The organism is Pseudomonas sp. PAGU 2196 (assembly GCF_022179005.1).
Lineage (GTDB): Bacteria > Pseudomonadota > Gammaproteobacteria > Pseudomonadales > Pseudomonadaceae > Aquipseudomonas > Aquipseudomonas kermanshahensis.
On sequence record NZ_BNTL01000011.1, the window covers coordinates 182,386 to 240,056 of the forward strand.

Here is a 57,671-nt window from a genome sequence, read left to right on the forward strand (position 1 = left end):
GTCGACCCGCTGGCGCTCAAGCTCGGCCAGGGTGGGCGGGTTCCAGCGGGGCTGCTTGTCCTTGTCGATGATCAGGGCACGCACGCCCTCGATGATGTCGCCGTACTGGAACCACTGGCGGTCCAGGTGCAGCTCCATGGCAAAGCACGCCTCAAGTGCCAGGTGGCGACCGCGGCGCAGCATTTCCAGCGTAACCGCCATGGCCAGTGGCGAGCGGCTTTCCAGCTGGTCGGCGGTTGCCAGGGCCCATGGGTGGCTGTCGCCGATGCTGACGGTGCGCAGTTGCTCGATGATCGCTGGCAGGTCGGGGAGGGCAAAAAAGTGGTCGATGACCGGGCGCAGCTTCTCCAGCGGCGCGTCATCCAGCACCTGAGTGCCGAGCTTGGCCAGCAGGCCTTGCAGGTCCTTGAGCGGGTGGTCGCCAAAGGTCAGGCGGTCCAGGCCCTGGTCGAGTGCGGTGAGTTTATCGCAGGGCACGTGCCAGTCGGCGAGCCCGCAATACAGCGCGTCGGCGGCCTGGATCTGGGTGCCAGTGACACCGAGGTAAGTGCCCAGCTCGCCAGGGAGGCGTGAGAGGAAATAGCTGCCGCCCACATCCGGGAAATAGCCGATGCCGACTTCCGGCATGCCCAGCCGGCTGCGTTCGGTCACCACCCGCAGGTCACAGCCTTGGGCCAGGCCCATGCCGCCGCCGAGGGTGAAGCCGTCCATCAGCACCAGCACCGGTTTGCGGTAATGATGGATGCACAGGTCGAGCGCATATTCCTCGACGAAAAAGTCTTCATGCAGGCGTTCTGCGTTTTTGTAGCTGTCGTGCAGCGAGCGGATGTCGCCACCGGCGCAAAACCCTTTAGGGCCCGCACCACGCAGCACCACTGCGCGCACCTGCGGGTCGTCTGCCCATTGGTCGAAGTGCAGGCGCAGGCTGCGCACCATGTCCAGGGTCAGGGCATTGAGGCCGGCGGGGCGGTTCAGGGTCAGGTGGCCAATCTGGTTGCGGACTTCAGCCAAGACATGATCCGTTGCCGAAGTGTAAGCATGCGCGGTCATCGCGTTCTCCCTGCTTTGTTATTGATTTTCCAAGTGAAGTCTGGAGTTCGCTGGAGGATCACTGGATCCTGTCATGCGAATTTGTCGTGCACAATCGGCAAATCTGCAGGGGTGTTTTGCATTTTTGCCCTGTGTGTGGGTTTAGCCTTGCAGCGCTCGATCTGCGCCCCCCACTAATAGCACGCCATACACCCCAAGCCCACTCCACCCTCAATTCATTAACCTGAGCGTAACGATCACCCAACCAGCTTGATTGATGCACCCTCACGCCCCGCCCTAAGGTGGCTCCACGACAGCGAACCCGTGGAGTCACCATGACAACAACCAAGAATCCACCGCCGCAATGGTCGCGGCGGCGCGCCGAGAAGCAGCGCCGCCTCGACCGGGTCCGCCACCTCGCCGACGGCGTGGTGCTGCCCACCGCGCATATCGTCGAGGCACTGGAACTGTTACTCGCCCCCGGCGACCGGGTGGTGCTGGAAGGCAACAACCAGAAGCAGGCCGATTTTCTCTCCCGCTCACTGGCCAAGGTCGACCCGGCGCGGCTGCACGATTTGCACATGATCATGCCCAGCGTCAGCCGTGCCGAACACCTCGACCTGTTCGAGCGGGGCATCGCCCGCAAGCTCGACTTCTCGTTCGCCGGGCCACAGAGCCTGCGCATCGGGCAACTGCTGGAAGACGGCCTGCTCGAAGTCGGCGCCATCCATACTTATATCGAGCTGTACTCCCGGCTGCTGGTCGACCTCATCCCCAACGTGACCCTGGTCGCGGGCTTCATGGCCGACCGGGATGGCAACCTCTATACCGGCCCCAGCACCGAAGACACCCCGGCCCTGGTCGAACCCGCCGCCTTCAGTGACGGCATCGTCATTGCCCAGGTCAACCAATTGGTGGAGCGGGTCGACGACCTGCCGCGCGTCGATATCCCCGCGTCCTGGGTCGACTTCGTGGTGGTCGCCGACCAGCCGTTCTACATCGAGCCGCTGTTCACCCGCGACCCACGCCACATCAAGCCGGTGCATGTGCTGATGGCGATGATGGCGATCCGTGGCATCTATGAAAAACACCAGGTGCAGTCGCTGAACCACGGCATCGGGTTCAACACCGCAGCCATTGAGCTGATCTTGCCGACCTATGGCGAGTCCCTGGGCCTGAAAGGCAAAATTTGCCGCAACTGGACACTCAATCCCCACCCCACATTGATTCCCGCTATCGAAACAGGTTGGGTCGAGAGCGTGCATTGTTTTGGTACCGAATTGGGCATGGAGGACTACATCGCCCAGCGCCCGGACGTGTTTTTCACCGGCCGCGACGGCTCGCTACGCTCCAACCGCATGATGTGCCAGCTGGCGGGGCAGTACGCCGTCGACCTGTTTATCGGCGCCACGTTGCAAGTGGATGGCGACGGCCATTCTTCGACCGTGACCCGCGGCCGCCTGGCGGGCTTTGGCGGTGCGCCGAACATGGGCCACGACCCCCGTGGGCGCCGCCACGCGACACCGGCCTGGCTCGACATGACCGTGCCCGAAACGATGCTCGAGCGCGGCCGCAAGCTGGTGGTGCAGATGGTCGAGACCTACCAGGAGGGCGGCAAGCCCACCTTTGTCGAAACCCTCGATGCGGTCGAAGTGGCGAAAAAAGCCGGCATGCCGCTGGCACCGGTGATGATCTACGGCGACGACGTAACCCACTTGCTCACCGAAGAAGGCATCGCCTACCTGTACAAGGCGCGCAGCCTTGAGGAACGCCAGCAGATGATTGCAGCCGTGGCCGGTGTCACCGCCATTGGCCTGCGGCATGACCCCAAAGACACCCAGCGCCTGCGCCAGCAGGGCCTGGTGGCGTTGCCCGAGGACTTGGGCATCCGCCGAACCGATGCCAGCCGTGAACTGCTGGCTGCGCGCAGCATCGCCGACCTGGTCGAATGGTCCGGTGGCTTGTACAACCCACCCGCACGGTTCAGGAGCTGGTGATGAAAGTACTCGACCTGCAATCGCAAGGGCTGCTTCGCGAGCAAGCTCGTTCCTACAGGTATGTAACGGGCCTTGAAGCCAGTGGGGGCTCTGTGGGAGCGGGCTTGCCCGCGAAGAGGGCTGAACAGACAACCGAAATCCCTCTGGCCGACCACCTGGCGGATTTGGCAGTAGAAGCCCTGATCGACGAAGCCGACCTGTCGCCCAAACCGGGCTTGGTAGACCGCCGCAGCAACGGTGCGCACACCGACATGACGCTAGCGTTGATGCATGCTTCGGCGCTGGCCCTGTGGCCGTGCCTGCGGCAGATGGCCGAAGCGGCCGAGGCCATTGGCGGCGTCGGCCAGCCCTTGCGCACGGCGCTAGGCCGCATTGGCCGCGAAGGCGAGGCCGCGATGCTGGCGACCACTGGCGGGGTGAATACCCACCGAGGCGCGATCTGGGCCCTGGGGCTGCTGGTGGCGGCCCGTGCCATGGGTCCCCACGCTGACCCGTGCACAGTGGCGGCCCGCGCCGGGCGCATCGCGCTGATCGACGACCCGGGCGCAACTTCGGAAGACAGCCATGGTGCCCAGGTAAGGCGCCGGTATGGCAGCGGCGGTGCCCGTGAACAGGCGCAATTGGGCTTCCCAGCGGTTATCGCGCATGGCCTGCCACAGCTGCAGCGCAGCCGTGCCTTAGGTGCCAGCGAAACCCACGCGCGGCTCGATGCCTTGCTGGCGATCATGGCGGCGCTGGCCGACACCTGCGTGCTTTGGCGCGCCGGGCCACAAGGGCTGGCCACGGTCCAGCAGGGGGCCCGCGCCGTCCTGGACGCCGGTGGCAGCGCCACGCTGGACGGGCGCCGGCAACTGCGCCTTTTGGATGAACACTTGCTGCAACTGAATGCCTCTCCGGGTGGCGCTGCCGATCTGTTGGCGGCCTGCCTGTTCCTCGACAAAGCCGGGAGCCTGTGACATGGAAACCCTGACCTTTCAATTCCCCGCCGCCGAACCGGGGCGCGGGCGCACCGTGGTCGGCTGCGTCAGCTCCGGCGACCTGGAAGTGCTGATCGAACCCGGCATCGCCGGCAGCTTGCAGATCCAGGTCGTGACGTCGGTCAACGGCAGCGGCGCGCGCTGGGCGCAACTGTTCCAGCGCCTGTTCGAAGGCCGCCAATGGCCAGCGGTGAATATCGACATCCATGATTTTGGCGCCACGCCAGGGGTGGTGCGCCTGCGCCTGGAGCAAGGTTTCGAGGAGATCGCCCATGACTGACACCGAACGTTTGCTGCACAGCCGCAGCCTCGTCGAAATGGGCGCCCGCCAGCGCGCCCGGGCACTACTTGACCCGGGAACGTTCCGCGAGCTGCTGGGCCCCTTCGACCGGCTCATGTCACCTTGGTTGCCGCGCCAGGGCATCGTGCCCCAGGCCGATGATGGCGTGGTCATTGCCAAAGGCCGGCTGAATGGCCGCAATACTGTGGTCGCCGCTATCGAGGGTGGCTTCCAGGGCGGCAGCATGGGCGAGGTGGGGGGGGCGAAGATCGCCGGTGCGCTGGAACTGGCCATCGAAGACAACCGCAACGGCACCCCGACCTGCGCCGTGCTGCTGCTGGAAACCGGTGGCGTGCGCCTGCAGGAAGCCAACCTGGGCCTGGCGGCGATCGCCGAGATCCAGGCCGCGATCGTCGAGCTGCGCAGCTACCAGCCGGTGATCGGCGTGATCGCAGGCTCGGTCGGCTGCTTCGGCGGTATGTCCATCGCTGCCGGCCTGTGCAGCCACCTGCTGGTCACCCGTGAGGCGCGCCTGGGCCTCAATGGCCCGCAGGTCATCGAGCAGGAAGCGGGCATCGCCGAATACGACGCCAAGGACCGCCCCTTTATCTGGAGCCTGACCGGTGGCGAGCAGCGCCATGCCAGTGGGCTGGTCGACGGCTACGTGGCCGATGATGCAGATGCAATACGCCAGCAGCTTTTGCACCTGCTCGACACCCCCACCACAGACCGTGCTCGCCACTACGCCTGGTACCTCGAGCGGCTGTCGCGCCTCGGCGATGACTGCCCGCAACTGGATGCCGCCGCTGTACGCAGCCTCTACCAAGGAGAAGCCAAATGAACCGAGCCATGAACTGGCTGCCGGGCCTGGCCGGCGGGCAAGTGCTGCCGGGCTACCCCGCGTCGCTGCAGGTGATCGACGGCGAACTGGACAACCGCCTGGCACGCTTCATTGCCGTGGTGCCCGATGCGCACAACCCGTTCCCCCGGGCGCGTGCGGGCGAGGTCGGCTTGCTGGAAGGCTGGGGGCTGGCCAAGGCGGTGAGCGAAGCGGTCGCGGCAGACCGCGACTGCGAGAAGCGGGCCATCGTCGCCGTCATCGATGTGCCCAGCCAGGCCTATGGCCGCCGCGAAGAGGCGCTGGGCATTCACCAGGCGCTGGCCGGTGCGGTGCAGGCGTATGCCGAGGCGCGCTTGGCCGGGCACCCGGTGATTGGGCTGCTGGTCGGCAAGGCGATGTCTGGCGCGTTCCTCGCGCATGGCTATCAAGCCCAGCGCCTGATCGCGTTGGACGACGCTGGGGTGATGGTGCACGCCATGGGCAAGGCCGCTGCCGCGCGCATTACATTGCGCAGCGTCGAAGCGCTGGAGGCCCTGGCCGCCGAAGTACCGCCGATGGCCTATGACCTCGACAGCTACGCCTCGCTGGGCTTGCTGTGGCGACGTCTTGGCGTGGACAACGCCGAGACGCCAAGTGCGGCCGACCTGGCCAAGGTACGTACCTGCTTGGCCGAAGCGGTGCGCGATATCGGCAACTCGACCGACCTGTCATCGCGGCTGGCGGGCGAAAACCGGCGTGCCTCCCGCGAGGTGCGCGAACACTTGCGCCGTCAGTGGCAGGGGGCCTGAGATGAATAGCCCACGCGCGCACGACCTGTTGTGGGGGTTGCCCCTTTGCGCGCTGCCTGAAGATGCCCCGCAGTGGGCGCATCAGGTGGTGGCAAGCGGTCAGCCTGTAGTGGTGCGCCGTGCCGCCTGCGCTGACGGCTGGGTGGCGGTGGGCCTGCGCGGCCTGAGCCGGGATCAGCGGCTGGGCACACAGATGCGCCTGGCCGATATCCAACGCCTGCAGAGCCCTGAGGCCCTGCGCTGGCAAGCACCGAGCCCGTGGCCTGCATTGCAGGCGTTGGCCTCGGTGGCCCCGGTACTCGATACCACCGGGCTGGCCTGGGGGCCGACAGGTGGGGTGGGGTACCAACTCGCCACCGAGACTGGCGTGCTGCACCTGGCCAGTGACCTGGACGTGGTCGTGCGCACGCCGCACCCCCTGGCACGCGCAAAAGCGCGGGAACTGCTGGACATACTGGACTGCGCGCCATGCCGTATCGATGTGCAATTGGAAACACCGGCAGGTGCCGTCGCCCTGCGTGAGTGGGCCGGTGCTGCCCGCCGCGTATTGCTCAAGTCGCCCCATGGCGCGCGCTTGGTGGCCGACCCCTGGGCAGCCTGGGCGTGTGCGGCATGAGCAGTTTGTTCGCGTTCCCCGGCCAGGGTGCCCAGCAGGTAGGCATGTTGCACCGTTTGCCCGAGGGGGCTGGCCCACTGTTGGAGGAGGCCAGCGATACGCTGGGCCATCACGTGCTGGGCCTGGACAGCGAGCAGGCATTGCAGAGCACCCGGGCCGTGCAGCTGTGCCTGCTGGTGACCGGGGTGGCCTGGGCGCGCCGACTGCTGCAGCAAAGTCCCGCCCCCGACTATGTGGCAGGGCTGTCGATAGGGGCGTATCCCGCCGCTGTCACGGCCGGTGCGCTGGCGTTCGCCGATGCCGTGCGCCTGGTTGCCCTGCGCGGTGAGTTGATGCAGCGCGCCTATCCGCAGGGGTATGGCATGACCGCGCTGAGCGGCCTGGACCTGGCCAGTGTCGAGCGCTTGCTGGTGGAGGCGGGCGGTGAGGTCTACATCGCCAACCTCAACAGCGAAAACCAGATCGTCATTGCCGGCAGTGAGGCGGCCATGGCTGCGGTGGCCCAACGCGCGCGCAGCCTGGGCCAGGGCGTCGCGCGGCGCCTGGCGGTCAGCGTGCCGTCCCATTGCCCACTGCTCGACGCCCCGGCTGCGGAACTGGCCCAGGCCTTTGCTGCGGTCGAACTGCGAAGGCCCATCATCACCTACCTGAGCGGCAGCAGTGCACGGCCGATCCACGACCCGCAACGCTTGCGCGACGACCTGGCCGGCAACATGGCGCGGGTGGTGGACTGGCGTGCCACGTTGCGCAACGCCTATGAACGCGGGGTGCGCCTGCACCTGGAAATACCACCGGGCAGTGTGCTCAGCGGCCTGGCCCGACAGGTGTTCGCCAACGGCCGCGTGGTGGCCATCGAGTCCACTCGGCTGGACAGCGTCGACGCCCTAATGCGTCAGGAGGTGGCCGGCAACCGATGACTGTGCTGTGCAACGCGAAGGACAACAACAAGCAACTTCGACAACACCTGAGGACAACAACAATGATTATTTATGGTGTGGCTCTGCTGGCGGTGTGCACGCTTGCCGGCGTTATCGTCGGCGACTTCCTGGGCGTGCTGCTGGGCGTCAAATCCAACGTGGGCGGGGTCGGTATCGCCATGATCCTGCTGATCTGTGCGCGGCTGTACATGCACCGCCATGGCGGCATGAGCAAGGAGTGCGAGTTTGGCGTCGGCTTCTGGGGCGCGATGTACATTCCGGTGGTGGTGGCCATGGCGGCCCAGCAGAACGTGGTCACGGCCCTGCACGGCGGGCCGGTGGCGCTGCTGGCGGCCGTCGGCGCGGTACTGGTGTGTGGCGCGACCATCGCGCTGATCAGCCGCAGCCACCGCGGTGAACCCTTGCCCGCACTGGAGCCCACACCCGAAACACCTGTGCAGGTTGCCCCTGCAGGAGGGCGCTGATCATGTGGCCGATCATTGACAATGCCTTGGAACACAACGGCCTGATCACCGCGTTCGCGGTTGTTGGGGCGATCATGTGGTTGTCGGTACTGATGTCGAAATACCTGACGTTCGGCCGGGTGCACGGCTCGGCGATTGCCATCGTCATTGGGCTGGTGCTGGCCTGGGTTGGCGGTACCGTGACCGGCGGGCAAAAGGGCCTGGCGGACATGGCGCTGTTCTCTGGCATCGGCCTGATGGGTGGGGCGATGCTGCGCGACTTCGCCATCGTCGCCACGGCCTTCGAAGTGCAGGCCACCGAGGCGCGCAAGGCCGGGATGATTGGCGCCGTGGCGTTGCTGCTGGGCACGGTGCTGCCGTTTATCGTCGGTGCGGCGGTGGCCTATGCCTTCGGCTATCGCGATGCCGTAAGCATGACCACCATTGGCGCGGGCGCAGTGACCTATATCGTCGGGCCGGTGACTGGGGCGGCGCTGGGTGCGAGCTCGGACGTGATGGCCTTGTCGATAGCTACCGGGTTGATCAAGGCCATCCTGGTCATGGTGTTCACCCCGGTGTCGGCACGCCTGCTGGCCCTGGACAACCCGCGTTCGGCCATGGTGTTCGGTGGTTTGGCTGGGACGGTGTCGGGGGTGACCGCGGGGTTGGCGGCCACGGACCGGCGGCTGGTGCCGTACGGCGCGCTGACCGCGACCTTCCATACCGGCTTGGGCTGCTTGATGGGCCCTTCGATACTGTATTTCTGCGTACGTGGCTTGATGGGCTGACCCACCCTTCACGCCCTCTGTGTGTGAGCAGCCTTGCGCTGCGAAGAGGCCCATACTAGCGGCGACTATCTACGGTGTTGTCACCGACCTCTTCCCAGCACAGGGCTGCTCCTACCCGCAGCCCCATCCCCCGAATCGGGGAAAACCGCTGGGGAATCCTCCCCAATCTGTTTCGGTTCGCGCCGTAACTCACCAAAAAATATAACAATTCTCATCTGGCATATACCTTGCTGAACCTCCACGCAGAGACCCTGTGTTCCGGAGGTGCAGCATGTCGACCCCGCTCAAAGGCCCCGTCCTGTCATCCCTTGTCCTGGCCCTACTCGGCTGGGAAGCGACCAGCGAGGCAGCTGTGCAGTGCCAGCGCACCCTGGTTGCCAATGTGGTCGCACTGGACCAGCCGCTGATGTTCAACCGCCTTGGCGCGCAAAACGCCAATGGCATGATGTTCGCCCTGCGCGAAGATGTCGTGGACGAGCACCAGGTCCCGCTTGGTAAAGGCGGAGCCGCAGTGCCTGGCAAAGTCACCTTGCGCCCGGACAAACGCCCACGGCCAATCGTCTTGCGGGTCGCTGCCGGTGACTGCCTCACCGTCAACCTGACCAACCTGCTGGCCTACCAGGCCAACCCCAACAAGCACGGTATCGACCACGAAGAAAACGAGGCCGAAGGTGAGGAAGAAGAAGGGCCGGAAACCGAGTTCGAGAATGAAGGCGGTGAGCACTTCGTTGCGGATGAACAAGTCAGCGACCGCCACGTAGGTTTCCAGGTCAACGGCATGCAAGCCGTCAACAGCATTGGCGACATCGCCGCCAACACCGGCCGCAACGGCAACTTCCTGGTGTCGCCGGGCAACACCCGCAGTTACACGCTGTATGCCGAACGCGAAGGGGCCTTCGCCGCCACCAGCCAAGGCGCGACCTTCGGCGGCCAGGGCGGTGCCGGCAACGTTGCCAACGGCTTGTTCGGCCAGGTGGTGGTGGTGCCCAAAGGCGGGCGCACCTTCCGCAACACCCTGACCGAAGAAGAAATGCGCCTGGCCACCACGGGCCGCACCCCCACCGGCCAACCTGTCATCGATTACCAGGCCCGGTACCCGCAGGCCGAGCCCTGGATCACCGAAGGCAAGGCCGGCAAGCCGATCATCGCCATGGTCGATGGCAACGAGATTCTCAACAGCGAGACCGATGCCATCGTCATGGGCCCCAACCCAGACGGCAGCTTCCCCCGTTCGACCTACCCACTGGAGAGCGTTAACAAGCGCAACCCGGCGCTGCCCAACCGGCTGGATGCGTTCCGTGATTTCGCCTCGCAGTTCGCCGACGAAGTGGCCGGCACCCAGGCCTTCCCCGGCTACTGGGCCGACCCGATCATGGGCCACGTGCTGGAGCCGACCCGCGATTCGTTCATGATCAACTACGGCTCGGGCGGGATGGGCGCTGAGGTTGTGGCCAACCGCCTGGGCGTGGGCCCGATGCATGACTGCCTGTCGTGCGCCTACGAGGAGTTCTTCCTCAGCGCCCACACCGTGGGCGATATCGGCACGTTGGTGGACGTGCCAGCCAACGTCGGCCTGGAGAACATCCGCCCCGGCGAAACCCCACCGGCCAATGCCGTGGGCGTCAAGGCCAGCATGGCCCTGTACCCGTCGGAGCCGGCCAACGTCCACCACAGCTACATTGGCGACTTCACCAAGTTCCGTAATACGCACAATGGTCATGAACAGCACATCTTCCACTTGCACGGCCACCAGTGGCTGTTCAACCCTAACGACGACAACTCCGATTATGTGGACGCCCAAGGCATCGGCCCGGGCATCGGGTACACCTACGAGATCGCCAACGGCGGCTCTGGCAACCGTAACCGCGTAGCCGGCGATGCCATCTATCACTGCCATTTCTACCCGCACTTCGCCCAAGGCATGTGGGCCATGTGGCGGGTGCACGACGTGTTTGAGGAAGGTACCCGGCTGGAGGTCAGTGGCCAGGATGCAAACGGCTTCCACAGCACGCCGTTTGCCCTGCGCAGTGGCAAGCCAGCCGTCGGCGCACGGGCATTGCCGGACGGTGAAATCATTGCCGGTACGCCGATCCCCGCCATCGTCCCGCTGCCGGGCAAAGCCATGGCGCCGATGCCGGGCAAGGTGGTCGTGGTGCCTAAGCTTGCAGAGCAGTGGGTGGCCGCAAATGAGCAGGACGATGATGAAGAGGAAGAAGAGGGCGACGATGACCATGGCCACGGGGCAGCTGCGCCCAAGGCTGTCGGCTCCTTGGCCCTGGTCGACCGTAGCGAGACCAACCGCAACGCCGACGGCACCTTGAAAAACCCAGGCTACCCGTTCTGGATCGGTGGCATGGAAAGCAGCGTCGGCCAGCGCCCACCGACCCCGCCGCTGGACATGCTCGACCCTGCGCTTGCCCAGCAACTGAAAAACAGCGGCAATGCCCTGTGGGCCAACCTAGACCCCAACCAGGTCGATGGCTGGGATGGTGGCCTGGGCCGGCACGCGCTGGATGGCATCTCGGCCGGTGGCGAAGCATTGACCACCACCACCAAGCTGGATTTCTCCAAGGTGGTGCACAAAGCCAAGCCGATCTACCTGCCGGAAGAGGGCACCGAAGTCGAACAGGCGGCCATGAAGTTTCACGCCAAGGCTGAGCACCCCAGCTATGCGCTGATGCCGGGCAGCCAGCCGGTGGCGCGCAACTTCCGCACCAATGGCGCCTTGCCGACGGCCGGGGCACCGTTCTTTGAGCCGTGCATGGACGACCGCGGCAAGCGCCTCACCCAGACCTCGGGCATAGGCGAGTTCGCCAGCGGTGAAAGCTTGACCGGCATGAGCTTCCGGGGTGCGTCTGCCTTTACCGCCGACCGCCCGCGCATCTACAAAGGCGCCAACATTCAGTTCGATGCGGTCTACAACAAAGTGGGCTACCACTTCCCGCAGGCGCGCATCATTGCCCTCTGGGAAGACGCCTGGCCAGTGATCACCAAGCAGCGCCCACCCGAGCCGCTGGTGATGCGCATGAACACCTTCGATTGCACCATGTACCAGCACACCAACCTGATCCCGTCCATTTATGAGATGGACGACTACCAGGTGCGCACCCCAACCGACGTGATTGGCCAGCACATCCACCTGCCCAAGTGGGACCTCACCGCGGCCGACGGTTCGGCCAACGGCTGGAACTACGAGGACGGCATTCTTTCGCCCGGCAGCGTGGTCGAGCGCGTGCATGCCATTCGCGCCTACAACGGTTGCACCGAAGGCGATAGCCGAGACGGCACCGCCGCCTGCCCAAGCGCCAAGCAGCACCCGTACTTCGGGCGCTTTGGCCGGGCCGACTGGCTGGGCGCGCGTACCGCCATGCAGCGTTGGTTCGCCGACCCTGTGGTTAACGTGCACAACGTCGACCGCGGCCTGGGCACCATCTTCACCCACGACCACCTTGGCCCATCGACCCACCAGCAACTGGGCCTGTACGCCACGGTACTGGCCGAACCTGCCGGCTCCACCTGGTACCACGCCGAAACCGGCGAGCAGCTGTACAACCCGGCTGCGCGTCAGGACGGTGGGCCAACCTCGTGGCAAGCAGTGATCAAGACCGGTGACCACGATGGCGACGGCAAAAACGACAGCTACCGTGAGTTCTTCCTCGAGTACAGCGACTTCCAGCATGCCTATGAAGCCGGCGTGTACGTGGGCGCGGGGCCGGACGGTATTCCCAATGGCCAGTCGTACCCGGCCACGGCCGACAGCTTCCGCTACGCCATCAACCCACCGGTACGGCAGAAAGCCTCGTCGCTGCTCGAATCGGTGGTCGAGTCGCGCGGTGGCCTGAGCCCTGGCTGCCCAAGCCGGCCGTGCCCACAAGCCATTTCGGTGGATGACCCAGGCATGTTCGTCGTCAACTACCGTAACGAACCGCTGGCCCTGCGCGTGTTCGACCCCAACAAAGTGGCCCCGGACGGCAAGCGCGGCATGCAGGCCGACGGCCTGGGCGGTGACCTGAGCTATGCCTTGCAGAGCCGCACCGACCGCGCCATCCCAGCGATGAACATGGCGCCCTCGGCGATCACTTCGGCGGTCGGCCCAACCGGTGGCACTACGGTGTTCCCACCACACATCAACACCGCCGGTAGTGAGCCCGGTGACCCGTTCACGCCGCTGCTGCGCACCTACTCGGGTGACAACGTGCGCTTGCGCATGCATGCCGGTGGCCATGAAGAGGAGCACAACGTCACGCTGCACGGCGTCAAGTGGCTGCAGAATGGCTCGGGCTTCGGCAGCAGCTCCAACTCGGGGTGGAAGGCATCGCAGATGATCGGCATCTCCGAGCAGCTGGGCTTCATGGCGCCGGTGTCGATGATTTCCAGCTCTGCGGCCACCAATGGCGACTACTTGTACTCGCTGGACGCGGCACTGGAAGGCTACTGGAACGGCATCTGGGGCATCATGCGCAACTACACCACCTTGCGCCCGGACCTGTTCCCGCTGTCGAACAACCCGCAGCCGGTGGCCATGCGCAACACCGTAAACTTTGATGGCATCTGCCCAAAAACCACCAGCAACGCCAATGGCATTGGTACCCGCGCCACGGTCAAGCGCAGCTACGAGATCGTTGCCGCACTGGCCAACGACATTCTGGAGAACCGCCACGGGGTCAGCATCACCGACCCGGCCGGCGTCGGCCAGCATGTCGGTGGGCCGCTCAAGCCTGGCGGTGGCACGCTGGTGTTCAACAGCCGCAAGACCAGCATCCCGCAGGTGACCGTGGTGGATGAGGAGGACGGCACCACCTTCACCGTTGGCGGCCACAGCGCACCACTGCACGACCCGACCGCGGTGCTGTATGTGCGCAAGGCAGACCTGGACGCGACCACTGGCAAGCTCAAACCCGGCGTGCCGGTAGAGCCCCTGGTGCTGCGCGCCAACGCCGGCGACTGCATCAGCATCACCCTGGAAAACCGCCTGCCGCTGGTGATGCCCGACCTGCCAAGCACGGCCGTGATGCAGAACGTGGTCAAGCGTGACCGTAATGGCAGCGAAGGCTCCACAGCGTTCAACAACAACCTGATGCGGCCGTCCAGCCATGTTGGCCTGCACGCGCAGTTGCTGGCCTACGACATCACCAAGTCCGATGGTGCCAACGTCGGCCTCAACCCGGTGCAGACCGTGCCGCCGCGTGCCGGCAACAGCGGTGCCTACCCGAGCAAGGTGTACCAGTACTACGCCGGGCACCTGGAACGTGAAGGCAAGCCGGTGCTGCAACTGGGCCGCACGGTGGACAACATCAACACCACGGCGATCGAATTCGGCGGCCTGAACCTGACCCCGTCCGACTTCATCAAGCAACCGCAAAAAGGCCTGGTGGGCGCCATGAGCATCCTGCCGCAAACCGCCACCTTCACCGAGGACACCGCCAGCCGTGCCCAGGCCACGGTAAAAGTCAGCGGCCAGCCGGACTACCGCGACTTCGTCACGGTGTGGCAGCGCTCGATGAACATGCGCTGGGCTGACGGCCGCCCCGTGGAAGGTATCGCTACTGAAGGCAATGGCGTGCCGGGCGATCCGAAGGACAACGGCAACATGGCCATGAACTACAAAACCGAACCGCTGTGGTTGCGCTTCGGCATGGCGCCGGACGCACCGTTCGGCCACGCCGACGGCAATGGCTTCGCCGATGTGCCAAACGCCCACATGGCCTACAGCAACGCCCTGGTTGGTGGCGACCCGCAAACGCCCGTGCTCTGGGCCAAGCCCGGCCAGCCGGCACGCAGCCATGTGCTGATGCCCAGCGGTGGTAGCCGCGGTATCACCTACCAGCTGGACGGGCACCTGTGGCCACTGCACGCCTACCAGGCCGAGAAGAACGACGCTGATGGTTACCCGATGAACCTGCCAGGCATCGGCTCGGTGCGCTTCGGCTTCAACCCGATGTCGATCTACATCGGTGCCCAGGAAAGCGTACTGCCAGCGGCGCACTTCAGCTTCATGCTGCCCAGCGCGGGTGGTGCCAACGCGGTGCCGGGGGACTACCTGTTCCGCGACTATGCCGCCTACGGCAACCTCTCGGGGCTGTGGGGGATTTTGCGGGTCAGCAACGAAGCGCCGCCCGCAACGGCTGCGCCACAATAACGACACGGGAGTGCGAGCATGAACAAGAAGACTCGCCCTGCTTACTTGGGGGTACTGCTGGGAGTGGCACTGATCGGCCTGGGCGTGGCGTATGAGCAGCTCTGGTGCGACCCACGCGAGCTGCTGCAGGAGCCTGCCGACCCGCAGGCCCTGCACCGGCTCAGCCGGGACGGGGTAACCGTGGAGTTCGAGGCGCGGCCGCTGGCCGGGGGCGAGCTGCGCGAAGGCGCCTTCGCCAACGTGCGCTTCAAGGTCAGCGACCAGACCAGCGGCCAGCCGCTGTCGGGCATGGCGCCGGGGGCCTGGATCGACCCGGCCCAGTCGGCACCGGTCGGCGACCGCGACCAAAGCTGCAAGGCCCGCGTGGCGCTGTTTCTGAAAAGCAGCATTGGTGCCCGGCCATTGCTCGACCTTAACAGCTACTTCCTGTTGATGCTGAACAAGGACGCCAGCCTGACGGTCATCGACCCAACGGTTTCGGTGGGGGGCGTCACCAGCACCATGGCCCGTATCGAACTGCCAGGCAGGCCTATGGACTGGGCGGCCACCGGCGACGACAAGCAAGTGTTCGTGTCGATCCCGGAGCGCGGCAAGGTATCAGTGATCGATACCGAGACCTTCACCCGCGTGGCCGACCTGGATGCCGGCGACCAACCGACGCGGGTGGCGCTGCAACCGGACCAGCATCGGCTTTGGGTGGGCAACAACAGCAGCGACCCGGCCAAGGGCGGGGTAACGGTGATCGACGTGCCCGGGCGCAGCACTCTCAAGTCCTTCGCCACCGGCTCTGGGCACCACGAGATCGCCTTCAGCAGCGAATCGCGCTACGCCTTTGTCAGCAATCGCGACAGCGGCACCTTGAGCATCATCGACATCCCTGAAATGCGCCTAGCCAAGACTCTGGAGGTGGGGCCGCACCCGCTGTCGGTGAGCTACTCGGCGCTGTCCCAGGCGGTCTATGTGGTCGACGGCCAAGAAGGCACGGTGCGGGTCATCGACGCCCGCAGCCATCAACCGCGCCACACCGTCACGGCGGAACAGGGCCTGGGCCCGATGCGTTTTAGCAGCGACGGGCGCTACGGCATCGTGCTCAACACCCTGGAGAACCAAGCCTTGGTGATCGATGCCAGTACCGACACGCTCATCCACCGCATCCCGGTGGCGGCCGAACCCTACCAACTGACCTTTACCAAGGGCTATGCCTACGTCCGCGGCCTGGCCTCGCCCAAGGTCAGCATGATCAACCTGAGCAGCCTTGGGGAAGGGCGTTCGCCGATCGTCCAGGGCTTCGACGCCGGCCCTGCCGCGCCGCGCCAAGCCGGTGATCTGCCGCTGGCACAAGGGTTATCGGTGTCGCGTGACGACAACTCGGTGTTTGTGGTCAACCCGGTGGACAACACCACCTACTTCTACGCCGAGGGCATGAACGCGCCGATGTCGGGCTACAACAACCGCGGCCACCAGGCCCGCGCCGCCATCGTCGTCGACCGCAGCCTGCGCGAGGTGGCCCCAGGGGTGTACGGCTCGACGGTGAAACTGCCGGCGGCCGGCAAGTTCGACGTGGCCTTCCTGCTCAACCAGCCGCAAATCATCCACTGCTTCAGCACCGATGTGGGCGAGGCGCCGAATGCCCGCAAGCACAAGGGCGCGCATGCCGAGTTCCTTGGCCTAGAGCAGCCTTTGCCGCAGCACAGCGCCTTCACCGCACGGGTGCGCATCGTCGGCGACGACGGTGAACCGCGCCTGGGCCTTAACGACCTGAGCCTGCGCTACTTCCTGGCGCCGTCGTCGATGCCGCGCAACCTGCGCCTCGAAGAAGTGGGCGAGGGCGTCTACCAGGCGGCCTTGACCCTGCCTGAAGCCGGCGCCTGGTACCTGCATGTGCAGTCACCGTCGCTGGGCCGCAAGTTTGCCGAAGAGAATTACACCAGCCTGCGCGTCCTGCCGGCCTCGGCCTCCACGGCGTCCCAAGGGGACGCTTCCCAGATGCAAACCAGGAGTGTGCGATGAACGCCAAGCATGCTTTCACACGGCTGGGCCTGAGCCTGGCGCTGCCCCTGTTGTTGTCCAGCAACCTGGCCCTGGCCCATGCCGGGCATGACCACAGCGGCCATGCCGAGCAACCGCCCGCCGCGCGACAGGAGAAAGCCAGTGTGCGCTTTGCCGATGTCTCGCTGCTGGACCAGGACGGCATGCCCGTGCGCCTGGAGAAGGACCTGGTCGGCGATCACCTGGTGGTGATGGGCTTCATCTACACCAGCTGCACCACGGTGTGCCCGGTGGTGTCGTCGATCATGGGCAAGGTCCAGCAGCAGTTGGGCGGCCGTGTGGGTGAAGAAATCCACCTGGTGTCGATCAGCGTCGACCCCCAGCGCGATGATTCCAAGCGCTTGCAGAGCTACGCCAAGGCCTTCCAGAAAGGGCCGGGCTGGAGCTGGCTGACCGGTACGTCGTACGCCATCACCGAAACCCTCAAAGGCCTGGGCAGCTTCAGTGCCGACCTCAACCAGCACCCGCCGCTGATTCTGGTGGGCGATGGCCGCAGCGGCCACTGGACCCGCTACTACGGCTTCACCGACCCGGCGGTACTGGTCGCGGAAATCAACCGCCTCAGCGCCCGCCGGGTGCATGCCAAGAGCACGGCCATCGCCGAACACCATGCCGACCACACCGGCGACCATAACGAGGTGCAACCATGAGCCATCTGATCTCCCGCCGCGCCGGCATGCGCGGTCTCGACTGGCTGGTACTGGGCGGTTGCCTGTGGATTCTTGCCTCGGTCGCATTGGCCCATGAAGGCCATGCCCAGCAGGCGCCCGAGCCGCAGGCAGCGCCCCAGGCGATGACCAGCGGCGGCGGCACCCGCGATGCCCAGACCTGGTTCACCGACACCGTGCTCAAGGACCAGAATGGCCGCGATCTGCGCTTCTACAGCGATGTGCTCAAGGACAAGGTGGTGATGCTTAACGTCATCTTCACCCACTGCACCGACGCCTGCCCGCTGATCACCCGCAAGCTGCGGGAGGTACGCGAGGCCATGGGGCCGGCGCTGGCCGGGCAGGTGACGTTCGTCTCGATCAGCAGCGACCCGCTCAACGACACCCCGGCGGCGCTCAAGGCCTTTGCCGAGAAGCAGGGCGTGGACGGCCCCAACTGGCTGTTCCTGACTGGCGACAAGGCCAGTGTCGACCTGGTCCTGGGCCGCATCGGCCAGTTTCTGCCCAGCCCCGAACAGCATTCCACGCAGCTGATTGCCGGTGACGTGGCAGGCAAGCGCTGGAGCAAGATCCGACCCGATGCGCCCCCGATGGCGATCGCGCAGCGCATGCAGCTGCTGGCCCAGCCCTTGGCAGGGCGGTGATTGCCATGGCGCGATCCCTGTGGGTGCGGCTTCTGTGGGAGCGGCCTTGCGTCGCGAAAGGGCTGCCTGGCAGCCCCTGCAATAGCTGCTGTGACCCAGAAAGCTGGGAGCGCTACGCGCTCCTATCGCGACACAAGGCCGCTCCCACAGGGAATTGCGCAGGCCTTTCGATCTGCTTGGCATTACTCCTCGGCCTGGCACCCTTTGCTTCAGCGCTGGCCCTCGATCTCACTGCCAATGAACAGGCCGGTAAACGCCTGTACCGCGAAGGCCAGTCGAGCAGCGACGCACAATTGCTGGCACGCGTCGGCTCCAGCGACATGAGCGTCCCTGCCAGCGTCTTACCCTGTGCAAGCTGTCACGGCGCCGACGGCCGCGGCCGCGCCGAAGGCGGTGTTCGCCCGCCGAGCCTCGACTGGCAACGACTGGCCCTGGGCCAGGGCGAGCGGCAGGCCAATGGCCGCAGTTACCCGCGTTACACCGACGCCAGCCTGGCCAGGGCGATCCAGCAGGGGGTGGACCCTGCCGGCAATCGCCTGGACGCCGCCATGCCGCGTTTCGATTTGACCCTGGCCGACCAGCGCAACCTCACCGCCTACCTTAAACGCCTGGCCGATGAGCGCGACCCGGGCGTGGAGGAGGGCGTGCTGCGCCTGGGCACCTTGCTGCCGGGCTCCGGGCCGCTGGCCGAAGCAGGGCACGTGGTGCGCGCAGTACTGGAAGACGGCCTGGCGCAACTCAACCAGCAAGGCGGTGTGCACGGGCGGCGCCTGGAACTGGTGGTGCTCGACCCTGGCAGCGACGCCGACAGCGCCGAGCAGGCCCTTCGCCAACTGCTGGACAAGGAGCAGGTGTTCAGCCTGATCACCCCCCTGGCACCCATGCTCGACCAGCGCCTGACCGCTGTGTTAGCGCAGCAGAACGTGCCGCTGATCGGCAGCACCCCGCGCAGTGGCGGCAGTGCGCAGATCTTCGACCCGCTGCCGGGCTTGCCTGCGCAACTGCTGAGCCTTGCCGGCCACGCCCGTGACACCTTGGGCCTCGCCCCAGATGGCTTGCGTGTGGTGTATGCCGGTGACGAGCAAGCGCCGCTGGCCGAGCAGGTGCGTGAACAGCTTGTGCAGCAAGGCTGGGCCCCCGGCGCCCTGCAGCCCTTCGATGGCCAGGCGGTGGACGGCCAGGGCATCGTCTTCGTTGGCCGCGCCCAGGCCTTTGCCGAGTTGGCTGCCGCGTTGCAGGCGACAGGCCGCCAGCCATACCTGTTTGCTGCGTCCAGCCAAGTGGTCGGGGCCGTGGCGAACTTGCCTGCGCAGTGGTCGCAGCGCGTCTACCTTGCCTACCCATTCGTGCCCGAAGACTGGACCGAGCAGGGCCTGGCGACCCTCGCCGGGCTGCAACAACGCCAGGGACTGGACCCGCGTCAGGCGTCCTTGCAGGTCAACACCCTGTGCGCCCTGCGCTTGCTGACAGAGGCCCTTAAACAGATTGGCCGAGATGCCAGCCGCGAGCAACTGATCACGGCCCTGGAGGGCCTGCACGACGTCACTACCGGCCTCACGCCAGCCCTGGGCTTCGGCCCCGGTCGCCGGCAGGGCATGGCCGGTGCCCACGTGGTGGCGGTGGCCTTGCCCGGGCCGCGCTTCACCTCGGTCACCCCGTACCGGCCAGTGCCGGACACCCCTTGAGCGGAGGTTGCCATGCGTACCCTATTGCTGTGCCTGTTGCTGCTGGTCGCCAAGGTGAGTTGGGCCGATGTGCCGGCCGCGCGGGTAAACGGTGTCGAGATCGATGTGATGCGCCTTGAGCGCTACTTCACGGAGTACCTCGAAGCCCAGGGCCGCGCGGTGGCCAGCATCCGCAACCCGACCTTGTACAAGCGCCTGCGCGACCAGGCCTTGGACGAGCTGATCGACAAGGAGCTGCTGTGGCAGGAGGCCCAACGCCAGGGCATTGGCATCAGTGATGAACAGGTGTCTGCCCAGGTTGGTGAAGTGGAGGCGGCGTTTGGCAGTCCGACAGTGTTTGAAAGGCGTCTGGCGCAGGCAGGCTTTGATAGGGCAGAGTACGCTGATTACACCCGCCGCGAGCTGGCTGCCCAGCGGGTGTATGCCCAGCTCAGCGCGGTCGACGCGCCCAGCCAGGCCGAGGTGGAGGCCTTTTACATGGCCAATCGACAAAGACTGCAAGGAGCGCAGAACCAAAGTGATAACCCTTCTGTCATACGTGAACAGGGCCTGGTCTTGGCCAGGGCCTCGCTCATCGGGCAATTGCAGGCGCAAGCGCGGCAAGCTGTGCGCCAACGTTTGCGCGAATCCGCTAAAGTGGAAATCGCCGACTGAAGGCCCCGATGGCGTTTCCCCAAAGCTGGGGAATAAAGACTTGGCAAAGTGCCATCAGGTCCCCCGGATGTGGGGAACCGGGCGAGCTCGCCTGCTCGCTGCGCCTGGGATGTTTTCGGGCATCCTTGCCAGATCAACGACTTACAGTGGTGCAGCATGACTATTCACGCCTGGCACGAAGCCTGCTCAAGCCTTATCAAGGCCGCACTTCGCAGACCGGGAAACCGGGCAGTATTTGGGAGTCGACCTTGGTGAACAGAGTATTGGTAGTCGATGACGAACAGACTCTTGCGCAGAACCTGCAGGCGTATTTGCAGGCGCAAGGCCTGGAAGTTCATGTTGCCCACGACGGTGCCAGTGGTATCGAGCAGGCTGAACGCCTGGCACCGCAAGTGATCGTGCTGGATTACCGCTTGCCCGACATGGAGGGTTTTCAGGTACTGGAGACCGTGCGCAAGAACAGGCAGTGCCACTTCGTGCTGATCACCGCCCACCCGACCGCCGAGGTCCGTGAGCGAGCCGCCGAACTTGGCGTGACCCATGTCCTGTTCAAACCGTTCCCGTTAGCGGAACTGGCGCGCGCGATCCTCGACCTGATGGGCATCGAGCGCCGGCGCAGGGCCACGGACAACCCGGCAGAAGGGTTCGTCGAACGACGCCAGACCAGGAACGAATCGTTCCCCCTGCAGTTGTACGATGGTAGCTGGGTACTGGCCGACCGCCGCCGTAATGGCGCCAAGCCCCCAGGTCCGGATGACGAACAACTGCTCACAGGGGAATAGCGGCGCCCGCTGCCCTGGCTGAGCCAGCCTGCGACGCGCCCCTGAGCGGAGTCGCAGGCCATGCCCGAAGTACTCGAGATTGTCGGTTTTACACGCGAGCTGCTGGCCCAGGCCCGTTTGCAAGCCAGTGACGAACGCCTGCTCAATTGCCTGGAGCGCCTGGCTAACGACACCCCGGACACCTTCACCCGCCGCCTCGGCATCACCCTGCATTATCCCGTGCTGCACAGCCAGGCGCTGCTGGCCAGCACCCCCCGCTTCGACAAGGTCAGCCTGGCCCAGTGCCTGAAACGCGAGTTCGTGCTGATCGAGCAGGGTGGCGAACTGCTGGGTGTGTTCGCCGACCCCTTCGACCCTGCGCGCCTGGCCTGGATCGACGATGTGCTGCAAGGCGCGCCGCTGTACCTGGCGCACGCCGCCGAGCTGGCGACGTTTCTGGCCCGCCATGAAGAAAGCTTCCACGCGGTCGATGCGCTTGATCACGACAGTGATGCCAGCAGCGAAAGCGACCCGCTGCAACGGCTGTCGCTGACCAGCATCAGCGAAGACCAGAGCCGCGTGGTCAAGCTGGTCAACTCGACCCTCTACGACGCCCTCAAACTGCACGCCAGCGACATTCACCTGGGCATGACCGGCCAGGGCCTGACCATCAAGTACCGTATCGACGGTGTGCTCAACGGCGCCGGCAAGGCCAGCGGCAGCGCCTTCGCCGACCAGGTGATCTCGCGCATCAAGGTCATGGCCGAGCTCGACATCGGCGAGAAACGCGTGCCCCAGGACGGCCGTTTCAAGGTCGCCGTGGGTGAGCGGCAGATCGACTTCCGGGTCTCGATCATGCCCAGCATCTTTGGCGAAGACGCCGTGCTGCGGGTGCTCGACAAACAGGACCTTTCCGACAAGGTGAGCGGCGTGCAGTTGCAGGCCCTGGGCTTTGCCGACGAAACCCTGCGTGCCTTGCGCCGGCTGGCCGCCGAACCCTATGGCATGATCCTGGTCACCGGCCCCACCGGCAGCGGCAAGACCACCACCCTGTACGCCATGATCAGCGAGATCAACCACGGCGTTGACAAGATCATCACCATCGAAGACCCGGTCGAATATCAACTGCCCGGCGTGTTGCAGATCCCAGTCAACGAGAAGAAGGGCCTGACCTTTGCCCGCGGCCTGCGCTCGATCCTGCGCCACGACCCGGACAAGATCCTGGTCGGCGAGATCCGCGACCCGGACACTGCACAGATCGCCGTGCAGTCGGCCCTGACCGGGCACCTGGTGTTCACCACCATCCACGCCAACAACGTCTTCGATGTGATCGGCCGCTTCAGCCAGATGCAGGTCGACCCCTACAGCTTTGTCTCGGCGCTCAACGCCATCCTGGCTCAGCGCCTGATTCGCCTGGCCTGCCCACACTGCGCCAGCGCCTGCGAAGTGGACGATGAAACCCTGCTGGCCTCGGGCCTGACCCGCGCCGCCGTCGCTGGCTGGACGTTCGTCCGCGCCCAGGGCTGTGGCCAGTGCCGCGGCAGCGGGTATCGCGGCCGCAGCGCCATCGCCGAGCTGCTGCACCTGGACGATGACTTGCGGCAGATGATCGTCGAACGCCGCCCCCTGTCGCAGATCAAGACACTCGCCTGCCAGCGCGGCCTGCGCTTGCTGCGGGCCTCGGCCCTGGACCTGGTCCGTGACGGCCGCACCACCCTTGAGGAGATCAACCGTGTCACATTCATTGCGTGATCGTGCTGCTCATAAATACTGTGCCGTGCTCGGCGCCGAGGGTGTTGGCCTGGGTTGCTGGAAAGGCAATCAGCACCAGTGGCTGGGCAGCCGCGAATTCAGCTGCGACGCCGCCCAACCGGCCTGGGAAGCTGCTGTCGAAGCGCTGGGCGCACTGCTGGCCGAGCACGCCGTACGCGGCGCCCAATTGCGGGTGTTGCTGTCGGCCCGCTACAGCCGCTTCTGCCTGGTACCGTGGAGCGATGCCATTGGCCATCCACGCGAGCTGGATGCTTATGCGCGGGCCTGCTTCGAGAACCTCTACGGCCAGTCGCTGGGTGACTGGCGCATCGTCCTCTCGCCGGAGCCGGCAGGTGCCGCACGCATTGCCACGGCGTTGCCTGAGGCCTTGCTGCAACGGCTGCAGGCGCTGGGCCGGGAAAGCCGCCTGAGCCTGCGCTCGGTGCAGCCGTACCTGATGGCGGCCTACAACCGTTGTTCGGCGCAGCTGGCACAAGGCGACTTCCTGTTCGTCCTCGCCGAGCCGCGCCGCAGCGTGCTGTTGCTGGCTGCTGGCGGTGCCTGGCAGCAGGTGCTGGCGCAAGGCTGTGCCGATACCGACCAGGCCCTGCAGGCGTTGATTGAGCGTACCTGCGAGCTGTACGGCGAGCATCTGCCACGGGTCTACCTGCATGCGCCCGGCCGCGGCGACGTGCCGCAACTGGCAGCGGTGCAGCTGTGCCAGCCGGCCAGCGAAGCCGACCCCCTGTGCGCCATGTGGCGGGCGGTGGCCTGACATGCGCCGCCTCGACCTGGAATTCCAGCCCCGCCGCAATGGCGCCTTGGCTTGGTCGCTGCTGGCCCTGGGCTGTGCAGGGGTGGCCGCACTGGTGCTGCTGCAACACCACCTGCAGGGCGAGCAAGTCGACCTCGAAGGCCGCCTGCACAGCCTGGAGCTGCAACTGGGCCGGCGCCCAGCCACCGCTGCGCCGCAAAGCAGTGCAGCCAGCCGCGAGCAGGCCGAGCGCCTGGCGCAGATGCGCAATGTCTCGCAGCAGCTGCAACGGCCCTGGCAGCAACTGTTCGCCATGCTCGAAGCACTGCCGCAGGACGATGTGGCGCTGCTTGGCCTGACCCCGGACGCCGGCAAGGGCCAGGTCCGCATTGCCGCCGAGGCGCGCAACCTGGAGGCGATGCTGCAGTACCACCAGCGCCTGGAGGCCAGTGCAGAGCTCAGCGATGTTTCGTTGCTCAATCACGAGGTGATGGTGAGCCAGCCGGAGCACCCGGTGCGTTTCACCCTGACCGCCACCTGGGAGACCGGCCATGCGCGCCCCTGAACCGCTTAGCAGCCTGATCATTCAGGAGCACCTGCGCCGTATCGGCCCGGTGGGCCTGGCCGCCGTTGCCGTTGGCCTGCTGGTCGTCGGCGTGGCAGTGGCCGGCGTATTGCCGCAATGGCAAAGCGTGCGCGAACTGCGGGCCAGCGAGGCAGACGCCAGTGTGCAAGTAGGGCGGGTGCAGCGCGGTGAGCTGAAAATCGCGGTCAAGCCCGAGCAGCAGGCCCTCGACACCCTGCGTCAGCAACTGCCCGGTCAGCCGCAGGCCAGCGAACTGATCGAGCGCCTGTATCACCTGGCCAGTGCCGAGCACATCAGCCTGGCACGCGGCGAGTACGCCCTGGGCATCGACCCGAAAACCCAGTTGGCGCGCTACCAGATCGTGCTGCCGGTCCGCGGCAGTTACCCGCAGATCCGCGGCTTCCTCAAGGGCCTGCTTGGCCAGCTGCCGACCTTGGTGCTGGAAGACCTTGAGCTGCAACGCAAACGCATCGGCGACAGCGAGCTCAACGCCCGCCTGCGCATGACCCTCTACCTGTCGAGGTCGTGATGAATACTCAACGTGGGTTGGTCTGGCTCGGGTTTCTTGGGCTTTCTGCCGCGCTGGCGTGGGCGCCTGGGCATTGGTTTGGCCAGCAAGTCGAGGACGCCCCAATCGCCGGCAAGCCGGCTCCCACAGGTTCGGGGGGGGCCATGGAACCGGTGGGAGCGGGCTTGCCCGCGAACAGGCCAGAACAGGCCTCCACCGACCTGTTCCCGAGCCAGCGCTGGACCAAACCCAAGGCCCTGGCCACCGTCACCGAACAACCGGTCATCGCCGCACCCGTGGTGGTTGCCGCACCCACGGCACCGGCGCTGCCCTTCCAGTTCGTCGGCCGCCTGGGCGATCGCGACGACCTGCAGGTGTTTCTGCAGAGCGGCGAAAAACTCTACGTCGTGCGCCAGGGCGACGTCATCGAAGACACCTACCGCCTCGACCGGGTCTCGGCCAACGAACTGAGCCTGGTCTACCTGCCTTTGCATCAGTCGCAGACCTTGTCTGTCGGGAGCGCACCATGAAGTCATCGAAGCTGTGCAAGCCTGCTCCGTTCCTGCTGTTGGCGCTGTGCGTGGCCATCGCCGGCTGCGGCTCCAGTGCGGTACGCGAAGACAGCGCAGAACTGATGAAGGAGGGGCAGTACGAAGCCGGCATCGCGCGCCTGGAAGAGGCCCTGCGTGAAGACCCGCGCGACACCGAACTGAACATCGCCCTGGCCCATGGCCGCCAGGCGGCAGTCGAGGCACTGTTGAGCCAGGCCGACAGCGACCGTATCCGCCACGACTTTGCCGGTGCGCGCATGGGCTACGGCCGGGTGCTGAGCATCGAGCCCAACAACCGTCGTGCCCAGGAAGGCATCCGTCAACTGGAGCTGATCCGCACCCTCGACGAACGTGTCGCCCTCGGCCAGGCGGCCCTGCGCCAGGGCGACCTGTTCGGTGCCGAGCGCTACATGCGCGAAGTGCTGCGCCTGGACCCGCAGAACCAGAAGGGCATGACCCTGCGCAGCGACATCGAGAACGTCCAGGCACGCACTGCGCAGCCCTTCCCACAGCTGCGCAGCAAGCTGGAGCGCCCGGTCACCCTGGAGTTTCGTGATGCCAACCTGAAGACCATCTTCGAAGTGCTGTCCCAGGTCGCTGGCATCAACTTCATCTTCGACAAAGACCTGCGCCCGGACATGAAGGCCACCATCTTCGTCCGCGATGTCCGCATCGAGGATGCTGTGGCCCTGCTGCTGGAGCAGAACCAGTTGCGCCAGAAGATCGTCAACGACAACACCCTGATGATCTACCCCGACTCGCCGCAAAAGGCCAAGGACTACCAGGAACTGGTCATGCGCACCTTCTACCTGACCAGCATCGACGCCAACACCGCGCTGAACATGGTCAAGACCATGCTCAAGACCCGCGACGTGTTCGTCGACGAGCGCCTCAACACCTTGACCATGCGCGACAGCCCCGACGCAGTGCGCATGGCCGAGAAGCTGTTGCAGTCCCAGGACCAGTCCAACCCCGAAGTGGTGCTGGAAGTGGAGGTTATGGAGGTGGCCACCTCGCGCATCCTCGACCTCGGCCTGCAATGGCCCAACACCTTCGGCGTGCTGACCTCAGACGGCAAACCGGTCAGCGTGCTGGACCAGTTGCGCGGCATCGACTCCAGCCGCATCAGTATCTCGCCGGCCCCACAGGCCAAGATCAACGCCCAGGACAAGGACATCAACACCCTGGCAAGCCCGGTGATCCGCGTCAGCAACCGTGAGCAGGCACGCATCCACATCGGCCAGCGGGTGCCGATCATCAGCGCCACCTCGGTGCCGTCGACCCAGGGCCCAGTGATCACCGAAAGCGTCACCTACCTGGACGTGGGCCTGAAGCTTGAAGTGCAGCCTACCGTGCACCTTAACAACGAAGTGGCGATCAAGATTGCACTGGAGGTCAGCAACGCCACCCCACTGGAGGCCACGCGCCAGGGCACCATTCCGGTTCAGGTCGATACCCGCAATGCCCAGACCAGCCTGCGCCTGCACGACGGCGAAACCCAGGTATTGGCCGGGCTGGTGCGTAATGACCACAACGCCAGCGGCAACAAGATCCCCGGCCTGGGCGACATCCCCGGCCTGGGCCGGCTGTTCGGCAGCAACAAGGACGACATGAGCAAGTCCGAACTGGTGCTGGCGATCACCCCGCGCATCGTGCGCAACCTGCCGTACCAGAGCCCATCGGACATGGAATTCGCCACCGGCACCGAGTCAAGCCTGCAAGTCCGCCAGATGGCGCCGCTGCCGCCAACCGATGTTCCGGGCAATACGCCGTCCGGTGACACGCCGGTAGTGGAAAGCCAGATGGCCGTGGTGCCTGCCAACGGGAGCCCACGCCCATGAAACGCCGCATGCAAGGCTTCAGCCTGATCGAGGTGGTGCTGACCCTGGCACTGCTCGGGCTGCTCGCCAGCATGGCCGCGCCGCTGACCGAAACCGTGGTGCGCCGCGGCAAGGAGCAGCAACTGCGCGAGGCGCTGTACCAGATCCGCGATGCCATCGATGCCTACAAGCGCGCCTTTGACGCCGGCTACATCGAAAAACGCCTGGATGCCAGCGGCTACCCGCCCAACCTGCAGGTGTTGGTCGACGGGGTGCGTGATGTGCGCAGTGCCAAGGGGGCCAAGTTCTACTTCCTGCGGCGCATCCCCCACGACCCGCTGCTGGCGGCCAAGGAGGACGATGAGGGGGCCTGGGGCCTGCGTGCCTACGACAGCAGCCCCGACAGCCCACGGGAAGGCGAAGACGTCTTCGACGTGTATTCCAAGGCCCGTGGCAAAGGCCTCAACAATATCCCCTACGGGCAATGGTGACGGCCATGAAACGCAGCCGAGGCTTCACCCTGATCGAACTGCTGGTGGTGATGGCGATTATCGCCACGCTGATGACCATCGCCATGCCGCGCTACTTCAACAGCCTGGAGAGCTCCCGCGAGGCCACCCTGCGCCAGAGCCTGGCAGTGCTGCGCGAGTCGCTGGACCACTTCTACGGCGACACCGGGCACTACCCCGATTCGCTTGAGCAACTGGTCGAGCTGCGCTACCTGCGCAACACCCCGGTGGATCCGATCACCGAACGCAGCGATGCCTGGCAACTGGTGCCACCGCCAGAAGGTGTGGCCGGTGGCGTGGCCGACATCAAAAGCGGCGCTACAGGGAGGGCGCGTGATGGCAGCCTCTATGCTGAATGGTAAGGCCTGTGCCGGCTTCACCTACCTGGGCGTGCTGCTGCTGATCGCGGTCAGCAGCGTGGCCCTGGCCGCCACCGGGACAGTCTGGTCGAGTGCCGCCCAGCGCGACCACGAGCGCCAGTTGCTGTGGGTCGGCAGCCAGTACGCCCAAGCCCTGCGCAGTTACTACCGCGCATCGCCGGGGCTGGCCCAGTACCCCCAGGACCTGGCCGACCTGTTGCAGGACAACCGCTTCCCCGAGGCCAAGCGGCACATCCGCAGGCTCTACCCGGACCCGATCACCAACAGCGACGACTGGGGCCTGCTGCGCTCGATCGACGGCCGCATCACCGGCGTGCACAGCCGCTCGGACGCCACCCCGTTCAAACGCAGTGGCTTTGCCGCCGAGTGGTCGGGCTTCGAAGGGCTGGAGCATTACAGCGACTGGCAGTTCGTCGCCGAGCAGGCGTTCGCCGACAGCCCCAACGGTGCCCAGCCCCATGCCGGCCCGGGAGACACGCCATGAACCGCCTGGCTGCGCTGTGCCTGAGCCTGTTGCTGGCGAGCTCGCTGAGCAGCGCGCTGAAGGCGGCTGAAGAGGACGAGATGATGGGCTTTATCGTCGACAACACCATCTCGCACATCGGCCACGATTTTTACTACTACTTCGCCGACCGCCTGCGTGCCACCAGCCGCCTGGACTTCAACCTGGTAGTGCGCGAGCGCCCGGATGCCCGCTGGGGCAGCCTGATCACCGTGGAGTTCGAGCGCGACGTGATGTACCGCCGCTTCCTGCCACCCAACACCACGGAACTCAAAGAAGAGGCCGTCGCGGCCGCCGACCTGGTCAAGCAGCAGATCATCCAACGCAAGTTGCAACGCCTGCTGCAGGACACCACCGATCTGGAGAGGGACGAGCTATGAAAACCCGCATTCCCCGTTGCATCGCCGCCTGCCTGCTGGCCAGCGCCTGTGCTGCCCAGGCCACCGAGCTGGTGTACACCCCGGTCAACCCGGCCTTCGGCGGCAACCCGCTCAACGGCACCTGGTTGCTGAACAACGCCCAGGCGCAGAACGACTACGACGACCCCGACCTCAAGGACCGTGCGTCTGCCTTCTCGGGCACTTCGGCCCTGGAGCGCTTCAGCAATCAGCTGGAGTCGCGGATGTTGTCGCAGCTGCTGGACAACATCAGCAATGGCAGCACCGGAAGCATGGCCACCGATGCCTTCCTGATCGACGTTATCGACGATTCAGGGGCGCTGAGCATCAAGGTCACCGACCGCGCCACAGGAGAAATTTCGATCATTGAGGTCAGCGGCCTGAACCCCTGAGAGGGGAAGGCATTTATGTTGGGGAGAGAACACCATGAAACGTCTGCTGAGCACGCTGCTGATCCTCACCGCCCTTGGCCTGCAAAGTGGTTGCAGCCTGCGCGAACCCATGTCGGCCGAACAGGACTCGGAAACCCCGACCCTGACCCCGCGCGCCTCGACCTATTACGACCTGATCAACATGCCACGCCCTAAAGGCCGACTGATGGCGGTGGTGTATGGCTTCCGCGACCAGACCGGGCAGTACAAACCCACCCCGGCCAGTTCGTTCTCGACCAGCGTCACCCAAGGCGCGGCGAGCATGCTGATGGACGCCCTGAGCGCCAGTGGCTGGTTCGTGGTGCTGGAGCGTGAAGGCCTGCAGAACCTGTTGACCGAACGCAAGATCATCCGCGCCTCACAGAAGAAGCCGGATGTTGCAGAGAACATCATGGGCGAACTGCCGCCGCTGCAGGCCGCCAACCTGATGCTCGAAGGCGGCATCATCGCCTATGACACCAACGTGCGCAGTGGCGGGGAAGGGGCGCGTTACTTAGGCATAGACATCTCCCGCGAGTACCGCGTCGACCAGGTGACCGTGAACCTGCGCGCAGTCGATGTGCGCACCGGGCAGGTGCTGGCCAACGTCATGACCAGCAAAACCATCTACTCGGTTGGGCGCAGTGCCGGGGTGTTCAAGTTCATCGAGTTCAAGAAGTTGCTGGAGGCAGAGGTGGGGTATACCACCAATGAGCCGGCGCAGCTGTGCGTGCTGTCGGCGATCGAGGCGGCGGTAGGGCATTTGCTGGCGCAGGGGATCGAGCGGCGGTTGTGGCAGGTGGCGGGGGAGGCGGGGGATGGCAAGGCGACGGTGGACAAGTTCCTCACTCAGAATCAGCAGCCGTGATTGGCTATGATGGCCTCTTCGCGGGTAAATCCGCAGGTCAGGGACCCCTGGTCCCTGTGGCGGCGTTACCCGGGAAGAGGCCTGTGCATGAAACCAATAATCTCCAGATCGTTCACCCCATTTTGGCATAAAGTCCCGAACAGGTAGATGAGACCCTGCAGCCACAAGCAAGCTCTGCCGGCTCGAACACCAACGAAATACCGTTGAACAAGACACTACCGTCACCGCCAGAGATCAGTGCAAATGTCCCGCCATGGAGCGGGCACGGCGCACGATCACCGAGAATGCAGTGTTGCCGCCCACTGACAAGCACTCCACTCCCTTCCCCCATACGACCACCCCCGCTGTGGGGGTCGCCTTTTCGAATCGCACCTTGTCTCGACATCGCTCAACCCTCTGCGCCGCTTTGCAGAATTGCTTCGTAAAGGCCCGCCGGTACGGCATCGGGATCGTGTTTGCAGGCGGCAGCCATGAAACGCATCAGCAGGTCATCGGCCTCGAAGCGCATGCCTGGCGGGCAGGTCAGCTGAGCGTAGGGCGTTTTCATCAATGGGTGGTCGATGGAAGGGTTCGGCAGGCCCAACGAACGGCGCAGGTTGAGAATGGCCAGGATCTCGGCGGGGTAGACGGCTTCGAAAGGGGAGCCGAACTCAAAATTGCCGGAGTCGAGTTCGCGGGATGTCAGGGCGATACGTTGGACATGGGTATCGCAGGCCGCCACCAGAATCGGTGCCAGTTTATCGGGATCAGGTTCGCGCCAATGGGCGACCAATTGACCCCAGGCAGGGTCGCGAGGCAGGGCGTGCTTGTCGAGGTCGAGCGGTTTGCCCAGCCAATCGCTGATAATGGTCAGGCCGAAGGCGGCGTAGCGAAGGGTGGTGCCAATTGGTAGGCTATTTCCATCCTCGACGCCGTATCCACCCTCCAAAGCTGAGAGTACGGTTTGATGAAAGGGTGCTATGAGTCGGAGTTGCCCTGTAGCTATCATGCAGAACATCAGATGTGTTAAACCGTCTAGCGAGTCGGTTTCTACTCGCTTGGTGTCTTTACACATCTCAATGCGAACAACATTGCTAATGATCATCTTTATTGTGCCGGAGTTTAAACTTTGGGGGGCTGAGGGCGTTACTCTGCCTTGCGCCTGCGATAACTCATTCTTTACCTCCAATAGCCCCGTTCTGTGCAGAACGCTACAAGCCAGAGTTGGGTGAGAACCATTGGTCAAGTAATCGCTGAGCCAATCGGCGGGATAGTTACGGCTACCTACTGCCCAGTCGCTCAGCTGTTGGAGACTACGTTGAAGTCGATTTTTTTTCATGTTACTTCCATCTGTTAAGTTGTATGCCATTGAAGGCGTGGGTTAATGGATTGGGCTGGCCATTGGAGTCGAAGAAAACCTGAGCGTGTACGAATTCAATTTTTCCTGAGGCTGTCGCCGTTTTAATTGCACCGGCTTTTGATGTGAAGTCTGGGTCATGCTTCTGAAGCTTATCGAACTGCCAAGCACCTTTGTCCTTGTCTATGAGTTCCTGGATTCTTCGTAAATTTCTCGCACCACCAACCCGTTGTGTTTCTAGAAACCCAGGCGTCTTGCTCTTCCCCAACGTCGTCTTCACTTCGATCACCAACAACGTCCCAGCCTCGAACTTCAACTCTTCCAGCGGCGCCGTTCCCTTCAGCCCATCAATGTGGTGCCGCATCTCCAGCGTCGTCGGATTACGCACCGTCATCGAGGGCGGTGGTGGTACGTACACCAGCATGTCGATCCCTTGGTCGCTCTTGTTCTTCAATCCGAACTGGCTGGGCCGGGAAGGGTGGGTGCTCAGGCCGAGGATGTTTTCCGGCTTGACCTTCCAGTGGCTGACCAGGGCCGCCGCCAGGGCTTCTTCGCCGGCATCGGCGACGACCCGGGTCAGACTGCCGCCCATGCGCACCGGCCCGATGCTGTGCTGAATCATGGCCACCAGCCGGTCGCGCAGGGTGGTGGCCATGTAGGCGTAGTCAGCCTTGCCGCCGACCACATTGAGGGCGACCAGGCTGGCATTTCGCTCCACCGAATGCAGTTCATGCGCTGTCACCGGCAGTTCACCATCGCGGGGGCGTCGCTGGATGCGGGTTTCCAGTACGGTGACTTCGCCGGCGCTGCGGTTGCCAAGGCGGCGGGCTTCCTCTTGCGACAGTGCGGCGTTGTCGAGGCGGACGGTAGTCATGCTGCCGGGCCGCAACTTGTGCATCAGCCAACGGGCGCCGCCCAGGGCGGCTGGCAGCAGCAGGGCCAGGTTGATGGCCATGAACACCTGCTTGCCACGTGCCTCGGCAGTGTCGGGGTTGGCCAGGCGCGCCAGGTCGGTGAAGAACTGCTCGCCGATACTCAGGCCTTCGCCGGTGATCATGCGGCTGCTGCCGTCGACCATGGCATCGGCGGCCAGCGCGGCCTCCAGGGCAACGAAGGCATAGCGGCCGAGCGATACGGCACCTTTGATGCTACGGACCACTGGCACCATCGCCAACACCCCGAAAGCGAATTCGCCCGCACCGATAACGCCTTGCCAGAAACGGGCCCGGGCCTTGGCTTCGGCGTAGTGCCGGGCCATCTGTTCACAGGCTTGCCTGACCGGGTACAGGCCACTGGGCGTGTGCCAGGTGTACGGCGGGCTGATGCGGTGCGTGCCGTATTCGTCGACGTACTCTTCCCGTTGCGCTTCGGCCCACTGCACATGGGTGAAGGTGGCGAAATAGATCCTGTGGTCGGTGAACAAGAAATTGCTGTGCAGGGTAAAGCCATAGCCGTGCTGGCTGCGCTCGCCCATGTGGTCGAGTACGGGTGGGGGCAGTTCGTCGAGGCGGATCTCGTCATCGATGCACACGAGTTGCAGCTTTTCGCTGGCGGCAAAGGCATAGAACTCTGCTAACCAGGCATTGCCCAGCGTGTTGCCGGCATGCTCCAGCACCTGCTGGAGGAAGGTATCGCGGTGGTTACGTGCCTGATCACGGATCCAGGGGTTGTTGCGAAACCACGTGGGGCCAACGCCGCTCTGGGAAGGGATGCCCACCAACTGGTCGCAGCCATCCCCGCCATCGAGAGAAAACAGCGCGCCGGGCAGGGAGCAGGGTACGCAAGTGTCGGGTGGAACAGGCAGCGTACTGTTGAGTGCTGCTTGCCCCAGCGTTTGTAAAACAGATGCTTCAACCATGCGGACTAGGCCCCTTGAGTACTTGTTGGTGAGCTGCAAGTTGACTTGCCAACACCCGACAGCGCTCTCGGGGAGAGTCGGTGGCTTCCAGCAACTTCACCCAAGGGGTGAACAATGGGTTGAGGTAAAAGTGTCGACCGAACGCGATCGCCAGGAGCACATGCAGCAGCACTTGGCTGCGGGATAGCGGGGGCAGCTTGTACAGGTCGTCGGACGGCTGCGGTAGCCGTTTGCCGTAATAGCGATACGCGCGGATCTCGTTCTCGTTGAGTGCCATGTGGTTGATGGCGGGCAGCGCATAGCGGCTGCTCGCATCCGACTCATAGCAGCAATAGCAGGCCTGCTGCGCGTCAGCGGGGATGCCGCGCAGGGTCATCAGTTGCTCCAGTGATCGCCACTGCCGGTCGTGGTCGCACTCGTCGTCGGGCAAGCGCAACATCTGCCGTGTGACGTCATGCATTAGGGTAAGTTGACCTTCCCACTGTGAACGGTGAGCTACCGCGTGCACGGTCAGCATGTCGAGCCGCTCATCCTGGGTAAGGCCAGGAGCCTGGGTGATTGACCACACCGATTTACTTGCGGGGTCGTTCCACCAGCTCAGGCCCAGCAAGAAGTGGCTCAGCACCAGCAAGCTGTATTCCCTGCCGCAGGTGTAGCCACTGTTGCTGACTAGAGCCCCCGCATCGGCTATCAGCAGGGGGACATCCTCGGGACGGGTATGAAAGCGCGCAAGGGAACCGCCTAACGTCTCCAGCAGGAAGCGAGTCAGTTGGCGGTTGGTGGACCGTAGCGATGCAGCTTGTACCGCCCCCAGATCCAGATCCGGTAGATTCATGCAGGAACCTCCTGGCGCAATGGCAGCCAAGCCAGGCAGCCTTCCTGTTCGGTGCTGCCTTCTGTTTGCTCGAACAGCGACTGTGCGGCAAGTGCGAGCCCGGTGCGTGAATCGTGGAAGTAGAGCCGGCGTATCCGTCCGTGATCGAACAGCCGGGCCAAGATGTCGGGCCGGTGTGTCAGTGAGCCGACGTACACACTTAATGACCGAGGGTCACCCAGCCTCACAAAGTAACGACGTCGGCCTTCCTGGACTTTGCCAAAGCGGCGCAGGTGCCGTGCGAGGGTTTCGAGGGGCAGGGCGGCCTCGACCACGGTACAGGCGAATGCCCCATCCAAGCCGCCAAACCAGGCATCCAGTTCGCTGCCTGCGACCAGCTGGAACAGTATTGGCGCATGCCTCTCCAGCCCGGTGCCATGTTCCAGGTGCCACAGACATTGGTGTTGGTTGGCATGAAACTCCAGCCTGCCCAGCAGGCCCGCATTGGCCGATGCTTCGGCAAGCACGAACAGGCTTGCGCTGACGACACCCGTGTACAGGCCGCCTTCACTTAATTGCTGGTGCAGGCTCATGCTTCCTCCTTCCCGGCAAAGGGGCATTCTTCGATCAGCGGTGAGCCTTCTCGAATGGCGGCCTCGATGGCTTCGACCTGGGCCTGCACAGGGGGCTGGTAGGTGACATTGCCTTTGAAGCGGATGTTGGGCGCCTCGATGGTGATGCCGTCGGCATCGAAGATGATCTTGCCGCTCGGGCCACGGATGTAGATGCGTTCCGTGCCCTGAAGCATGTAATTCCGGGTGAGTAGGCGTTGCGCGGTACGGGCTTCAATGGCGCGCGTACCTTCGATGACAAGCGACTGATTGCCGCCGATACTCAGGCTGTGGTCGGCGGCAATGGTGATTCGGCTTGTGTTGCCGACGGAGTGGATATCGTCGCGGTCGATGCTCGTGAATCGGTTTTGGTGGACATGATCGCGGCGATCACGCCCCGTATCGATCGACTCGTCGCGTGCAATGCTGGTGGTGTGGTCCCGGCCAGTCGCAGTGGCGCGATCATTGCCGACGCTCAGGGTCTGGTCGTGTTTGACCTTGGTGTTCATGTCCCTTTCGGCATGCACGAACACTTCCTGCCGGCCCAGCTCATCTTCGAAACGCAGTTCGTTGAAGCCATTACCCTTATGGGTCTGGCTCTTGATGGTCATGCGGGTCTTGTGTTCTGGCAGATCGTAGGGCGGCATTTGATCACCGCAGTAGGTACGCCCGGTGATCATCGGCTGGTCCGGGTCGGCATTGACGTACTGGATGATCACTTCCTGGCCGATGCGTGGGATGGCCATCGAGCCCCAGCTACCGCCTGCCCAACCTTGTGACACTCGCACCCAGCAGGAGCTGAACTCGTTGTTTTCGCTCTCACGGTCCCAGGGAAAGCTGACTTTGACCCGGCCCCATTCGTCGCAATAAATCTCCTCGCCAGGTGGGCCGACGACGGTAGCCATGTGCGGGCCGTCGATGCGTGGCTTGGGCAATGGTGCCGGTCGCCATTCGACCCGGCCTGGCACCAGCACTGCCTCCTGCGTGTAGCGCGTTCCTTGTTTGGCCCTGGCAGCTTCTTCTTGCAGGCTGGTGAATTGGCTGCCCTCGTGATGCACACGCATCACGCGCCAGTGTGCGTTGAGGTCTTTGCGCGGGTGTTCGATGAGGGTGAAGCTCAGGCCTGGTTGCAGCCGCACATCGTCACCCTCTACCTCAGCAATTCGGGCGTCATGGCGCAGGGCCGTGAGGCGGGTGGCGGTGAAGGGGACGCCGACCACATCGCGCTTGTAGCGGCCGGGGAAGTCGAAGCGCTCATAGTCCTGGGACTGATGAGTGATGCCACTGTCATCTGCGCGGTGTTCCTGCCGGTACTGCGGGTGGGTGAAAGCGTAGTCTCGCTGTACCTGTCGTGAGGTGCGTACCTGCTCGCTGTAACGCAGGCGGCGCAGGCAAGGCCTCGCCTGATCACCACCGCTGTTGGCGTGGTACAGCACCTGGTTGGGGTCTACGTCATCGGTTTCAAAAAAACTTTCATCGTCGTCTTCGGTCTTGATCGCGCCTCGGCTGATCTGCCCCAGCGCCAGCAACTGGTCGGTCATGACCAGCAGGTGGTGTTTTGGCATGTGCTCGAAGCGATAGACAAACCCCTCTTCGGCAGCCAGGCGGGCAATGAAATCGAGGTCAGTTTCACCGGCCTGTACGCAGAACTCGCGTACCTGATGGTCGCCGAAACTGTGCAACTCGAAATGGAGGATACCCTGGCGCTGGAGCATGCATTCGAGAATCTGTGGCATGGTTTTTTGCTGGAAAATTCGCCAATTCGAACGCAACCTGCCGCGGGCCAGCAGGGGCTCGACCAGGGCATGGTAACGGGTGCGATAAAAGCCCGTTTGACCCTGGCTGAAGGTACTGACCAGGCCGTGCACGTAGCGCAGTGGGCGTTCGCGCTGCCAGATCGTGAACAGCACCGGCTTGTCGAGCAACTGACCGAAGTCGACTTCATCTTCGTGACTGATGAGCTCCAGCTTCAACTGGAAGGGTGTGCTGATGGCTTCGTCGAGTTCGAATGAAATAACCTCGAATTGAAAGTCGCCAGCCAAGAGTTGGAAGCTGAAGCGCAGATCAGATTGTCGGTACATGGCGTGTTTTCCTTTGTTAAGGATTACTCCGGTATCAGGCGTAGCATTGATTCAGGGGCGAGCCCAGTGATCGCTGCTGCGTGGGGTTAAGTTGATGGCGAGGTCGGGGTTGCAGGGTAGGAGGGCTGTGGAGGGATTTAAATGAACAGGGTGTGGTCGTTTTGGCTATAAGTTAGGAACATTCTGAAACTTGTAAGTTAGTGTGTACTTTTTAGTTCTTGGATTGACTTTTGGTTCCCTTTAGCGGGCGCGTGGGGTGTTCAAGTTCATCGAGTTCAAAAAGTTGCTGGAGGCGGAGGTGGGGTATACCACCAATGAGCCGGCGCAGCTGTGCGTGCTGTCGTCGATCGAGGCGGCGGTTGTGGCAGGTGGCGGGGGAGGCGGGGATGGCAAGGCGACGGTGGACAAGTACCTGAGCCAGTATCAGCAGCCGTGATCGACCTTGAGGGCCTCTTCGCGGGTGAACCCGCTCCCACAGGTACTGCGTAGCCTTTGAGATCAAGCTATTCGCCTACAGAGGTTTGGCGCCTGTGAGATCAAGCGCCGCCCGCGCGGCGCTTCGCGGGGCAAGCCCGCTCCCACATCTGTTTCGGGCCAGTCACTCCAGTGAGCTCACCTCTGTCCGCTGTATTTGCCAATCCAATATCGAGGGTAGCGCTGCGGTCCTTCATCTATCTCCAGCCATGCACCCAGGGGGCCGCGCGCCATAGGTACAGGAGTAACTGGCCCGAAACAGATGTGGGAGCGGGCTTGCCCCGCGAAGCGCCGCGCGGGCGGCGCTCGATCTCTGCCCGCACACAAAACCCAAGCCATGCACTTCCAGCCATACCTCAACCCATCAACCAGATGACGCCCAGCCTTTTCTCCCGCACACTGCGAAAAATTCCCAAGCCTGTACCCCGCCACTTGCGGGGCGCAGCCGGAGTAGAAAATGGCGCGACAACTAATAACAAACGCCCAAGACCCGCTACACGAATCCCGCCAGGCCCGGCTCAAGCTGGCCAGCGAAGGCGAGCTGCCACTGGGCATGCTGCGCGATGAAATCGACGCGTCCTGGCGCCGCAGCCTGGGCCATGGCCTGGATTGCCTGCAAGGCGAGCAGGTCGGCCTGGGCCTGGAGCAAGGCCATGACCTGCGCATGCTGCTGGAGCGCAACCGCTTGCTGGTCGATGCCGTCACCCCCGAGCTGGATTACCTGGTCTCGCGCCAGGGCAAGGCCGGCATCATCATCCTCGGTGATGCCCAGGCCAACGTGCTGGCCATCGAAGGCCAAACCCACGTGCTCAGCCGCGAAGGCCTGCGTGACCTGCACCCAGGCAGTTGCTGGAGCGAATCCCTACGTGGCACCAATGCCATCGGCACGGCCGTGGTAGAAGGGCGGCCGACCTTGATCAACTGCGGTGAACACTACCTCGATCGCCTCAGCCCGTTCTCTTGCACCTCGGTGCCGCTGCGTGACCCGCGGGGCGAGGTGATCGGTGTGCTCGACATCACCCGCGAAGGCGTGATGGCGCAGCCGCAGGACAGCCTGTCGACGCTGATGCTGGCAGCCGGCAACATCGAAGGCCGGCTGTTCGGCCTGTGCCACCCCGAGCAACTGGTGCTGGCCTTCCATAGCCGCCCGCAGTACCTCAACAGTGCCTGGCACGGTCTATTGGCATTGAGCCTGGACGGCGAAGTGCTGGCGGCCAACGACAGTGCCTGCCAATTGTTGCAGGTGCCGCGCCAGGACCTCATTGGCCGGCGTAGCAGCGACCTGCTCGGCGAGCGCTCGCCGGCCTTCATCGCCCGGCTGTGGCAGGGCGGTGTCAGCAGTGTGCAGACGGCCAAGGGCGAGTTCTTCTTCCGCGCGTTGCAACTGCCACGTCACGGCCAGCTGAACGGCAGCGTGGCGGTGAGCAAGCCGACGCTGGCCAACACGTCACCCGCGCTCGATGCACTGGCCGGTGGCGACCCACGCCTGGCGCGCAACCTGCGCATGGCCCGCCAGGGCCTGGGCAACGGCCTGCCGGTGCTGCTGCTGGGTGAGACCGGCACCGGCAAGGAAGTCGTCGCCCGGGCCTTGCACCAGGCCAGCCCGCGGGCCGACAAGCCGTTCGTGGCGGTTAACTGCGCGGCCATTCCCGAAGGGCTGATCGAATCCGAGCTGTTTGGCTACCGCGAAGGGGCGTTCACCGGCTCACGCCGTGGCGGCATGGTCGGGCGGCTGATGCAGGCCCATGGCGGCACGCTGTTCCTCGACGAGATCGGCGACATGCCGCTGGCCCTGCAGGCCAGGCTGTTGCGGGTGCTGCAAGAGCGCCGCGTGGCGCCGCTGGGCGCGGGTGACGAGCAGGACATCGACGTGGCGCTGATCTGCGCCACCCACCGCGACCTCAAACGCCTGGTGCTTGAACAGCATTTTCGCGAAGACCTCTATTACCGGGTCAATGGCGTCTCGCTGCGCCTGCCGGCCCTGCGCGAGCGTGACGACCTGGCCGGGATCATCCAAGGGCTGCTGGACAAGTCCGGTGCCAAGGGCGTGAGCCTGGACCCGGCGCTCAGCGCCTTGCTCGAAGGCTTCGACTGGCCAGGCAACATCCGCCAGCTGGAGATGGTCGTGCGCACCGCGCTGGCCATGCGCGAGGACGGTGAGCAGGTGCTGACCCTCGATCACCTCACCGATTGCCTGCTCGATGAACTGGCCAGCGGCACGACGCCGTCCGGCAGCCTCAAGGACAATGAACTGGAGCTGATCCGCAGCGCCCTGGGCCGCCACCAGGGCAACGTCTCGGCAGCCGCCGAGGCCCTGGGTATCAGCCGGGCGACGCTGTACCGCAAGCTCAAGCAGTTGCGTAGCTGACATGGGTGGTTTGTTCGCAAGGCTGGTAGAGACCAGCGACCCTGTCCTCATGCGTCAGGCGTTGGCCTGGCTGTATGGTTTCGTCCGCCCCCATCGACGCGCCATCGGTGTGCTGCTGGGCTTGTCCTTGGGCGCGTCACTGCTGGCCCTGGCGCAACCCTGGCTGGTCAAGACACTGATCGACGAAGGCCTGTTGGCCAAGGACTATCAGACCCTCTGGCACATGGCGGCGATCATGATCGCCGCGGGCCTGCTGGGCACCGTGCTGGCCGGGGTCAACCGCTACCTGCATACGCGATTGTCCGGGCGCATTCTGTTCGCGCTGCGTGATGACCTTTACCGCCACCTGCAACAGTTGTCGCCCACCTTTTACGGGCGGCGGCGCATCGGCGATATCCTTTCGCGGCTGGATGGCGACGTCGCCGAAATCCAGCGCTTTGCTGTGGACTCGCTGTTTTCAGCGGTGTCTGCCGTGATCGGGCTGATGGGGGCGGTGGCCTTGATGCTGATGTTGTCTTGGCAGCTGTCGCTGTTGCTGGCGCTGCTGATCCCGATCGAGGTGCTGTGGTTGCGCTGGATGCGGCGCAAGGTCGAGCGCGAGGTGCGCAGCTTGCGTGAGCGCTCGGCCGATGTCTCGTCGTTTCTGGTCGAGACACTGCCGGCCATGAAGTTCATTCAGGCGGCTGGCCAACAGGGGCGCGAAGCCGGGCGCTTGGACCAGTTGGGCCAGGGCTACATGAGCCAGTTGCTCAAGGTGCAGGTGACCGAGTTCTTTACCCAGGCGATACCCGGCACGCTGACCTCCTGGTGCCGCGCCTGCGCCTTTTTGGTAGGCGGCTGGTGGGTGATCCAAGGTACCTGGCAACTGGGCGCGCTGATCGCGTTTTCCACCTACATGGGCATGGCAGTCGGGCCGGTGCAAAGCCTGTTGGGCTTGTATGTGGCAGTGCAGCGCATGGCCGTGAGCCTGGGCCGGGTGATGGAGCTTAAGCAAGAAGCCGTTGCCGTGCGCCAGGCGGACACGCCGCAGCCGATACCAGACGGGCCAGGTGAATTGCGCCTGGAGGCCTTGCACTTCGCCCATGACGGGCGCCAAGGCGCGGTGTTGAACGACGTGAATATCTGCGTGCCGGGTGGTCTGAAGGTCGCCATCAGCGGCGCTTCTGGGGTCGGCAAGTCGACCTTGATCGATCTGTTGCAACGGTTCTACGACCCGGACGCCGGGCGCATCCTGCTGGATGGCACCGACCTGCGCGAACTCGACCTGGCGGCGCTGCGCCGGCGCATTGCCGTGGTCAGCCAGGACATCGTGCTGTTCCGTGGCACCCTGGCGCAGAACCTTGCCTACGGGGTGCCCGAAGCCAGCCGTGCCGAGCTTGAGCGGGTGGTGCGCCTGGCGCGCCTGGACAGCCTGGTCGAAAGCCTGCCGTTGGGGCTGGACGGGCTGTTGGGCGAGCGTGGCCAGCAGCTGTCTGGCGGTCAGAAGCAACGTATCGCCATTGCCCGCGCGGTGTTGCAGGCCCCTGCGATCTTGGTGCTGGACGAGGCCACGTCGGCGGTAGACGAAGCGACCGAGCGCGAAGTGATCGCGGCCATCGACCAGCTGTTTGCCGGGCGCACGCGCATTCTGATCAGCCACCGAGCCTCGACCCTCGCCGATGCTGACTTGCATTTGCACCTGCATGATGGGCAGCTGAAGGTGTTGCCCCAGGAGGCCATCAAGCATGGGCAATGAGTTGCGTGTCGGGGTCATCGACAGCGGTTGCTCGTCTGCCCAAGCACTGGATTTGCTGGGCGCACGACGCTTCTGGCTTGAGGAAGGCCAGCTGCGAGAAGGCGAAGCGTTGCCCGACCAACTAGGCCACGGCAGTGCCGTAGTCGCTGGCCTGCTGCGTGAATCTGGCCCGGTGCCGCTGTTGCTGGCCCAGGTGTTTTCTGCGCAGGCGAGCACCAGTGCGTTGCAGGTGGCCGCCGCATTGTTATGGCTGGTGGAAGAGGGGGCGACGCTGATCAACCTCAGCCTCGGCCTGCTGCAGGACCGGCCCGTGCTGCACCAGGCCTGCGCCGAGGCCCAGGCGGCTGGCGTGCTGCTGTGCGCCTCCAGCCCGGCGCAGGGTGGGGCGGTGTACCCGGCCAGTTACCCGGGCGTGATTCGCATGACCGGCGATGCCCGTTGCGCACCGGGGCAGTGGTCCTGGCTGGGCACTGCACAGGCGGACTTCGGTGGCCATGTCGGCGCCGGTGGCCGGGCAGGGGCAAGCCTGGGTTGCGCTGCGCTGAGCGGGCGCGTTGCAGCGTTACTGCGTGAGCGGCCCGGCATGGGGCGGCAGCAGGTGTTCGACTGGCTGCGCGCCTATGCCGCATTCAGCGGCCCTGAGCGGCGAGGTGCCGAGGATGAGTGAGCCGCACATCGTGGTGCTGGGTGCCGGGCCTGCGGGGGCTGCCACGGCAATTGGGTTGCGCCGCCTGGGCTACTCAGTCACGGTGGTGTCCGACTGGCGCCGCTTTGCTGCCGTGGAAGGCGTTTCGCAGCGGGTGCTGGAAGGTCTTCGCCACGCGGGCCTAGGTGGGGCCCTGAGCGAGGCGGCGATGCCAGCGACACGTCAGGTGCGCTGGAATGGCGAGCACCTGCAGATGAACCAGGAGTTTCTGCTCGACCGGCAACGCTTCGACCGTGCCTTGCGTGATGACCTTGCACGGGCGGGAGTGACGCTGGTTGAAGGGCGCATCCGTGAGGTGGCGCGTGCCGAGGGTCATCAGGTGCGCCTGGACGACGGGCAGATGCTGCAGGCTGAATTTCTGGTTGAGGCCCGTGGGCGCCAGGCACCGTTGGCAGCTGACCGCCTGCGCGGACCTGAGACGATCAGTTTGCTCAATGTCTGGCATGACGCCCCAGGCGCACCGGCTTCGGCGGTGGAAAGCCTGGATGACGGCTGGTCCTGGATGGCCAGGTTGGCCGATGGGCGCTGTTATTGGCAGATTACCCTCGATGCCCAAGGGGTGCCGACCAAGGCCGCCCTGCCTGAATACTGCGCCACACGGCGCCGTAACTCGGCGTTAGTGGCCGAACTGTTCGGGGCGCAGGCGATGGAACCTGCACAGGTACATGCCCGTAGCAGTACCGCGATACTGGCCGGCGAATGCGTGGGGGATGACTGGATACGGGTGGGGGATGCTGCGATGGCGGTTGACCCACTCTCGGGGAACGGGATTTTCCAGTCGCTTTCGTCGGCGCTGCAGGCGCCTGTGGTGATCAATACCCTGTTGCGACGGCCCGAGCGGGCAGCGCTGGCGCGCCAATTTCATCAACAGCGGGTTGAGCAGTTGTTCATGCGCTTTGCCCGTATCGGGCGGGATTTTTATGGTCAGGAGCAGGCACGCGCCGGGCTGCCGTTCTGGGCGCGTCGGCGGAGTTGGCCCGATGCCCAGCCGTTGCATTTGGCGGCCGATTGGCAGTCAGTGCAGGTAGCGCGCAGGCCGGTGTTGCGTGAGGGTTTTGTGGATGAGGCCGAAGTGGTAGTGACGGCGGATCAGCCGTTGGGGGTTTGGCATTTGCAGGGGGTGGAGCTGGCGCCGGTGGTGCGCGCGGTGCTGGCTGGGCAGGCGTTGGATGAGGTCATGAGCAGCCACTCCGAGGCGCAACAGATGATGCTGCGGCGGTGGCTGGCGGAGCAGGGCAGGCCCTGAGACCCAGGGGCCGCACAGCGGCCCCAAGATCCTCAGTCAGAAGAACGTGCCAACCACCAACTGCATATAGGTCCCGGTATTGCGGCTACCCATCTGCGTACCGCCATTCGCCGCACTGCGCTCCGGCTTGTAGAACCCCACCAGCGGGCTGATCAGCAGGTGGTCGTTGACCATCCATTCCACATACAGGTCTAGCTCGCGCCCACCCAGGTTGCCCTGGTCGGTGTCGAGCGTATCAAAATCAAAATACAGCGCCCCTAGCGTCAGGTTGTCACGCGGCTTGCCTTTGAGCGCTACGTGGTGCACCTGGCTGTTCTTGTTGAAGGGCCCGGCATAGTTGGCGGCCACCTCGCCCTGAAACCAGGTGCCGTAACCGCGGCTCAGGCCATAGAACAGCGGGTCGAAATCTTCCGAAAAACGGCTGTAGCGGTAGGTGGCGGTGGGCGTCCAGGGCAGTTCGGAAAACGTCCAGTTGCCCTCCAGGTACCAAGCGTTCTCGCGCCCGCCTGTGCGGTCTTGGGTGACGTATTCGCCTGCCAGCTCCAGGTCCTTGACCCCCAGGTTACCGCGCCCGCGCAAGCTGACTGTGTCCATGCCGTCGCGGTGTTCCAGGCCCATGATCTGCGCGTAGCGCTGGTCGACGTCGAGGCCGCGGATCCAACTGAGCCCGACTGTGCCAGCGTCGGCGACATGCTCGATGTTGGTCACCGCCATCGACGTGTCGGCCTGGTAATGGTTGTCGGATTTGAGCCACATCAGGTCGCCACGCCAGCCTTGCTTGCCGCCCAGGCGCAGCACGGCGGTGCGGTCGAAGGCTTTGCGTGCGGCCAGGTAATAGGCGCCGCCGCGGTCGAAGTTGGCGCCCAGGTCGACCTTACCCAGGTTGACCGGGTCGCCCTGGATCAGGAAACCATCGCCCAGGGTCACCACCTGACGGCCACCGGAGAGGTCGATGCCATCTTCGCCCAGGGCCGGGAACAGGTTGGCTGAGCGCCAGCCCAGGTATAGGTCTTCGAGGGCAGTGCGGCGTTCGTCGCCGAGCGTCAGGCCTGCAGCGTCGCCATCACCCCAGGTGGCAGAGCTGAGCAGGTTGACGGCGCCATATAGTGCGCCGCTGTCGGCCAGGGCCTGGCCGCCGCTTAGGCCGTATTTGACGTAGCCCTCGCGCCAGTTGCTGCTGCCGGGTTGGCGGTTGCCGGCCTGGTTGTAGCTTTCGTCGCTGTGGAAGACGCCGAACAGGGCTTCGAGGTCGGCGTTGAGGGTGGTGCCGTTTTGGTTGTAGAGCTCGTGGGCTTGGGTGAGGATTGGGGTGAACAAAAGTGCCAGCGTGCAGGCGAGCGTGTGCTTCATGGTGTGCTCCATGTTTTTGTTGTTGTGTTGTGTTGCCTATGCCGGCCTTTTCGCAGCACAAGGCTGCTCCTACAGGGACCGCGTGCTTTTGTAGGCGCAGCTTGTGCTGCGAAGAGGCCGGTAAAGGAAAAGATCAGAGCTTGATCAGCACCGACTTGAGCTCGGTGTAATGTTCGATGGCCGCCGCGCCCATTTCGCGGCCGACGCCCGACATCTTGTAACCACCAAACGGCAGCGCCGGGTCGAGTGCGCTGTGGCAGTTGACCCACACCGAGCCCGACTTGATCCGCGGGATCATCCGGTGCACCGCCCCCAGGTCGTTCGACCAGATACTCGCCCCCAGCCCGTAGGGGTTGTCGTTGGCCATGCCGATCACTTCGTCGAGGTCATCGAACGGCATCGCCACCAGCACTGGCCCGAAGATTTCTTCCTGCACCAGGCGATGACGCTGGTCGACATCGACGATCACCGTTGGCTTGACGAAGTAACCCGGCCCGAAACCTTCGCCGCCGCAGGCAATGGTCGCGCCCAGCTCGCGACCGAGTTCGATGTAGCCGGTGACCCGGTCCTGCTGCTTGGCCGAGATCAACGGGCCCATCTGTACCGAAGGGTCCAGCCCGCTGCCCAGCTTCATGCCATTGGCGATACCGGCGATGTCGGCGATCACGTTGTCGAAGTGCTTGCGGTGCACATACAGCCGGGAGCCTGCGCAGCACACTTGGCCCTGGTTGAAGAAGATAGCCGTGGCAGCGCCGGCAGCGGCTTCCTGCAGGTTGGCGTCGGGCATGACGATGGTCGGCGACTTGCCGCCCAGTTCCAGGGTGACGCGGGTCATGTTGTCCATGGCCGCTTTGCCGATCAGCTTGCCGACCTCGGTGGAGCCGGTGAAGGTCAGTTTATCGACGCCGGGGTGGCGGCTCAGGGCTGCGCCGGCATTCAGGCCGGTGCCGGTGATCACGTTGAACACGCCTGCCGGGTAGCCAGCTTCCTCGACCAGCTCGGCCAGTTTCAGTGCGGTCAGAGGGGTTTCATCGGCCGGTTTGAGCACCACGGTGCAGCCCGTGGCCAAGGCTGGGCCCAGCTTCCAGCAGGCCAACAGCAGCGGGAAGTTCCAGGCGACGATGGCACCCACCACGCCCACCGCCTCGCGGCGGACAAAGCCGTGGAACTGCTCGTTGGGCATCAAAGGCATCGAGGCTTCGACGGTGCTACCCTCGATCTTGGTGGCCCAGCCGGCCATGTAGCGCAGGAAGTCGATGGCCAGTTGCACGTCCATGACCTTGGCCACTGCGGCGCTCTTGCCGTTGTTCAGGCACTCAAGCTCCGCCAATTGTTGCGCGTCACGCTCCATCAGGTCGGCCAGGCGCCACAGCATGTTCTGCCGCTCACGGGGGCGCAGGCGGCTCCAGGGCGAGTCGTCGAAGGCCTGGCGCGCGGCCCGCACGGCGCGGTCGACATCGTCGGCGTCGGCGGCGGGTACTTCGCCCAGCACCTCGCCGGTGGCCGGGTTGCGGAACGACAGGGTGCGACCGCTGGCGGCGTCCTGCCAGTCGGCGCCGATGCGCATTTTCAGTTTGCGTTCGAGGAAGGCGCGGGTGGCGGGCAGGATGGGCAGTTCGGAAAGCATGGGGCGGTGCCTCTTGTCATTGGGTGTGCCGGGCACAGGCGCAATGGGCGTGCCAACCTGAGCAGATGGCGTTAAAGCGCTGTAGTTATTGGGTTTTGCCTGGGTGCAAGGTTGTGATTGCGGGCGTGCGCTGTTGCACATTGAGACGGTGTGAGACGGTTGTGGAACAGTGGCTATACCGGCCTCTTCGCGGGGCAAGCCCGCTCCCACAGGGATAGAGCCGAATTCAGGTGCTGCGCCGTTTCGGTGAGATCAAGCCCGCTCCCACAGGGATAGAGCCGAACTCAGCCGCTGCGCCGTTTCGGTGGGAGCGGGCTTGCCCCGCGAATGGCCTGCAGAGCAGGCCCTGTCTCAGGATGAAACACCCTGTCGCGAAATGGCACGCTTCGGCTCTACCCCGGCGTGCCTGCGCAACCACGCGAAACTTACTAAGAGGCTGATATACAACAACTTTCCAGCATGTGGCACAGTTTCTGTATCACAACTGTCACATGCACACCTGCTGTACCAAAGCGTGCGAGAACGATAAGAACAACAACCGTGGAGGTCTGACCTTGAAGACGACTCGACTCCGCCGGCATGCGGGCAAACTGGCGCTGGTCGCCGCCGCGCTGCTGAGCACCCAGGCCATGGCGGCCGAGCAGGGCCCTAACCTGTTGCAAACCAAGTGCATGGGGTGCCATATCCCCGAAGGCAACGACACCTACAGCCGTATCAGCCATCAGCGCAAAACGCCGGAAGGCTGGCTGATGAGCATCGCCCGCATGCAGGTCATGCACGGCCTGCAGATCAGCGACGATGACCGGCGTACCCTGGTCAAGTACCTGGCCGACAAGCAGGGGCTGGCGCCCAGCGAGACCGATGGCGTGCGCTACGCCATGGAGCGGCGGCTTAACACCGTCGAACACTTCGACCAACAGCTCAGCGAAACCTGTGGCCGTTGCCACTCCGGTGCCCGCGTTGCCCTGCAGCGTCGCCCGGCCCAGGAATGGGAACACCTGGTCAACTTCCACCTCGGCCAATGGCCGTCTCTCGAATACCAGGCCCAGGCGCGTGACCGCGACTGGCTCGAAATCGCCCTCAAGCAAATGGTGCCGGACCTGGCCAAGCGCTTCCCGCTCGACAGCCCGGCCTGGGCCGAATGGCAACAGGCCCGGCCCAAGGCCGATGCCTTGCCAGGGCAGTGGGCGTTCAGCGGTCACATGCTGGCCAAAGGCGATGTCCGTGGGCTGATGACGGTCAGTGCAGGGGAGGCTGACACCCTCAAGGTCGAGGTCAAAGGCAGCTACGCCGACGGCACGCCGTTCAATGGCAGCGGCTCGGCGATCCTCTACAACGGCTATGAATGGCGCGGCAACGTGAAGGTGGGCGACAGCAACCTACGCCAGGTATTCGCTGCACTGGATGGCGAGATGAAAGGCCGCATGTTCGAGGCAGATCACGACGAGCGCGGCCTGGACTTCAGTGCAGTAAAAGACGGCAAGGCACGCCTGCTGGCAGTGCAGCCAGCATTCATCAAGGTGGGCAGCGAAAGCGAGATCACCCTGGTCGGCAGCGGCCTGACGGGCAAGCCGGAACTGGGCGCAGGCGTTGAAGTGACAGAAGTGCTGGAGTCCACGTCGACCCTGGTGCGGGTCAAGGCGCGCGCGGCGGCAGACGCCAAGCCAGGCCAGCGAGACGTTGCAGTGGGCGCACTCAAGGGCGTCAAGCTGGCGGTTTACGACAAGGTCGACGAGGTCAAGGTGGTGCCAGCGTTCTCCATTGCCCGCATCGGTGAAAACGGCGCGTCCGTGCCGAAGGTGCAGGGGCGCTTCGAAGCCGAAGCCTGGGGCAAGGACGCCAGCGGCCAGCCGCTGCGCATCGGTTACCTGCCCGCCCAATGGAAGGTCGAGCCGTTCAACGAGCGTGCCGTCGAGGACGAGGACGTCAAGTTCGCCGGGCAGATGCAGGCCGACGGCGTCTTCGTACCCGGCGGTGCGGGGCCTAACCCGGCACGCAAGATGATGACCAACAACGCTGGCAACCTGAAAGTCATCGCCACCCTGGCTGACGGCGGCCAGACCGGCGAGGGCCACATGATCGTCACCGTCCAACGCTGGAACAACCCGCCCTTGCCATAAGGCAGGTGTGAACGCGTTTTCCAACGGATCGATTATCGGAGGTCGCCATGGGCGCACTATTGAACCTGGTCGAACGCAACCTGCACGAAGTGCAGGTGGATGCCGACCGCATGCTGTTCCACATCCCTAGCAGTTCGCTGTTCGCCACCGACGCGGTGACCGGCGGCATCATCGACACCCTGCGCCAGCAAGGCTGCTCCGCCGAGGAGCTGATGCAGCGCCTCGGTCAGCAGTTTGCCGGCGCCGACATCCAGGACACCCTGCGCGAGCTGATCGCCCTGGAAGTGGTCAGCGACGGCTCACCACTGACGCCGGAAATCGCCCTCAAGCAGGTCGAACGCACGGCCTTGAACACGGTGGTGCTCAACGTCAACACCGGCTGCAACCTCAGCTGCACCTATTGCTACAAGGAAGACCTGGACAAACCCTCTGCCGGCAAGAAGATGAGCACCGCCACCGCCGAGGCCTCAGTGGAGATGCTGCTCAAGGAGTCCCCAGACGAGCAACGCTACAGCGTGGTGTTCTTCGGTGGCGAGCCGTTGTCCAACCGGCCTTTGATCGAGCACATGGTTGCCTACTGCGAGCGGCGTTTCGCCGAGGCCGGCAAGCAGGTGGAGTTCATCATGACCACCAACGCCACCTTGCTCACCGAAGAGATCATCGACTGGCTCAACGCCCACCGTTTCGGGCTGTCGGTCAGCATCGACGGGCCGAAGACTGTGCACGACCGCAACCGCATCACCGTGGGCGGGCAGGGCACCTATGATGTGGTGCGGCGCAAGGCCGAGACGCTGTTGTCACGCTACACCAGCCGCCCGGTGGGGGCGCGGGTCACCCTGACCCGTGGCATCACCGATGTCGAGACCATCTGGAATCACCTGTTCAACGAGATGGGCTTTGCCGAAGTCGGCTTCGCCCCGGTGACCTCGGGCGACCTGTCGGCATTCAACCTCACCAGCGACGAACTGGTGCAGGTGTTCGCCAACATGAAGGCCCTGGGCCGACGCTACCTGGAAGCCGCGCTGGAGCACCGCAACATCGGCTTTTCCAACCTGCACCAACTGATCACCGACATCCACGAGGGCCACAAGAAGGCCCTGCCGTGTGGCGCTGGGCTAAAAATGCTGGCCGTGGACCATGAAGGTGAATTGAACCTGTGCCACCGCTTCACCGGCTCCAGCCTGCCGACGTTCGGCAACGTGCACCAAGGGGTGAAACAGGCCCAGCTCAATGACTTCTTGTCGCAACGCCTGGACCGCAGCAACACCGGCTGCGAGAGCTGCCGTATTCGCAACCTGTGCTCCGGTGGCTGCTACCACGAGAGCTATGCCCGCTACGGCGACCCGCAGCACCCGACCTACCACTACTGCGAGCTGATGCGCGACTGGGTCGACTTCGGCATCGAGGTCTACAGCCGCATCATGGCCGCCAACCCGGCCTTCATCGACCGCTACATCACCCCGCGGAAGGCGCACTGACATGAAGCACTTGAAGCCCCTGAACAACAAGGCGCGCATCCTCGAGCAGGCCGCTGCCGAAGACCGTGTCGAAGAAGTCATGGCGATGAGCGCGGTGGCAGGCTGTACCGCCACCACCGACCCGGGTTGGGAAGTGGACGCCTTTGGTGGCGTGAGCTCGCTGTGCCAGCCCATGGAAGCCGACCTTTACGGCTGTTCCGACCCTTGCTGGTGGCCAGCGCAGGTGCCGGACATGATGAGCACCTACCAGGACTGGAACGCCCAGGCGACCAACTCCCAGGACGACTGGCGCAACCTCGGCACCGTGTTCCCGAAAGACAAGTGACCGGCCCAACAAGAATGACAAGGGGAAACCGCATGAAACCTGGACTTTGCGCGCAGCTCGCGCTCACCGTCGCCGCCACGGCCAGCGCCTGGGCGGTACAGGCTGACGACACCGGGCCGGCCTTGAAGGCTGGCCATGAATACCTGATCGTGACCAACTACCCGAACAACCTGCATGTGGTGGATGTGGCCAGCGATGCGCTGTACAAGAGCTGCCGCATGCCCGATGCGTTCGGCCCCGGCACCGCGATGATGGCGCCGGACAACCGTACCGCCTACATCCTCAACAACCACTACGCCGACATCTACGGCATCGACCTGGACACCTGCAAGACCACCTTCCACGCCAACTTGTCCAGCGTGCCTGGGGAAGTCGGCAAGTCGATGTATTCGTTTGCCATCAGCCCTGATGGCAAAGAGGTGTATGCCACCGTCAACCCGACCCAGCGCCTGAACGATCACTATGTGGTCAAGCCGCCGCGCCTGGAGGTGTTCCGCACGGCCGATGGCCTTGATGCGAAACCTGCGCGTACCTTCCCGATGCCGCGCCAGGTGTACCTGATGCGCGCCGCTGACGATGGCAGCTTGTTCGTGGCGGGCCCGGACATCTACAAGATGGACGTGCAAACCGGCAAGTACGAGGTGGCATTGCCGCTGCGTACCTGGAACCGGCCCGGCTACAGCGCCCCGGATGTGTTGTATTTCTGGCCGCATCAGAGCCCTCGGCACGAGTTCTTGATGCTCTATACGATTGCCAAGTTCAAGGACGAAAAGCAGGACCCGAATACCGCCGAACTGCTCTACGGTTACCTGAGTGTCGACCTGAAAACCGGCAAGACCCACACCCAGGAATTCGCCGACCTGACCGAGCTGTACTTCACCGGGTTGCGCTCGCCGAAGGACCCGAACCAGATCTACGGCGTGCTCAACCGCCTGGCGCGGTATGACATCAAGGAACGCAAGCTGATCAAGGCGGCTAACCTTGAACACACCTACTACTGCGTGACCTTCGACAAGAAGGGCGACAAGCTGTACCTGGGCGGCACCTTCAATGACCTGGCCGTGTTCGACCCCGAAACGCTGCAGAAGGTGAAGAACATCAAGCTGCCGGGTGGGGACATGTCGACCACTACGCCGCAGGTGTTCATCCGCTAGATACAAGGTGGACTTACCGGCCTCTTCGCAGCACAAAGCTGCTCCTACAGGCCACCGCGTTCCATTGTAGGAGCAGCCTTGTGCTGCGAAGAGGCCGGTTCAAACAACACAAGAACAACAAGAGAACGCCCATGCCCCAGCCAAGCTATTCCCAGGGCAACCAGGACAAACCCCTGCTTACCCACTGCATCGGCGACGCCTTCGACACCACCGTGGCCCGCTTTCCCGACCGCGAAGCCCTGGTGGTCCGCCACCAGGCCTTGCGCTACACCTGGCGGCAACTGGCCGAGGCGGTCGACCAGCACGCGCGCGCCCTCATGGCATTGGGCGTGCAAGCCGGCGACCGTCTGGGCATCTGGGCCCCCAACTGTGCCGAGTGGTGCATCACCCAGTTCGCCAGCGCCAAAGTCGGTGCGATCTTGGTCAACATCAATCCAGCCTACCGCGCAAGCGAGCTGGACTACGCCCTGGGCCAGGCGGGTTGCCGCTGGGTGATCTGCGCCGATGCCTTCAAGACCTCCGACTACCATGCCATGCTGCTGGGCCTGATCCCGGGCCTTGCCGAGGGCCACCCGGGCGCGCTGGCCTGTGAGCGGTTCCCCGAATTGCGCGGGGTTGTGAGCCTGGCCGCCTCACCGCCGCCGGGCTTTCTCGCCTGGCATGCCCTGCAGGCCCGCGCCGACGCCATCAGCGCCGAAGCCTTGGCCACCCGCCAGGCGCAACTGCACTGTGACGACCCGATCAACATCCAGTACACCTCCGGCACCACCGGCTTCCCCAAGGGTGCCACGCTGAGCCACAGCAACATCCTCAACAACGGCTACATGGTGGGCGAAAGCCTGGGCCTGACCGAGCACGATCGGCTGGTGGTGCCGGTGCCGCTGTACCACTGTTTCGGCATGGTCATGGCCAACCTGGGTTGCATGACCCATGGCAGCACCTTGATTTACCCCAACGACGCCTTCGACCCACTCGCCACGTTGCGCGCAGTGGCCGAGGAAAAGGCCACCGCGCTGTACGGCGTGCCCACCATGTTCATCGCCGAACTGGACCACCCGCAACGCAGCGACTTCGACCTGTCGAGCCTGCGCACCGGCATCATGGCCGGCGCGACCTGCCCGATCGAAGTGATGCGACGGGTCATCGACGAGATGCATATGGCTGAGGTGCAGATCGCGTATGGCATGACTGAAACCAGCCCAGTGTCCTTGCAAACCGGGGCCAATGACGACCTGGAGCGCCGCGTGACCAGCGTCGGCCGCACCCAGCCACGGTTGGAGAACAAAGTCATCGATGCCGATGGCCGCACAGTGCCGCGTGGTGAAATCGGCGAACTGTGCACCCGCGGCTACAGCGTAATGCTGGGGTACTGGAACAACCCCAAGGCCACGGCCGAGAGCATCGATGCCGAGGGCTGGATGCACACCGGTGACCTGGCGCTAATGGACGAGCAGGGTTATGTGCGCATCGTCGGGCGCAGCAAGGACATGATCATTCGGGGCGGCGAGAACATCTACCCGCGTGAGCTGGAAGAGTTCTTCTTCACCCATCCAGCGGTGGCCGATGTGCAGGTGATTGGCGTGCCCTGCAGCAAGTATGGCGAGGAGATCGTTGCTTGGGTGCGCTTGCACCCGGGGCATGCAGCCACTGAAGACGAGCTGCGTGACTGGGCGCGGGCGCGGATTGCGCACTTCAAGGTGCCGCGCTATTTCCGCTTCGTCGATGAGTTCCCGATGACGGTGACCGGCAAGGTGCAGAAGTTTCGCATGCGCGAGATCAGCATCGAGGAACTGTCGGCCGGGTAATGGCATGGGCACCGGCGAGGCCGGTGCCCAGCACTGCTACAACGCCTTGGCCAGGAAGCTGGCGGTACGGCTTTCAACGCACCCGGCGACGGCCTGCGGTGTGCCACTGGCCACGACCTTGCCCCCCGCATCCCCAGCCCCTGGCCCGATATCAATCACCCAGTCGCTTTGCGCTACCACGCGCATGTCATGCTCGACCACCACTACGCTGTGCCCGGCATCGACCAGGCGGTTGAGTTGCACCAGCAGCCGGTCGATATCCTGGGGATGCAGCCCGTTGGTGGGTTCATCCAGTACATACAACGTCGCCCCGCGCGCCGTGCGCTGCAACTCGGTGGCCAGCTTGATGCGTTGCGCTTCACCGCCAGACAGCTCCGTAGCCGGTTGGCCCAGGCGCAGGTAACCCAGGCCGATATCCTGCAGCACTTGCAGGCTGCGCCGTACTGACGGCTGTTCGGCGAACACCGCCAGGGCGTGTTCGACCGTCAGTTGCAGCACCTGGGCGATGTTCATCCCTTGCCAGGTCACCGCCAGTGTCTCGGGGTTGTAGCGGGCACCGTGGCAGGTTGGGCAGGGCGCGTAGACACTGGGCATGAACAACAGCTCGACGCTGACAAACCCTTCGCCCTCACAGGTTGCACAACGGCCCTTGGCGACGTTGAAGGAGAAACGCCCGGCATCGAAGCCTTGCGCCTTGGCGTGGTCGGTGGCAGCAAACAGTTTGCGCACGGCGTCGAACAGGCCGGTGTAGGTGGCCAGGTTGGAGCGGGGGGTACGGCCGATGGGTTTCTGATCGACCTGCACCAGGCGCTTGATGCTGCCCAGCCCTGCCTTTACCCGGCCGCTGCTGGTTTGTTCGGGGTCGTCCTCCAGGCTCTGTTCTTCGCGCTCGGCAGGCTGTTCGGCATGGCCCAGGTGCGCGCCGACCAGCTCCAGCAGCGCCTGGCTGACCAGGCTGGATTTGCCCGAACCGGAAATACCCGTCACGGCGGTGAAGCACCCCAATGGGAACTGAGCGCTGAGGTTGTCGAGGTTGTTACGGGAGATGCCTTCCAGTGCTAGCCAGTCCTGTGCCTGGCGCGGTGTGCGAACGGCCTGGGCGTGCTTGCTGAACAGGTAGGCGCGGGTGCACGATTGCTCGACCTGGGCGAGCCCCTCGGGCGGGCCGCTGTAAAGGATGGTGCCGCCGTGTTCACCGGCGGCAGGGCCAACATCCACCAGCCAGTCGGCGCGGCGCATGGTGTCGAGGTCGTGCTCCACCACATAGACCGAGTTGCCGGCCTGTTTCAGGCGCTGCAAGGCTTCGAACAAGGCCTCGCTGTCGGCAGGATGCAAGCCGGCCGAAGGCTCGTCGAGCACATAGATCACGCCGAACAGTTGTGAGTTGAGCTGGGTGGCCAGGCGCAGCCGCTGCAGCTCACCTGAGGACAGGCTCGGGGTACTGCGCTCCAAGGCCAGGTAGCCCAGCCCGAGGTCGAGCAGGGTGTCGATGCGCGCCAGCAACTCATGGGCGATACGCTGGGCGGCCAGGCGTTTTTCCAGGGTCAGGTCGTCCTGTTGCTGTTCCAGGTAGGCCGGCGCCGCCACCGTGCGGAACACCTCGGCCAGCGCTTGCAACGAGAGGTGCGACAGCTCGGCGATGTCCAGGCCTGCGAAGGTCACGCTCAGCGCTTCACGCTTGAGGCGTTTGCCCGCGCACAGCGGGCAGGGGCTTGGGCGCATGAACTGCGACACGCGCTTGCGCATCTGCGCGCTTTGCGAGTGCATGAAGGTGTGCAGTACGTAGCGCCGGGCGCCGCTGAACGTGCCCTGGTAGCTGGGCTCCTGCTTGCGCTTGAGGGCGGCGCGGGTTTGCGCCGGGGTCAGGCCGGCGTACACCGGGGCGGTGGGGGTTTCTTCGGTGAACAGGATCCAGTCGCGCTGCGCTTGTGGCAAGTCGCGCCAGGGAATATCAACGTCATAGCCCAGGGTTACCAGGATGTCGCGCAGGTTCTGGCCCTGCCAGGCCATGGGCCAGGCCGCCACCGCGCGCTCGCGGATGGTCAGTGAAGGGTCCGGGACCAGGGTTGCCTCGGTCACTTCATAGACGCGGCCCAGGCCGTGGCATTCGGGGCAGGCGCCCTGGGGGGTGTTGGGCGAGAAGTCTTCGGCATACAGCATCGCGTGCCCGGCCGGGTAATGGCCTGCGCGCGAGTAAAGCATGCGGATCGAGCTGGACAGTGTGGTGACGCTGCCCACTGAGGACCGTGCACTGGGCGTGCCGCGTTGCTGTTGCAGCGCCACCGCTGGCGGCAGGCCTTCGATGGCGTCCACATCGGGCACGCCAACCTGGTCGATTAGGCGCCGGGCATAGGGCGCGACGGATTCGAAGTAGCGGCGCTGGGCTTCGGCATACAGGGTGGAGAAGGCCAGCGAAGACTTGCCCGAGCCCGATACGCCGGTGAACACCACCAGCGCGTCGCGGGGGATATCGACATCGATGTTCTTGAGGTTGTGCTCGCGGGCGCCACGGACGCGGACGAAACCGTTTGGGGTGGCTTGGCTTGGGGGCATGACGCAGTCCTAGGCTGTGGCTGCACGGTGCGCCAAAGGTACCAGTAACAGCAAAGACAGTGCCGGGGAAATGATTCCCTTCAGTAGTTCTGCGAGTTATGTACGCCAATTCATATGAATAGCCTGGCCCTCTAAACACAGGTTGAGCAGGCTCGAAACATGCAAACAACGTCACTATTACCCAATGATAAGCAACCCTCGCTCCAGATGTTCAGGGCCCCCCCATTGCGGGCTTATGCGCCCTATGGTTATCACGTGGGCAGGGGCGGCCCACGCTTAGCGTTTGTTGGAGAACCGAATGCGCTACTGCCAAATGGTTATCTGATTGGTAACGGCAAGCGTGCCTATGGTACAGGGCTGATGCGCTTTTACAGCCCGGATGCTTTTAGCCCTTTCGGCCGAGGTGGGCTCAATGCCTATGCGTACTGCTTGGGGGATCCTATCAACAATGTCGACCGTGACGGCCATTCCGCTACGCGCATACTCGGCCAGGGGACAGGCTTGGTATGGGGAACTGTGGGTATGTTGTCTGCGTTGAATAAAGCCTCGAAAACTATCGTCAGAAGATCGGTTGCCAAGGCCCAAGGGAGGCCTGTGCCACCGGAATACGATGCATCGAGCCGCACTAACAATGCATTGATATTCAATGGAGGGTTGGTGAGTACGTTGACAAAAGTCCCTGGCGTTGCGATGGCCTATGCATTTCCAATGGGTTCGATAGCGAGTGAGGCATCCACGTTAGTCGGCATAGGGGCTGCATCTGTGGCAGGTGTGGGCAAGTTGAGACAGTTGCACACCGATTTAAAGTCGACGATTCAAGAGGCCAGGTCGAACAGGCTCCCGCTGGGTGAGCTGGCCTGGGAGTCGCTGAAAGAAGCTGCTGGCTGGAATCGCATGCGTGGTCAAGAGTCGGCAATCCTTAGCCCCATGCCAGAGAAGGTCCTGTTGGTACAAATTAAAGCAGTGAGGGGCGGCGGTTAGGTACGTCGCCCGAGCGCCATACCACAGAAATAATTGGCCCGAAATAGATGGAGCAGACTTGTGCTGCGAAGCGCCGCGCGGGCGGCGCTCGATCTCCTAGGCGCTAAAGATCTCAACCCGTACCCCTGGCGGCCCGCATGCAATCCCCCATGCCCAGTTCCACCCTGTGGAACCACATTCGATTGTGCTCCCCCCATCACTCGCGTTTATCTGTCAGCCAACACGACCTGCCTTCCCCGTCGTGATCTCAACGCGAACAACAAGAACGGGAACATACCCGCGCAAGGAGATTCCGCATGTCCCGACATCAACACATCCTGGCCTGGCTCAATGACGTGGCCAGCGACCTGCACGCTATCCGTCACGACATCCATGCACACCCGGAACTGGGTTTTGAAGAAAGCCGCACCTCGGCGCTAGTCGCCCGGCTGCTGCAAGCCTGGGGCTACGAGGTTCACACCGGTATCGGCAAGACCGGCGTGGTGGGAGTGCTGCGCAACGGCAGCAGCCCACGTAAGCTGGGGCTGCGCGCCGACATGGACGCGCTGCCGATCCAAGAGGCCACCGGCGCGGCCTACAGCAGCCGGCACCAAGGCTGCATGCACGCCTGCGGCCATGATGGCCACACCACCATGCTATTGGGCGCTGCACGTTACCTGGCGGCGACCCGGCAGTTCGATGGCACGCTGACGCTGATCTTCCAGCCGGCCGAAG

The 57,671-nt window shown here is 64.3% G+C and carries 49 protein-coding genes and 1 pseudogene (2 of these 50 only partly in view); 40 read left to right on the plus strand and 10 right to left on the minus strand.

The window, feature by feature from the left end:
- Positions 1 to 1,050: the 5' portion of an enoyl-CoA hydratase/isomerase family protein gene (locus MFF34_RS11110; protein WP_085272970.1), read on the minus strand. The gene continues 21 nt to the left of window position 1, outside the view; the window shows 1,050 of its 1,071 coding nt (coding positions 1–1,050); the start codon lies at positions 1,048 to 1,050; the stop codon falls past the left edge of the window.
- 314 nt (positions 1,051 to 1,364) lie between these two features.
- Between MFF34_RS11110 and mdcA the strand changes: the two genes are divergently transcribed.
- The 28 genes from mdcA (at position 1,365) to MFF34_RS11250 (ending at position 30,335) form a co-directional block, all read left to right on the plus strand.
- Positions 1,365 to 3,026 carry a malonate decarboxylase subunit alpha gene (gene mdcA, locus MFF34_RS11115; RefSeq protein ID WP_027593486.1) on the plus strand — a complete coding sequence of 554 codons (1,662 nt, stop codon included), beginning with the start codon at positions 1,365 to 1,367 and terminating at the stop codon, positions 3,024 to 3,026.
- Positions 3,026 to 3,982, plus strand: coding sequence for a triphosphoribosyl-dephospho-CoA synthase (locus tag MFF34_RS11120; protein WP_238213493.1), 957 nt, complete (start codon positions 3,026 to 3,028; stop codon positions 3,980 to 3,982). The genes mdcA and MFF34_RS11120 overlap by 1 nt, the downstream gene beginning before the upstream one ends.
- Before the next feature lies 1 nt (position 3,983).
- The gene (locus tag MFF34_RS11125; protein WP_238213502.1) at positions 3,984 to 4,283 is read left to right on the plus strand and encodes a malonate decarboxylase subunit delta; all 300 of its coding nucleotides are present in this window, start codon (positions 3,984 to 3,986) and stop codon (positions 4,281 to 4,283) included.
- Positions 4,276 to 5,124, plus strand: a complete 849-nt coding sequence (locus tag MFF34_RS11130) for a biotin-independent malonate decarboxylase subunit beta (RefSeq protein ID WP_238213504.1) — start codon at positions 4,276 to 4,278, stop codon at positions 5,122 to 5,124. The genes MFF34_RS11125 and MFF34_RS11130 overlap by 8 nt, the downstream gene beginning before the upstream one ends.
- Entirely contained in the window at positions 5,121 to 5,912 is a 792-nt protein-coding gene (gene mdcE / locus MFF34_RS11135) for a biotin-independent malonate decarboxylase subunit gamma (protein ID WP_238213507.1), read from the plus strand. The genes MFF34_RS11130 and mdcE overlap by 4 nt, the downstream gene beginning before the upstream one ends.
- Position 5,913: 1 nt before the next feature.
- Positions 5,914 to 6,528 (plus strand): malonate decarboxylase holo-ACP synthase, encoded by a 615-nt coding sequence (locus tag MFF34_RS11140; RefSeq protein WP_238213509.1) that lies wholly within the window; start codon positions 5,914 to 5,916, stop codon positions 6,526 to 6,528.
- Positions 6,525 to 7,445, plus strand: coding sequence for a malonate decarboxylase subunit epsilon (gene mdcH, locus MFF34_RS11145; RefSeq protein WP_238213516.1), 921 nt, complete (start codon positions 6,525 to 6,527; stop codon positions 7,443 to 7,445). The genes MFF34_RS11140 and mdcH overlap by 4 nt, the downstream gene beginning before the upstream one ends.
- A gap of 62 nt (positions 7,446 to 7,507) precedes the next feature.
- A complete protein-coding gene (gene madL / locus MFF34_RS11150; RefSeq protein WP_027593479.1) occupies positions 7,508 to 7,930 on the plus strand; it encodes a malonate transporter subunit MadL in 423 nt (140 codons plus the stop codon).
- A gap of 2 nt (positions 7,931 to 7,932) precedes the next feature.
- Positions 7,933 to 8,697 carry a malonate transporter subunit MadM gene (gene madM / locus MFF34_RS11155; RefSeq protein WP_027593478.1) on the plus strand — a complete coding sequence of 255 codons (765 nt, stop codon included), beginning with the start codon at positions 7,933 to 7,935 and terminating at the stop codon, positions 8,695 to 8,697.
- Between the two features lie 271 nt (positions 8,698 to 8,968).
- Complete coding sequence (mnxG, locus tag MFF34_RS11160) at positions 8,969 to 14,836, plus strand: manganese-oxidizing multicopper oxidase MnxG (protein ID WP_238213532.1); 5,868 nt, start codon at positions 8,969 to 8,971, stop codon at positions 14,834 to 14,836.
- An 18-nt stretch (positions 14,837 to 14,854) separates the two neighbouring features.
- A complete protein-coding gene (locus tag MFF34_RS11165) occupies positions 14,855 to 16,846 on the plus strand; it encodes a cytochrome D1 domain-containing protein (RefSeq protein WP_238213534.1) in 1,992 nt (663 codons plus the stop codon).
- Positions 16,843 to 17,535: an SCO family protein gene (locus MFF34_RS11170; protein WP_238213536.1), complete on the plus strand. Its 693-nt coding sequence runs from the start codon at positions 16,843 to 16,845 to the stop codon at positions 17,533 to 17,535. The genes MFF34_RS11165 and MFF34_RS11170 overlap by 4 nt, the downstream gene beginning before the upstream one ends.
- Entirely contained in the window at positions 17,532 to 18,197 is a 666-nt protein-coding gene (locus MFF34_RS11175; protein WP_027593475.1) for an SCO family protein, read from the plus strand. Before MFF34_RS11170 ends, MFF34_RS11175 begins: the two co-directional genes overlap by 4 nt.
- Before the next feature lie 194 nt (positions 18,198 to 18,391).
- The gene (locus tag MFF34_RS11180; RefSeq protein WP_238214409.1) at positions 18,392 to 19,882 is read left to right on the plus strand and encodes an ABC transporter substrate-binding protein; all 1,491 of its coding nucleotides are present in this window, start codon (positions 18,392 to 18,394) and stop codon (positions 19,880 to 19,882) included.
- A gap of 12 nt (positions 19,883 to 19,894) precedes the next feature.
- Positions 19,895 to 20,536, plus strand: coding sequence for a SurA N-terminal domain-containing protein (locus tag MFF34_RS11185; RefSeq protein WP_238213538.1), 642 nt, complete (start codon positions 19,895 to 19,897; stop codon positions 20,534 to 20,536).
- Between the two features lie 248 nt (positions 20,537 to 20,784).
- Positions 20,785 to 21,318 carry a response regulator gene (locus MFF34_RS11190; protein ID WP_172960411.1) on the plus strand — a complete coding sequence of 178 codons (534 nt, stop codon included), beginning with the start codon at positions 20,785 to 20,787 and terminating at the stop codon, positions 21,316 to 21,318.
- Between the two features lie 60 nt (positions 21,319 to 21,378).
- Positions 21,379 to 23,049 (plus strand): GspE/PulE family protein, encoded by a 1,671-nt coding sequence (locus MFF34_RS11195; RefSeq protein WP_238213540.1) that lies wholly within the window; start codon positions 21,379 to 21,381, stop codon positions 23,047 to 23,049.
- Complete coding sequence (locus tag MFF34_RS11200; RefSeq protein WP_027593470.1) at positions 23,030 to 23,824, plus strand: hypothetical protein; 795 nt, start codon at positions 23,030 to 23,032, stop codon at positions 23,822 to 23,824. The genes MFF34_RS11195 and MFF34_RS11200 overlap by 20 nt, the downstream gene beginning before the upstream one ends.
- Position 23,825: 1 nt before the next feature.
- Entirely contained in the window at positions 23,826 to 24,368 is a 543-nt protein-coding gene (locus tag MFF34_RS11205; protein ID WP_238213542.1) for an FUSC family protein, read from the plus strand.
- Complete coding sequence (pilO, locus tag MFF34_RS11210) at positions 24,355 to 24,918, plus strand: type 4a pilus biogenesis protein PilO (RefSeq protein WP_027593468.1); 564 nt, start codon at positions 24,355 to 24,357, stop codon at positions 24,916 to 24,918. Before MFF34_RS11205 ends, pilO begins: the two co-directional genes overlap by 14 nt.
- A complete protein-coding gene (locus MFF34_RS11215) occupies positions 24,918 to 25,427 on the plus strand; it encodes a hypothetical protein (protein ID WP_238213544.1) in 510 nt (169 codons plus the stop codon). The genes pilO and MFF34_RS11215 overlap by 1 nt, the downstream gene beginning before the upstream one ends.
- Positions 25,424 to 27,289 carry a secretin N-terminal domain-containing protein gene (locus MFF34_RS11220; RefSeq protein WP_027593466.1) on the plus strand — a complete coding sequence of 622 codons (1,866 nt, stop codon included), beginning with the start codon at positions 25,424 to 25,426 and terminating at the stop codon, positions 27,287 to 27,289. Before MFF34_RS11215 ends, MFF34_RS11220 begins: the two co-directional genes overlap by 4 nt.
- On the plus strand, positions 27,286 to 27,759 hold the full coding sequence (locus MFF34_RS11225) for a type II secretion system protein (RefSeq protein ID WP_033694024.1): 474 nt from the start codon (positions 27,286 to 27,288) through the stop codon (positions 27,757 to 27,759). The genes MFF34_RS11220 and MFF34_RS11225 overlap by 4 nt, the downstream gene beginning before the upstream one ends.
- A gap of 5 nt (positions 27,760 to 27,764) precedes the next feature.
- Positions 27,765 to 28,139 (plus strand): type II secretion system protein, encoded by a 375-nt coding sequence (locus MFF34_RS11230; protein WP_085272959.1) that lies wholly within the window; start codon positions 27,765 to 27,767, stop codon positions 28,137 to 28,139.
- On the plus strand, positions 28,114 to 28,641 hold the full coding sequence (locus MFF34_RS11235) for a type II secretion system protein (RefSeq protein ID WP_027593463.1): 528 nt from the start codon (positions 28,114 to 28,116) through the stop codon (positions 28,639 to 28,641). The genes MFF34_RS11230 and MFF34_RS11235 overlap by 26 nt, the downstream gene beginning before the upstream one ends.
- Positions 28,638 to 29,039: a curli production assembly/transport protein CsgE gene (gene csgE, locus MFF34_RS11240; RefSeq protein ID WP_085272957.1), complete on the plus strand. Its 402-nt coding sequence runs from the start codon at positions 28,638 to 28,640 to the stop codon at positions 29,037 to 29,039. Before MFF34_RS11235 ends, csgE begins: the two co-directional genes overlap by 4 nt.
- Positions 29,036 to 29,449, plus strand: coding sequence for a curli assembly protein CsgF (locus MFF34_RS11245; protein WP_027593461.1), 414 nt, complete (start codon positions 29,036 to 29,038; stop codon positions 29,447 to 29,449). Before csgE ends, MFF34_RS11245 begins: the two co-directional genes overlap by 4 nt.
- A gap of 34 nt (positions 29,450 to 29,483) precedes the next feature.
- Positions 29,484 to 30,335, plus strand: coding sequence for a CsgG/HfaB family protein (locus MFF34_RS11250; protein ID WP_238213546.1), 852 nt, complete (start codon positions 29,484 to 29,486; stop codon positions 30,333 to 30,335).
- Positions 30,336 to 30,447: 112 nt separating this feature from the next.
- Here the strand turns inward: MFF34_RS11250 and MFF34_RS11255 are convergent, their stop codons facing one another.
- The 6 genes from MFF34_RS11255 to MFF34_RS11280 form a co-directional block, all read right to left on the minus strand.
- Entirely contained in the window at positions 30,448 to 30,720 is a 273-nt protein-coding gene (locus tag MFF34_RS11255; protein ID WP_283236620.1) for a PAAR domain-containing protein, read from the minus strand.
- 3 nt (positions 30,721 to 30,723) lie between these two features.
- Complete coding sequence (locus tag MFF34_RS11260; protein ID WP_238213566.1) at positions 30,724 to 31,419, minus strand: hypothetical protein; 696 nt, start codon at positions 31,417 to 31,419, stop codon at positions 30,724 to 30,726.
- A 235-nt stretch (positions 31,420 to 31,654) separates the two neighbouring features.
- Positions 31,655 to 33,529, minus strand: coding sequence for a hypothetical protein (locus MFF34_RS11265; protein ID WP_238213568.1), 1,875 nt, complete (start codon positions 33,527 to 33,529; stop codon positions 31,655 to 31,657).
- Entirely contained in the window at positions 33,522 to 34,364 is an 843-nt protein-coding gene (locus MFF34_RS11270; RefSeq protein ID WP_238213570.1) for a hypothetical protein, read from the minus strand. Before MFF34_RS11270 ends, MFF34_RS11265 begins: the two co-directional genes overlap by 8 nt.
- Positions 34,361 to 34,936, minus strand: coding sequence for a DUF4123 domain-containing protein (locus tag MFF34_RS11275; protein ID WP_238213573.1), 576 nt, complete (start codon positions 34,934 to 34,936; stop codon positions 34,361 to 34,363). The genes MFF34_RS11270 and MFF34_RS11275 overlap by 4 nt, the downstream gene beginning before the upstream one ends.
- Positions 34,933 to 37,035: a type VI secretion system Vgr family protein gene (locus tag MFF34_RS11280; RefSeq protein ID WP_238213588.1), complete on the minus strand. Its 2,103-nt coding sequence runs from the start codon at positions 37,033 to 37,035 to the stop codon at positions 34,933 to 34,935. The genes MFF34_RS11275 and MFF34_RS11280 overlap by 4 nt, the downstream gene beginning before the upstream one ends.
- A 244-nt stretch (positions 37,036 to 37,279) precedes the next feature.
- Between MFF34_RS11280 and MFF34_RS11285 the strand changes: the two are divergent.
- The 5 genes and pseudogenes from MFF34_RS11285 to MFF34_RS11305 all read left to right on the plus strand — a co-directional run.
- Positions 37,280 to 37,471, plus strand: a pseudogene (locus MFF34_RS11285) (CsgG/HfaB family protein); the annotation flags it as partial.
- 495 nt (positions 37,472 to 37,966) lie between these two features.
- On the plus strand, positions 37,967 to 39,877 hold the full coding sequence (locus tag MFF34_RS11290) for a sigma-54-dependent Fis family transcriptional regulator (RefSeq protein WP_027593459.1): 1,911 nt from the start codon (positions 37,967 to 37,969) through the stop codon (positions 39,875 to 39,877).
- A gap of 1 nt (position 39,878) precedes the next feature.
- The gene (locus MFF34_RS11295; RefSeq protein ID WP_099429185.1) at positions 39,879 to 41,612 is read left to right on the plus strand and encodes an ABC transporter ATP-binding protein; all 1,734 of its coding nucleotides are present in this window, start codon (positions 39,879 to 39,881) and stop codon (positions 41,610 to 41,612) included.
- Positions 41,602 to 42,279 (plus strand): peptidase S8 and S53 subtilisin kexin sedolisin, encoded by a 678-nt coding sequence (locus MFF34_RS11300; RefSeq protein WP_238213595.1) that lies wholly within the window; start codon positions 41,602 to 41,604, stop codon positions 42,277 to 42,279. Before MFF34_RS11295 ends, MFF34_RS11300 begins: the two co-directional genes overlap by 11 nt.
- Positions 42,272 to 43,564: an NAD(P)/FAD-dependent oxidoreductase gene (locus tag MFF34_RS11305; protein ID WP_238213597.1), complete on the plus strand. Its 1,293-nt coding sequence runs from the start codon at positions 42,272 to 42,274 to the stop codon at positions 43,562 to 43,564. The genes MFF34_RS11300 and MFF34_RS11305 overlap by 8 nt, the downstream gene beginning before the upstream one ends.
- A gap of 36 nt (positions 43,565 to 43,600) precedes the next feature.
- On the opposite strand, the gene MFF34_RS11310 is transcribed toward MFF34_RS11305, so the two are convergent.
- Entirely contained in the window at positions 43,601 to 44,914 is a 1,314-nt protein-coding gene (locus MFF34_RS11310; protein WP_238213605.1) for an alginate export family protein, read from the minus strand.
- Positions 44,915 to 45,047: 133 nt separating this feature from the next.
- Positions 45,048 to 46,541 (minus strand): aldehyde dehydrogenase, encoded by a 1,494-nt coding sequence (locus MFF34_RS11315; RefSeq protein WP_238213607.1) that lies wholly within the window; start codon positions 46,539 to 46,541, stop codon positions 45,048 to 45,050.
- 554 nt (positions 46,542 to 47,095) lie between these two features.
- Here MFF34_RS11315 and peaA point away from each other — a divergent pair.
- The 5 genes from peaA to MFF34_RS11340 all read left to right on the plus strand — a co-directional run bounded on the left by peaA (position 47,096) and on the right by MFF34_RS11340 (position 53,423).
- On the plus strand, positions 47,096 to 48,661 hold the full coding sequence (peaA, locus tag MFF34_RS11320) for a quinohemoprotein amine dehydrogenase subunit alpha (RefSeq protein WP_238213609.1): 1,566 nt from the start codon (positions 47,096 to 47,098) through the stop codon (positions 48,659 to 48,661).
- Positions 48,662 to 48,708: 47 nt separating this feature from the next.
- The gene (gene peaB, locus MFF34_RS11325) at positions 48,709 to 50,139 is read left to right on the plus strand and encodes a quinohemoprotein amine dehydrogenase maturation protein (protein WP_238213619.1); all 1,431 of its coding nucleotides are present in this window, start codon (positions 48,709 to 48,711) and stop codon (positions 50,137 to 50,139) included.
- Between the two features lies 1 nt (position 50,140).
- A complete protein-coding gene (gene qhpC / locus MFF34_RS11330) occupies positions 50,141 to 50,464 on the plus strand; it encodes a quinohemoprotein amine dehydrogenase subunit gamma (protein WP_008091708.1) in 324 nt (107 codons plus the stop codon).
- Between the two features lie 32 nt (positions 50,465 to 50,496).
- On the plus strand, positions 50,497 to 51,618 hold the full coding sequence (gene peaD, locus MFF34_RS11335) for a quinohemoprotein amine dehydrogenase subunit beta (RefSeq protein WP_238213621.1): 1,122 nt from the start codon (positions 50,497 to 50,499) through the stop codon (positions 51,616 to 51,618).
- Between the two features lie 131 nt (positions 51,619 to 51,749).
- Positions 51,750 to 53,423, plus strand: coding sequence for a fatty acid CoA ligase family protein (locus tag MFF34_RS11340; protein ID WP_238213629.1), 1,674 nt, complete (start codon positions 51,750 to 51,752; stop codon positions 53,421 to 53,423).
- A gap of 36 nt (positions 53,424 to 53,459) precedes the next feature.
- Here the strand turns inward: MFF34_RS11340 and uvrA are convergent, their stop codons facing one another.
- Complete coding sequence (gene uvrA, locus MFF34_RS11345; RefSeq protein ID WP_238213631.1) at positions 53,460 to 55,976, minus strand: excinuclease ABC subunit UvrA; 2,517 nt, start codon at positions 55,974 to 55,976, stop codon at positions 53,460 to 53,462.
- Positions 55,977 to 56,135: 159 nt separating this feature from the next.
- On the opposite strand from uvrA, the gene MFF34_RS11350 reads away from it, so the two are divergent.
- Complete coding sequence (locus MFF34_RS11350) at positions 56,136 to 56,957, plus strand: RHS repeat-associated core domain-containing protein (RefSeq protein WP_238213633.1); 822 nt, start codon at positions 56,136 to 56,138, stop codon at positions 56,955 to 56,957.
- Between the two features lie 296 nt (positions 56,958 to 57,253).
- Positions 57,254 to 57,671 carry the 5' end (the start) of a M20 aminoacylase family protein gene (locus tag MFF34_RS11355; RefSeq protein WP_238213635.1) on the plus strand. It continues 758 nt past the right edge of the window, so only the first 418 of its 1,176 coding nucleotides appear in the window; the start codon lies at positions 57,254 to 57,256; the stop codon falls past the right edge of the window.

Coding starts and splice junctions, on each gene's coding strand:
- MFF34_RS11310 (WP_238213605.1), bottom strand. CDS start 44,914: ATGAAGCACACGCTCGCCTGCACGCTGGCACTTTTGTTCACCCCAATC.
- MFF34_RS11165 (WP_238213534.1), top strand. CDS start 14,855: ATGAACAAGAAGACTCGCCCTGCTTACTTGGGGGTACTGCTGGGAGTG.
- MFF34_RS11130 (WP_238213504.1), top strand. CDS start 4,276: ATGACTGACACCGAACGTTTGCTGCACAGCCGCAGCCTCGTCGAAATG.
- MFF34_RS11295 (WP_099429185.1), top strand. CDS start 39,879: ATGGGTGGTTTGTTCGCAAGGCTGGTAGAGACCAGCGACCCTGTCCTC.
- mdcE (WP_238213507.1), top strand. CDS start 5,121: ATGAACCGAGCCATGAACTGGCTGCCGGGCCTGGCCGGCGGGCAAGTG.
- MFF34_RS11280 (WP_238213588.1), bottom strand. CDS start 37,035: ATGTACCGACAATCTGATCTGCGCTTCAGCTTCCAACTCTTGGCTGGC.
- qhpC (WP_008091708.1), top strand. CDS start 50,141: ATGAAGCACTTGAAGCCCCTGAACAACAAGGCGCGCATCCTCGAGCAG.
- MFF34_RS11175 (WP_027593475.1), top strand. CDS start 17,532: ATGAGCCATCTGATCTCCCGCCGCGCCGGCATGCGCGGTCTCGACTGG.
- MFF34_RS11260 (WP_238213566.1), bottom strand. CDS start 31,419: ATGATCATTAGCAATGTTGTTCGCATTGAGATGTGTAAAGACACCAAG.
- MFF34_RS11185 (WP_238213538.1), top strand. CDS start 19,895: ATGCGTACCCTATTGCTGTGCCTGTTGCTGCTGGTCGCCAAGGTGAGT.
- MFF34_RS11225 (WP_033694024.1), top strand. CDS start 27,286: ATGAAACGCCGCATGCAAGGCTTCAGCCTGATCGAGGTGGTGCTGACC.
- MFF34_RS11340 (WP_238213629.1), top strand. CDS start 51,750: ATGCCCCAGCCAAGCTATTCCCAGGGCAACCAGGACAAACCCCTGCTT.
- MFF34_RS11235 (WP_027593463.1), top strand. CDS start 28,114: ATGGCAGCCTCTATGCTGAATGGTAAGGCCTGTGCCGGCTTCACCTAC.
- MFF34_RS11205 (WP_238213542.1), top strand. CDS start 23,826: ATGCGCCGCCTCGACCTGGAATTCCAGCCCCGCCGCAATGGCGCCTTG.
- mdcH (WP_238213516.1), top strand. CDS start 6,525: ATGAGCAGTTTGTTCGCGTTCCCCGGCCAGGGTGCCCAGCAGGTAGGC.
- MFF34_RS11265 (WP_238213568.1), bottom strand. CDS start 33,529: ATGGTTGAAGCATCTGTTTTACAAACGCTGGGGCAAGCAGCACTCAAC.
- MFF34_RS11275 (WP_238213573.1), bottom strand. CDS start 34,936: ATGAGCCTGCACCAGCAATTAAGTGAAGGCGGCCTGTACACGGGTGTC.
- MFF34_RS11290 (WP_027593459.1), top strand. CDS start 37,967: ATGGCGCGACAACTAATAACAAACGCCCAAGACCCGCTACACGAATCC.
- MFF34_RS11350 (WP_238213633.1), top strand. CDS start 56,136: ATGCAAACAACGTCACTATTACCCAATGATAAGCAACCCTCGCTCCAG.
- MFF34_RS11195 (WP_238213540.1), top strand. CDS start 21,379: ATGCCCGAAGTACTCGAGATTGTCGGTTTTACACGCGAGCTGCTGGCC.
- MFF34_RS11230 (WP_085272959.1), top strand. CDS start 27,765: ATGAAACGCAGCCGAGGCTTCACCCTGATCGAACTGCTGGTGGTGATG.
- mnxG (WP_238213532.1), top strand. CDS start 8,969: ATGTCGACCCCGCTCAAAGGCCCCGTCCTGTCATCCCTTGTCCTGGCC.
- madM (WP_027593478.1), top strand. CDS start 7,933: ATGTGGCCGATCATTGACAATGCCTTGGAACACAACGGCCTGATCACC.
- MFF34_RS11250 (WP_238213546.1), top strand. CDS start 29,484: ATGAAACGTCTGCTGAGCACGCTGCTGATCCTCACCGCCCTTGGCCTG.
- MFF34_RS11215 (WP_238213544.1), top strand. CDS start 24,918: ATGAATACTCAACGTGGGTTGGTCTGGCTCGGGTTTCTTGGGCTTTCT.
- pilO (WP_027593468.1), top strand. CDS start 24,355: ATGCGCGCCCCTGAACCGCTTAGCAGCCTGATCATTCAGGAGCACCTG.
- MFF34_RS11315 (WP_238213607.1), bottom strand. CDS start 46,541: ATGCTTTCCGAACTGCCCATCCTGCCCGCCACCCGCGCCTTCCTCGAA.
- MFF34_RS11255 (WP_283236620.1), bottom strand. CDS start 30,720: ATGTCGAGACAAGGTGCGATTCGAAAAGGCGACCCCCACAGCGGGGGT.
- csgE (WP_085272957.1), top strand. CDS start 28,638: ATGAACCGCCTGGCTGCGCTGTGCCTGAGCCTGTTGCTGGCGAGCTCG.
- MFF34_RS11140 (WP_238213509.1), top strand. CDS start 5,914: ATGAATAGCCCACGCGCGCACGACCTGTTGTGGGGGTTGCCCCTTTGC.
- MFF34_RS11220 (WP_027593466.1), top strand. CDS start 25,424: ATGAAGTCATCGAAGCTGTGCAAGCCTGCTCCGTTCCTGCTGTTGGCG.
- peaB (WP_238213619.1), top strand. CDS start 48,709: ATGGGCGCACTATTGAACCTGGTCGAACGCAACCTGCACGAAGTGCAG.
- peaD (WP_238213621.1), top strand. CDS start 50,497: ATGAAACCTGGACTTTGCGCGCAGCTCGCGCTCACCGTCGCCGCCACG.
- MFF34_RS11305 (WP_238213597.1), top strand. CDS start 42,272: ATGAGTGAGCCGCACATCGTGGTGCTGGGTGCCGGGCCTGCGGGGGCT.
- MFF34_RS11270 (WP_238213570.1), bottom strand. CDS start 34,364: ATGAATCTACCGGATCTGGATCTGGGGGCGGTACAAGCTGCATCGCTA.
- MFF34_RS11170 (WP_238213536.1), top strand. CDS start 16,843: ATGAACGCCAAGCATGCTTTCACACGGCTGGGCCTGAGCCTGGCGCTG.
- MFF34_RS11120 (WP_238213493.1), top strand. CDS start 3,026: ATGAAAGTACTCGACCTGCAATCGCAAGGGCTGCTTCGCGAGCAAGCT.
- uvrA (WP_238213631.1), bottom strand. CDS start 55,976: ATGCCCCCAAGCCAAGCCACCCCAAACGGTTTCGTCCGCGTCCGTGGC.
- MFF34_RS11125 (WP_238213502.1), top strand. CDS start 3,984: ATGGAAACCCTGACCTTTCAATTCCCCGCCGCCGAACCGGGGCGCGGG.
- MFF34_RS11245 (WP_027593461.1), top strand. CDS start 29,036: ATGAAAACCCGCATTCCCCGTTGCATCGCCGCCTGCCTGCTGGCCAGC.
- MFF34_RS11300 (WP_238213595.1), top strand. CDS start 41,602: ATGGGCAATGAGTTGCGTGTCGGGGTCATCGACAGCGGTTGCTCGTCT.
- madL (WP_027593479.1), top strand. CDS start 7,508: ATGATTATTTATGGTGTGGCTCTGCTGGCGGTGTGCACGCTTGCCGGC.
- mdcA (WP_027593486.1), top strand. CDS start 1,365: ATGACAACAACCAAGAATCCACCGCCGCAATGGTCGCGGCGGCGCGCC.